The 57,671-nt window shown below is 67.1% G+C and carries 51 protein-coding genes (2 of these 51 only partly in view); 32 read left to right on the plus strand and 19 right to left on the minus strand.

The window, feature by feature from the left end:
- The 7 genes from J2W36_RS19575 to J2W36_RS19605 all read right to left on the minus strand — a co-directional run.
- Positions 1–703: the 5' portion of an ABC transporter permease gene (locus J2W36_RS19575; RefSeq protein ID WP_307691437.1), read on the minus strand. The gene continues 311 nt to the left of window position 1, outside the view; only the first 703 of its 1,014 coding nucleotides appear in the window; it begins with the start codon at positions 701–703; its stop codon lies off the left edge, out of view.
- A 44-nt stretch (positions 704–747) separates the two neighbouring features.
- Positions 748–2,286, minus strand: a complete 1,539-nt coding sequence (locus J2W36_RS19580) for a sugar ABC transporter ATP-binding protein (RefSeq protein WP_370869355.1) — start codon at positions 2,284–2,286, stop codon at positions 748–750.
- Complete coding sequence (mmsB, locus tag J2W36_RS19585) at positions 2,286–3,503, minus strand: multiple monosaccharide ABC transporter permease (protein ID WP_307691438.1); 1,218 nt, start codon at positions 3,501–3,503, stop codon at positions 2,286–2,288. Before mmsB ends, J2W36_RS19580 begins: the two co-directional genes overlap by 1 nt.
- A complete protein-coding gene (gene mmsA, locus J2W36_RS19590) occupies positions 3,490–5,016 on the minus strand; it encodes a multiple monosaccharide ABC transporter ATP-binding protein (RefSeq protein ID WP_307691504.1) in 1,527 nt (508 codons plus the stop codon). The genes mmsB and mmsA overlap by 14 nt, the downstream gene beginning before the upstream one ends.
- A 26-nt stretch (positions 5,017–5,042) precedes the next feature.
- On the minus strand, positions 5,043–6,113 hold the full coding sequence (gene chvE / locus J2W36_RS19595; protein WP_307691439.1) for a multiple monosaccharide ABC transporter substrate-binding protein: 1,071 nt from the start codon (positions 6,111–6,113) through the stop codon (positions 5,043–5,045).
- Between the two features lie 14 nt (positions 6,114–6,127).
- The gene (locus J2W36_RS19600; RefSeq protein WP_307691440.1) at positions 6,128–7,093 is read right to left on the minus strand and encodes an ABC transporter substrate-binding protein; all 966 of its coding nucleotides are present in this window, start codon (positions 7,091–7,093) and stop codon (positions 6,128–6,130) included.
- Between the two features lie 73 nt (positions 7,094–7,166).
- Positions 7,167–8,624 carry an aldehyde dehydrogenase family protein gene (locus J2W36_RS19605; RefSeq protein ID WP_307691441.1) on the minus strand — a complete coding sequence of 486 codons (1,458 nt, stop codon included), beginning with the start codon at positions 8,622–8,624 and terminating at the stop codon, positions 7,167–7,169.
- A 111-nt stretch (positions 8,625–8,735) separates the two neighbouring features.
- On the opposite strand from J2W36_RS19605, the gene J2W36_RS19610 reads away from it, so the two are divergent.
- Positions 8,736–9,698, plus strand: coding sequence for a LysR substrate-binding domain-containing protein (locus tag J2W36_RS19610; RefSeq protein WP_307691442.1), 963 nt, complete (start codon positions 8,736–8,738; stop codon positions 9,696–9,698).
- Positions 9,699–9,704: 6 nt separating this feature from the next.
- Here the strand turns inward: J2W36_RS19610 and J2W36_RS19615 are convergent, their stop codons facing one another.
- The gene (locus J2W36_RS19615; RefSeq protein ID WP_307691443.1) at positions 9,705–10,496 is read right to left on the minus strand and encodes an SDR family NAD(P)-dependent oxidoreductase; all 792 of its coding nucleotides are present in this window, start codon (positions 10,494–10,496) and stop codon (positions 9,705–9,707) included.
- Between the two features lie 192 nt (positions 10,497–10,688).
- Between J2W36_RS19615 and J2W36_RS19620 the strand changes: the two genes are divergently transcribed.
- Complete coding sequence (locus J2W36_RS19620; protein ID WP_307691444.1) at positions 10,689–11,624, plus strand: SMP-30/gluconolactonase/LRE family protein; 936 nt, start codon at positions 10,689–10,691, stop codon at positions 11,622–11,624.
- A 38-nt stretch (positions 11,625–11,662) separates the two neighbouring features.
- Here the strand turns inward: J2W36_RS19620 and J2W36_RS19625 are convergent, their stop codons facing one another.
- Positions 11,663–12,757, minus strand: a complete 1,095-nt coding sequence (locus tag J2W36_RS19625; RefSeq protein ID WP_307691445.1) for an aldose epimerase family protein — start codon at positions 12,755–12,757, stop codon at positions 11,663–11,665.
- Between the two features lie 57 nt (positions 12,758–12,814).
- Between J2W36_RS19625 and dapF the strand changes: the two genes are divergently transcribed.
- The 25 genes from dapF to J2W36_RS19750 all read left to right on the plus strand — a co-directional run bounded on the left by dapF (position 12,815) and on the right by J2W36_RS19750 (position 40,220).
- Complete coding sequence (gene dapF, locus J2W36_RS19630; protein ID WP_307691446.1) at positions 12,815–13,699, plus strand: diaminopimelate epimerase; 885 nt, start codon at positions 12,815–12,817, stop codon at positions 13,697–13,699.
- The gene (locus tag J2W36_RS19635; RefSeq protein ID WP_307691447.1) at positions 13,696–14,391 is read left to right on the plus strand and encodes a DUF484 family protein; all 696 of its coding nucleotides are present in this window, start codon (positions 13,696–13,698) and stop codon (positions 14,389–14,391) included. Before dapF ends, J2W36_RS19635 begins: the two co-directional genes overlap by 4 nt.
- 108 nt (positions 14,392–14,499) lie before the next feature.
- Positions 14,500–15,486, plus strand: coding sequence for a tyrosine recombinase XerC (locus J2W36_RS19640; protein WP_307691448.1), 987 nt, complete (start codon positions 14,500–14,502; stop codon positions 15,484–15,486).
- Complete coding sequence (locus J2W36_RS19645) at positions 15,483–16,703, plus strand: class I SAM-dependent rRNA methyltransferase (protein WP_307691449.1); 1,221 nt, start codon at positions 15,483–15,485, stop codon at positions 16,701–16,703. The genes J2W36_RS19640 and J2W36_RS19645 overlap by 4 nt, the downstream gene beginning before the upstream one ends.
- Before the next feature lie 70 nt (positions 16,704–16,773).
- Entirely contained in the window at positions 16,774–17,826 is a 1,053-nt protein-coding gene (locus tag J2W36_RS19650) for a CobW family GTP-binding protein (RefSeq protein WP_307691450.1), read from the plus strand.
- A 173-nt stretch (positions 17,827–17,999) separates the two neighbouring features.
- Entirely contained in the window at positions 18,000–18,899 is a 900-nt protein-coding gene (gene dksA / locus J2W36_RS19655) for an RNA polymerase-binding protein DksA (RefSeq protein WP_307691451.1), read from the plus strand.
- Positions 18,900–19,162: 263 nt separating this feature from the next.
- Complete coding sequence (gene hslV / locus J2W36_RS19660; protein WP_307691452.1) at positions 19,163–19,708, plus strand: ATP-dependent protease subunit HslV; 546 nt, start codon at positions 19,163–19,165, stop codon at positions 19,706–19,708.
- 5 nt (positions 19,709–19,713) lie between these two features.
- Positions 19,714–21,036, plus strand: a complete 1,323-nt coding sequence (gene hslU, locus J2W36_RS19665; RefSeq protein ID WP_307691453.1) for an ATP-dependent protease ATPase subunit HslU — start codon at positions 19,714–19,716, stop codon at positions 21,034–21,036.
- Between the two features lie 283 nt (positions 21,037–21,319).
- Positions 21,320–21,748: a division/cell wall cluster transcriptional repressor MraZ gene (gene mraZ / locus J2W36_RS19670; protein ID WP_307691505.1), complete on the plus strand. Its 429-nt coding sequence runs from the start codon at positions 21,320–21,322 to the stop codon at positions 21,746–21,748.
- A 7-nt stretch (positions 21,749–21,755) separates the two neighbouring features.
- Positions 21,756–22,679, plus strand: coding sequence for a 16S rRNA (cytosine(1402)-N(4))-methyltransferase RsmH (gene rsmH, locus J2W36_RS19675; protein ID WP_307691454.1), 924 nt, complete (start codon positions 21,756–21,758; stop codon positions 22,677–22,679).
- Positions 22,680–22,684: 5 nt separating this feature from the next.
- Positions 22,685–23,035, plus strand: a complete 351-nt coding sequence (gene ftsL, locus J2W36_RS19680; protein WP_307691455.1) for a cell division protein FtsL — start codon at positions 22,685–22,687, stop codon at positions 23,033–23,035.
- Positions 23,032–24,780 carry a peptidoglycan D,D-transpeptidase FtsI family protein gene (locus J2W36_RS19685; protein WP_307691456.1) on the plus strand — a complete coding sequence of 583 codons (1,749 nt, stop codon included), beginning with the start codon at positions 23,032–23,034 and terminating at the stop codon, positions 24,778–24,780. Before ftsL ends, J2W36_RS19685 begins: the two co-directional genes overlap by 4 nt.
- Positions 24,780–26,279 (plus strand): UDP-N-acetylmuramoyl-L-alanyl-D-glutamate--2,6-diaminopimelate ligase, encoded by a 1,500-nt coding sequence (locus tag J2W36_RS19690; RefSeq protein ID WP_307691457.1) that lies wholly within the window; start codon positions 24,780–24,782, stop codon positions 26,277–26,279. The genes J2W36_RS19685 and J2W36_RS19690 overlap by 1 nt, the downstream gene beginning before the upstream one ends.
- Positions 26,276–27,721: a UDP-N-acetylmuramoyl-tripeptide--D-alanyl-D-alanine ligase gene (locus J2W36_RS19695; RefSeq protein WP_307691458.1), complete on the plus strand. Its 1,446-nt coding sequence runs from the start codon at positions 26,276–26,278 to the stop codon at positions 27,719–27,721. The genes J2W36_RS19690 and J2W36_RS19695 overlap by 4 nt, the downstream gene beginning before the upstream one ends.
- 22 nt (positions 27,722–27,743) lie before the next feature.
- Positions 27,744–28,922 (plus strand): phospho-N-acetylmuramoyl-pentapeptide-transferase, encoded by a 1,179-nt coding sequence (mraY, locus tag J2W36_RS19700; RefSeq protein WP_307691459.1) that lies wholly within the window; start codon positions 27,744–27,746, stop codon positions 28,920–28,922.
- 10 nt (positions 28,923–28,932) lie between these two features.
- Positions 28,933–30,825: a UDP-N-acetylmuramoyl-L-alanine--D-glutamate ligase gene (gene murD / locus J2W36_RS19705; protein WP_307691460.1), complete on the plus strand. Its 1,893-nt coding sequence runs from the start codon at positions 28,933–28,935 to the stop codon at positions 30,823–30,825.
- Entirely contained in the window at positions 30,822–32,120 is a 1,299-nt protein-coding gene (gene ftsW, locus J2W36_RS19710; protein ID WP_307691461.1) for a putative lipid II flippase FtsW, read from the plus strand. Before murD ends, ftsW begins: the two co-directional genes overlap by 4 nt.
- Positions 32,117–33,199, plus strand: coding sequence for an undecaprenyldiphospho-muramoylpentapeptide beta-N-acetylglucosaminyltransferase (murG, locus tag J2W36_RS19715; RefSeq protein ID WP_307691462.1), 1,083 nt, complete (start codon positions 32,117–32,119; stop codon positions 33,197–33,199). Before ftsW ends, murG begins: the two co-directional genes overlap by 4 nt.
- A complete protein-coding gene (gene murC / locus J2W36_RS19720; RefSeq protein WP_307691463.1) occupies positions 33,196–34,650 on the plus strand; it encodes a UDP-N-acetylmuramate--L-alanine ligase in 1,455 nt (484 codons plus the stop codon). Before murG ends, murC begins: the two co-directional genes overlap by 4 nt.
- 2 nt (positions 34,651–34,652) lie before the next feature.
- On the plus strand, positions 34,653–35,612 hold the full coding sequence (locus J2W36_RS19725; RefSeq protein WP_370869358.1) for a D-alanine--D-alanine ligase: 960 nt from the start codon (positions 34,653–34,655) through the stop codon (positions 35,610–35,612).
- Positions 35,612–36,394, plus strand: a complete 783-nt coding sequence (locus J2W36_RS19730) for a cell division protein FtsQ/DivIB (protein WP_307691465.1) — start codon at positions 35,612–35,614, stop codon at positions 36,392–36,394. The genes J2W36_RS19725 and J2W36_RS19730 overlap by 1 nt, the downstream gene beginning before the upstream one ends.
- A 21-nt stretch (positions 36,395–36,415) precedes the next feature.
- Positions 36,416–37,645, plus strand: a complete 1,230-nt coding sequence (gene ftsA, locus J2W36_RS19735) for a cell division protein FtsA (protein WP_307691466.1) — start codon at positions 36,416–36,418, stop codon at positions 37,643–37,645.
- Between the two features lie 156 nt (positions 37,646–37,801).
- Positions 37,802–39,019, plus strand: coding sequence for a cell division protein FtsZ (gene ftsZ / locus J2W36_RS19740; RefSeq protein WP_307691467.1), 1,218 nt, complete (start codon positions 37,802–37,804; stop codon positions 39,017–39,019).
- Between the two features lie 68 nt (positions 39,020–39,087).
- A complete protein-coding gene (gene lpxC / locus J2W36_RS19745) occupies positions 39,088–40,011 on the plus strand; it encodes a UDP-3-O-acyl-N-acetylglucosamine deacetylase (RefSeq protein ID WP_307691468.1) in 924 nt (307 codons plus the stop codon).
- Positions 40,012–40,043: 32 nt separating this feature from the next.
- On the plus strand, positions 40,044–40,220 hold the full coding sequence (locus tag J2W36_RS19750; RefSeq protein WP_307691469.1) for a hypothetical protein: 177 nt from the start codon (positions 40,044–40,046) through the stop codon (positions 40,218–40,220).
- 42 nt (positions 40,221–40,262) lie between these two features.
- On the opposite strand, the gene oxlT is transcribed toward J2W36_RS19750, so the two are convergent.
- The 10 genes from oxlT to J2W36_RS19800 all read right to left on the minus strand — a co-directional run bounded on the left by oxlT (position 40,263) and on the right by J2W36_RS19800 (position 50,949).
- The gene (oxlT, locus tag J2W36_RS19755) at positions 40,263–41,549 is read right to left on the minus strand and encodes an oxalate/formate MFS antiporter (RefSeq protein WP_307691470.1); all 1,287 of its coding nucleotides are present in this window, start codon (positions 41,547–41,549) and stop codon (positions 40,263–40,265) included.
- A gap of 53 nt (positions 41,550–41,602) precedes the next feature.
- Positions 41,603–43,201 carry a gamma-glutamyltransferase family protein gene (locus tag J2W36_RS19760; RefSeq protein ID WP_307691471.1) on the minus strand — a complete coding sequence of 533 codons (1,599 nt, stop codon included), beginning with the start codon at positions 43,199–43,201 and terminating at the stop codon, positions 41,603–41,605.
- 173 nt (positions 43,202–43,374) lie between these two features.
- Positions 43,375–44,157, minus strand: a complete 783-nt coding sequence (locus J2W36_RS19765; RefSeq protein ID WP_307691472.1) for a GntR family transcriptional regulator — start codon at positions 44,155–44,157, stop codon at positions 43,375–43,377.
- 74 nt (positions 44,158–44,231) lie between these two features.
- The gene (gene ruvC, locus J2W36_RS19770; RefSeq protein WP_307691473.1) at positions 44,232–44,780 is read right to left on the minus strand and encodes a crossover junction endodeoxyribonuclease RuvC; all 549 of its coding nucleotides are present in this window, start codon (positions 44,778–44,780) and stop codon (positions 44,232–44,234) included.
- Positions 44,781–44,782: 2 nt separating this feature from the next.
- Complete coding sequence (locus J2W36_RS19775) at positions 44,783–45,856, minus strand: phosphatidate cytidylyltransferase (RefSeq protein ID WP_307691474.1); 1,074 nt, start codon at positions 45,854–45,856, stop codon at positions 44,783–44,785.
- Positions 45,856–46,503 (minus strand): lysophospholipid acyltransferase family protein, encoded by a 648-nt coding sequence (locus J2W36_RS19780; protein WP_307691475.1) that lies wholly within the window; start codon positions 46,501–46,503, stop codon positions 45,856–45,858. Before J2W36_RS19780 ends, J2W36_RS19775 begins: the two co-directional genes overlap by 1 nt.
- 51 nt (positions 46,504–46,554) lie before the next feature.
- Entirely contained in the window at positions 46,555–47,313 is a 759-nt protein-coding gene (mtgA, locus tag J2W36_RS19785; RefSeq protein WP_307691476.1) for a monofunctional biosynthetic peptidoglycan transglycosylase, read from the minus strand.
- 3 nt (positions 47,314–47,316) lie between these two features.
- Positions 47,317–48,159 carry a shikimate dehydrogenase gene (gene aroE / locus J2W36_RS19790; RefSeq protein WP_307691477.1) on the minus strand — a complete coding sequence of 281 codons (843 nt, stop codon included), beginning with the start codon at positions 48,157–48,159 and terminating at the stop codon, positions 47,317–47,319.
- Positions 48,160–48,171: 12 nt separating this feature from the next.
- Positions 48,172–50,310, minus strand: a complete 2,139-nt coding sequence (locus J2W36_RS19795; RefSeq protein ID WP_307691478.1) for a ribonuclease catalytic domain-containing protein — start codon at positions 50,308–50,310, stop codon at positions 48,172–48,174.
- A gap of 42 nt (positions 50,311–50,352) precedes the next feature.
- Complete coding sequence (locus tag J2W36_RS19800; RefSeq protein WP_370869356.1) at positions 50,353–50,949, minus strand: YqiA/YcfP family alpha/beta fold hydrolase; 597 nt, start codon at positions 50,947–50,949, stop codon at positions 50,353–50,355.
- 125 nt (positions 50,950–51,074) lie between these two features.
- Here J2W36_RS19800 and J2W36_RS19805 point away from each other — a divergent pair, with 125 nt between their 5' ends.
- The 5 genes from J2W36_RS19805 to J2W36_RS19825 all read left to right on the plus strand — a co-directional run.
- On the plus strand, positions 51,075–51,824 hold the full coding sequence (locus tag J2W36_RS19805; RefSeq protein ID WP_307691480.1) for a response regulator transcription factor: 750 nt from the start codon (positions 51,075–51,077) through the stop codon (positions 51,822–51,824).
- Positions 51,825–51,831: 7 nt separating this feature from the next.
- Positions 51,832–53,712, plus strand: a complete 1,881-nt coding sequence (locus J2W36_RS19810) for a sensor histidine kinase (protein WP_307691481.1) — start codon at positions 51,832–51,834, stop codon at positions 53,710–53,712.
- A 29-nt stretch (positions 53,713–53,741) separates the two neighbouring features.
- Complete coding sequence (gene rodA, locus J2W36_RS19815) at positions 53,742–54,896, plus strand: rod shape-determining protein RodA (protein ID WP_307691482.1); 1,155 nt, start codon at positions 53,742–53,744, stop codon at positions 54,894–54,896.
- Between the two features lie 163 nt (positions 54,897–55,059).
- The gene (gene tldD / locus J2W36_RS19820; protein WP_307691483.1) at positions 55,060–56,520 is read left to right on the plus strand and encodes a metalloprotease TldD; all 1,461 of its coding nucleotides are present in this window, start codon (positions 55,060–55,062) and stop codon (positions 56,518–56,520) included.
- A gap of 219 nt (positions 56,521–56,739) precedes the next feature.
- Positions 56,740–57,671, plus strand: partial view of a 3-deoxy-7-phosphoheptulonate synthase gene (locus J2W36_RS19825; protein ID WP_307691484.1) — the 5' portion only. It continues 187 nt past the right edge of the window; only the first 932 of its 1,119 coding nucleotides appear in the window; it begins with the start codon at positions 56,740–56,742; the stop codon falls past the right edge of the window.

Raw genomic sequence — 57,671 nt, forward strand, 5'->3', positions numbered from 1 at the left:
TCAGCAGGCCCGCGATGCCCGCGCATAGCCCACAGAAGGCATAGGCGCCCACGACCAGCCGCCGCGACTGGATGCCTGCCACGCGCGCCGCCGTCGGGTTGATCCCCACGGCCTGGATGAACAGGCCCAGGGCCGTGCGCGTGATGGCCAGATAGAGCAGCGCAAAGACCGCCGCAGCGATGAACAGCGAGAACGGCAGGCCGAGCAGGTAGCCGCTGCCCAGGAAGAAGTAGGGCTTGTAGTAGAGCGTGATGATCTGGCCGTTGGTGATGAGCTGCGCAATGCCACGGCCCGCCACCATCAGGATCAGTGTCGCGATGATCGGCTGCATGCCCACGCGCGCGACCAGCAGCCCGTTCCACAGGCCGCAGACCAGCGCCACGGCGATGGCTGCGCCGATGGCCAGCGGCAGCGGAAAGCGGCTGGTGTCACCGCCGACCGCACCGCCGATCATCCAGGCCGCCGTCGCCGCTGCGATGGCGACCACTGCGCCCACCGAGATGTCGATGCCGCGCGTGGCGATCACCAGCGTCATGCCGAGCGACACGAGTACCAGCGGCGCCGCCCGGTTGAGGATGTCGATGAGGCTGCCATAGAGATGGCCGTCGCGCCATTCGAGGTGCAGGAAGCTCGGGTTGAACGCGGTGTTGAGCGCCAGCAGGAGCAGCAGCGTGATGAGGGGCCAGGCCAGGCGGTGGCGCATGAGGCTTGAGAAGCGTGAGAGGGGGGAGAGTGGGGAGAGGGGCGTCATGTCGTTGCTGCAATCATTTCGTAGACCTCGTCCTCGGTGGAGCCGCCGGGCAGCTCGCCCACCTTCTTGCGGTCGCGCAGGACCACGATGCGATGCGCCACGCGCACCACTTCGCTCATCTCCGACGAGATGAAGATCACGGCCATGCCGGCTTCGGCCAGTTTCAGGATCTGTTCCATGATTTCCTGCTTGGCCGCCACGTCGATGCCGCGCGTGGGTTCGTCGAGGATCAGCAGGCGCGGCTCGGTGGCGAGCCAGCGCGCGATCATGGCTTTCTGCTGGTTGCCCCCCGACAGCAGGCCGATGGGCGTCTCGATGCTCGCGGTCTTGATGCCCAGTGCTGCGACGAAGCGTTCGGCCATCGCGTTCTGGTCGGCGCGCGACAGGAATTTCGTGGTGCCCATGCGTGCCTGGAGCGCCAGTGCAATGTTCTCGCGCACCGACAGGTCGGCCACGATGCCGTCGGTTTTACGCTCTTCCGGGCACAGCGCCAGGCCGTGGCGGATCGCGTCGGCCGGGGTCGCGAAGCGCACTGCCTGGCCGTCGATGCGCAGCACGCCGCGGTCGGGCGATTCCATGCCGAAGAGCAGTCGCGCGAGTTCGGTACGGCCCGCGCCCAGCAGCCCGGCCAGCCCGACGATCTCGCCCGCGCGCACCCGCAGGTCCAGCGGCTGCAATTGCGTAGCCTGGCCCAGCCCTTCGGCCTGCAGCAGGGCGGGGGCGGTGTCGTCGAAGGCTGGAGGCACCTCGGGCCGTGCGGACTGCGCTGCGAGTTCACGGCCGAGCATGGCGGCGATCAGCGCCTGCGGCCCGAGCTCGGCCGCGCGCCATTCGCCCACCCACTGGCCGTTGCGCAGCACCGTGATGCGGTCCGACACCGCATACACCTGGTTCATGAAGTGGGTGACGAAGACGATGGCCATGCCCTCGGCACGCAGCCGGCGCAGCACCTCGAACAGCTTGTTCACCTCCTCGTCGTCGAGGCTGGAGGTTGGCTCGTCGAGGATCAGCACCTTCGACGACACGCCCAGCGCCCGTGCGATCGCCACCAGCTGCTGCACCGCCACCGGGTAGCTCGACAGCAGCCGGGTGACGTCGATGTGCAGGCCAATGCGGGCGAGCAGCTCGCGGGCCCGGCTGTTCACTGCCGCCCAGTCGATGCGCCAACCCTGGACCATGCCGCAGCGCGGGTAGCGGCCAGCGAACACGTTCTCGGCCACCGAGAGGTTGGGGCAGAGGTTGACTTCCTGGTACACCGTGCTGATGCCGAGCTCCTGCGCGGCCAGCGGTGAGCCGGGGCGAATGGCCTGGCCGTCCAGGCGCATCTCGCCGCCGCTCGAAGCAAGCACGCCGGTCAGCACCTTGATCAGCGTCGACTTGCCCGCACCGTTCTGGCCCATCAGCGCATGGATCTCACCAGGGTAGAGCCGCAGTTGCACATCGCGCAGCACCTGGATGCCCGCAAAGGACTTGCCAATGCCCGACAGCTCGAGCACGGGCTTGATGGCGCTGCCGGTCGTCATCGCTTGGGTCATCACTTGTTCTTGTTGTAGACGTCGATGAACACAGCGGCCAGCAGCACCAGGCCCTTGATGACCTGCTGGTAGTCGATGCCAATGCCGAGGATCGACATGCCGTTGTTCATCACGCCCATGATGAAGGCGCCGATGACCGCGCCCATGACCTTGCCCACGCCGCCCGAGGCCGAGGCGCCGCCGATGAAGCAGGCCGCGATCACGTCGAGCTCGAAGCCCAGGCCTGCCTTGGGCGTGGCCGTGTTGAGCCGGGCCGCGAACACCAGCCCGGCCAGCGCGGCCAGTGCGCCCATGTTCACGAAGGTGAGGAAGGCCAGGCGCTGCGTCTTGATGCCCGACAGCCGTGCCGCTTTCTCGTTGCCGCCCAGCGCATAGATGCGCCGGCCGACGGTGGTGCGGTTGGTCACGAAGTCGTAGGCCACGATCAGCACTGCCATCACCACCAGCACATTGGGCAGCCCCTTGTAGGAAGCCAGCAACCAGCTGAAGAACAGGATGACGGCTGCGAAGGCGACGTTCTTCACCAGGAAGAAGGCATAGGGCTCCTGCTCCATGCCATGGCGCGCGAGCTTGGCCCGCCCACGCAGCTTGAAGAACACCAGCGCCGCAGCGGCCAGCACGCCGACCAGCAGCGAGGTGGTGCGCAGGGTGTCGCCGCCGAGCGGATCGGCAATGAAGCCGGAGCTGAGCTTCTGGAAGGTCTCGGGAAAAGGACCGATCGACTGGCCCTGCAGCAGCGCCAGCGTGAGGCCCTTGAAGACCAGCATGCCCGCGAGCGTGACGATGAACGACGGGATCTTGCCGAAGGCCACGAACCAGCCCTGCGCCGCGCCGATGAGCGCGCCTGCCAGGATGCTGACGATGGCCGTCGGCACATAGCCCCAGTCGTACTGGACCATCAGCACCGCCGCCAGCGCACCGATGAAGCCGCAGACCGAGCCGACCGACAGGTCGATGTGGCCCGCCACGATCACCAGCAGCATACCCAGCGCCATGATCACCACGTAGCTGTTCTGCAGCACGAGGTTGGTCAGGTTGAGCGGCCGCAGCAGCGTGCCGTCGGTCAGCACCTGGAACAGCACCATGATCGCGACCAGCGAGATCAGCATGCCGTATTCGCGCAGGTTGTTCTTGAGAAATCCCGTGTGCAGCTTGCCGGCCGGCGCGGGGGTCGAAGTGGCGGCCGTTGCGGCCACCGTTGGGTCACTGGGGGACATGGACGGAGCTCCCTGAATTCACGATCGCGCGCATGATGCGCTCCTGCGAGGCCTCTGCCACCGGGTATTCGGCAACAAAGCGGCCCTCGTTCATCACATAGATCCGGTCGCACATGCCGAGCAATTCGGGCAGTTCCGACGAGATCATGAGGATGCCTTTGCCCTCCTGGGCGAGCTGGTCGATGAGGGTGTAGATCTCGTACTTGGCGCCGACATCGATGCCGCGCGTGGGTTCGTCGAGGATCAGCAGCTCGGGTTTGGTGAAGAGCCACTTGCTCAGCACCACCTTCTGCTGGTTGCCGCCCGACAGGTTGACCACGCGCTGGTCGGTGCCCGAGCAGCGGATCTTCAGTGCGTGCCGGTACCCGTCGGCGACCTTGAACTCGTGGCCCTCGTCGATCACCATCGACTGCGACACGCCGTCGAGGTTGGCCAGCGTCACGTTCTTGCGGATGTCTTCTTCCAGCACCAGGCCGTAGCCCTTGCGGTCTTCGGTGACATAGGCGATGCCGTGGCCGATGGCTTTGCCGATGGTGCTCACGTCCACCGGCTGGCCGTTCATGCGCACCGTGCCGCGGATGCGCTGGCCCCAGGAGCGGCCGAACACGCTCATCGCGAATTCGGTGCGGCCCGCGCCCATCAGGCCGGCGATGCCGACGATTTCGCCGCGGCGCACGTTCAGGTTCACGCCCTTGATCGTTTCGCGGTCGGCGTGCAGCGCATGGTGCACGTGCCAGTCGCTGACCTCGAACACCGTCTGGCCAATGGCCGGCGTGCGCTGCGGATAGCGGTGCTCCATGTCGCGCCCGACCATGCCGCGGATGATGCGGTCCTCGCTGATGGGCTGGTTGCGGCAGTCGATGGTCTCGACCGTCGTGCCGTCGCGCAGCACCGTGACGGCGTCGGCGACCTTGGCGATTTCGTTGAGTTTGTGCGAGATCAGGATCGATGCGATGCCCTGGCGCTTGAGCTCCAGCAGCAGCGCGAGCAGCGCATCGCTGTCGCGCTCGTTCAAGCTGGCGGTCGGCTCGTCGAGGATCAGCAGCTTGACGTGCTTGGACAGCGCCTTGGCGATTTCCACCAGCTGCTGCTTGCCCACGCCGAGGTCGGTCACCAGCGTGGTCGGCGGCTCGGCCAGGCCGACCTTGGCGAGCAGCTCGCGCGTTTTCGCATGCGCGGCGAACCAGTCGATCACGCCACCGCGGGCAATTTCGTTGCCCATGAAGATGTTCTCGGTGATCGAGAGCAGCGGCACCAGGGCGAGTTCCTGATGGATGATGATGATGCCCAGCGCTTCGCTGTCGGCGATGCCGCGAAAGCGCCGCAAGGCGCCCTCGAAGTGGATCTCGCCGTCGTAGCTGTCGCAGGCGTAGACGCCGCTGAGCACTTTCATCAGCGTCGACTTGCCCGCGCCGTTCTCGCCCACCACCGCATGGATCTCGCCCGCACGCACGGCCAGCCGGACATCGCTGAGCGCCTTCACGCCCGGGAATGTCTTGGTGATGCCGCGCATCTCCAGGATGGTGTCGGCGGCTGCGTTCACTTGAGCTGGCTTTCCTTGTAGTAGCCGCTGTCGACCAGCGTCTGCTTCCAGTTCGAGAGGTCCACGCTGACGGGCTTGAGCAGGTACGAGGGCACCACCTTCACGCCGTTGTTGTAGGTCTTGGTGTCGTTCACCTCGGGCTGCTTGCCGGCCATCATGGCGTCGACCATCGCCACGGTGACCTTGGCCAGCTCGCGCGTGTCCTTGAACACCGTCGAGGTCTGTTCCTTCTTCAGGATCGACTTGATCGACTGCACTTCGGCGTCCTGCCCGGTCACCACCGGTATCGGCAGCTTCGGCGTGCCATAGCCCACGCCCTTGAGCGAGGAGATGATGCCGATCGAGATGCCGTCGTAGGGCGAGAGCACGGCATCGACCTTGTCTTTGGTGTAGTAGGCCGACAGCAGGTTGTCCATGCGGGCCTGCGCCACCGCGCCGTCCCAGCGCAGCGTGGAGACCTTGTCCATGCCCATCTGCTTGCTGCGCACCACCAGCTTGCCGCTGTCGATGTAGGGCTTCAAGACCGACATCGCGCCGTTGTAGAAGAAGAAGGCGTTGTTGTCGTCCGGCGAGCCGCCGAAGAGTTCGATGTTGAACGGGCCCTTGCCGGCCTTGAGGTCCAGCGCCTTCTCGATGTAGCTGGCCTGCAGCACGCCGACCTGGAAGTTGTCGAAGGTCGCGTAGTAGTCGACATTCTTCGAGCCCTTGATGAGCCGGTCGTACGCAATGACCTTCACGCCCTTGTCGGCCGCCTTCTGCAGCACGTCGGACAGCGTGGTGCCGTCGATGGCCGCGATCACCAGGACCTTCGAGCCCTTGGTCACCATGTTCTCGATCTGCGCGAGCTGGTTCGGGATGTCGTCGTCGGCGTACTGCAGGTCGGTCTTGTAGCCCTTCTCCTGGAAGTACTTGACCATGTTGGCGCCGTCGGCGATCCAGCGGGCCGACGACTTCGTCGGCATCGAGATGGCGATCGGGCCCTTGTCCTGGGCGTGGGCCAGCGGCGCCAGTCCGAGGATGCCGGTGGCAGCGGCGGCGAGCAGGGTCTTGAGAAAAATTCGCTTCATTCGAGTCTCCGGTTTCAGTACTTGCGCGAAGGAAATTCCTTGGCGGCCACTTCCATCGGGAAGATGCCTTCTTCGGTCACGATGCGCTTGGGCAGCGTCTTGCCGGCCTTGATGTCCTTGACTGCATTCATCAGCTGCGGGCCCAGCAGCGGGCTGCATTCGACAGTGACGTTGAGCTTGCCGGCGATCATGGCTTCGAAGGCGCCCTTGACGCCGTCGATCGAGATGATGGTGATGTCCTTGGCCGGCTTGAGGCCGGCTTCCTCGATTGCCTGGATCGCGCCGATGGCCATGTCGTCGTTGTGTGCGAACAGCACGTTGATCTTCTTGCCCTCGGCCTTGAGGAAGGCTTCCATCACTTCCTTGCCCTTGGCACGGGTGAAGTCGCCGGTTTGCGAGCGGATGATCTTGAACTTCGGGTCGGCCTTGATGATTTCCTCGAAGCCCTTCTTGCGGTCGATGGCCGGGGCCGAGCCCACGGTGCCCTGCAGCTCGACGATGTTCACGTCACCCTTCTGGTCCTTCATCTTCTCGACCAGCCAACGGCCTGCCTTGCGACCCTCTTCGACGAAGTCCGAACCCATGAAGGTCACATAGAGCGTGTCGTCCTTCGAATTGACGGCGCGGTCGGTCAGCACGACCGGAATCTTCGCGGCCTTGGCCTCGCGCAGCACCGTGTCCCAGCCCGACTCGACCACCGGCGAGAACGCAATGACGTCGACCTTCTGCGCGATATACGAGCGAATCGCCTTGATCTGGTTCTCCTGCTTTTGCTGCGCGTCCGAGAACTTGAGCTCGATGCCCGCGTCCTTGGCCGCAGACTTGATCGACTCGGTGTTGGCGGTGCGCCATTCGCTCTCGGCGCCCACCTGGGCAAAGCCCAGCACGAGCTTCTTCTGGGCCAGCACGCTGGCAGGCAGCAGGCCCGCGACCGCTGCGGCGGCCATGGCGGAGGTGAGGGTGCGACGGTTCATGGTCATGGAGGTCTCCTGTTGTTGTCGATGGGACGTGTGAAAGAAAGAAAAGAGAGGAAGGGACAGGGTAAGGTGGTCTTCAGGCAGGCATGTAGCCGGTGCGCTCCGTCGTGTAGAACGATGCGGCGGTGTGGCGGCCCGTCTCTCGCGAGCCGTCGCTGGCCCCGGTGCGGCCGCCCAGCGGCGCGAAGGCGTCCACGCCGGTGGTTGGCATGTTCACCAGCGTGGTGCCGGCCTTGGCATGGCGGCGAAAGTGCATGGCGTGTTGCAGCGAGTTGGTGCACAGCGCCGCGCCCAGGCTGTCGGGCATGTCGTTGGTGAGCGCCAGCGCGTCTTCGTAGTCGACCGCGCGCAGCACGCAGGCGACCGGGCCGAACAGCGCTTGGCGGGCCATGCGGTGGTTGGGCCGTGCCAGGAACAGCGCCGGACTCATGTAATGGCCAGGCTGGCTGCGCGCGAGGCGCTCACCACCCCATACACGCTCGGCGCCGTCTTCACTGGCCAGCGCGACGGCTTCCAGGTTGCGGGTGAGCTGTGCCGCGTCGACCAGCGGGCCGAGGTCGATGCCGGGCGTCAGCGCATGGCCGATCTTCAGTGCGGCCAGGCGGTCGCGAAGCCGTGTCACGAAGGCATCGTGCACAGTCGCCTCTACGATCAGGCGGCTGGACGCCGTCGCGCGCTGGCCATTGCTGGCGTAAGCGCCCTGCACGGCGCAGTCCACCGCCTGGGCCAGATCGGCGTCGGCCAGCACCACGAGCGTGTTGGCGCCGCCGGTCTCCAGCTGGACACGTGCCCGCCGGGCGAGCGCGGCCTGGCGCACGCGCGCGCCGACGGCGGCCGAGCCGGTGAAGCTCAACGCATCGACCTGGCTGCTGTCGACCAGCGACTGGCCCACTTCGCGGCCACTGCCCATCACGAGGTTGAAGGTGCCCGCGGGCAGCGCCGCGCGGCTGAGGGTCTCGGCCAATGCCCAGCCGCAGGCCGGCACCAGTTCGGCCGGCTTGAAGACCACGCTGTTGCCCGCGGCGAGCGCCGCGGCAATCTGGGCGGCAGGCACGGCCAGGGGAGAACTCCATGGCGTGATCACGCCCACCACCCCGACCGGCACGTGGGCCACGTCCATCTGGACGCCCGCGCGCAGCGAACGCACGCCGTCCGTCGCCCCGTGGCGCAGCGCTTCGCCAGCGAAGAATTTGAAGCTGCGACCGGCGTGCAGGGCTTCGGTCGTGGCCTCGGCCAGCGGCTTGCCCTGCTCGCGCGCCAGCAGCAGGCCCAGCGCGTCCTTGCGTTCGATGAGTTCGCTGCCGATGCGGTCGAGCACGTCGGCGCGCCGCTGTGGGGTGCTGCGTGCCCAGTGGGCGGATGCGTCGACGGCGGCGCGCACCGCCAGCTCCATCTGATGGCGATCGCCCCGGGCATATTCGGCAACCACCTCGTCGGTGTCCGACGGATTCACGCTCACGCCGGTCGTCACGCTGGTCTCCCAGCGGCCGTTGATGTACTGCCGAACGTTCTGATGAATCTCACCGTGTCTCACGAGGTATCGACCTTCTTCTTGGAGGTGGCGCCAGTCTAGAAACGAATTTGATATCGATCCAATCAATTTTTCGACAAAATAGATATCAATCGACGGATTCTGGAAAACCCCATGACGACTTACACGCACTGGTTCATTCGCGCACGCCTGAAAACGCGGCAGTTGCTGCTGCTGGTGGCGCTGGCCGAAGAAGGCAACATCCACCGTGCCGCGCAGGTGCTCAACATGACGCAGCCGGCGGCCTCCAAGTTGCTCAAGGACCTGGAAGACGTGTTGGAGGTGCCGCTGTTCGACCGATTGCCGCGCGGCATGCGGCCCACCTGGTACGGCGAGACGATGATCCGGCATGCCCGGGTGGCGCTGGCCAGCCTGAATCAGGCCCACGATGAACTGCAGGCGCTCAAGGCCGGCAGCTTCGGCCAGGTGAATGTGGGGGCGATCACGTCGCCCGGGCTGGCCCTGCTGCCGCCGGCGGTCGCCATGGTCAAGCGCGAGCAGCCGAATCTGCGCGTGTCGCTGGAGATCGAAACCAGCCCGGTGCTGCTGGAGCGGCTCGAGCAGGGCAAGCTGGACATTCTGGTGGCGCGTCTGTTCGCCGAGCACGACAAGACGCAGTTGCGCTACCAGGCCCTCACCGAGGAGCCGGTCTGCGCGCTGGTGCGTCCGGGGCACCCGATGCTGGGAGTGTCAGGCCTGACCTTGCGCGACGTGGTGGGCGCCGGCTGGATCGTTCCTCCCGCAGGCAGCGTGCTGCGCCACCGCTTCGACCTGATGTTCCAGCAGGAAGGGCTGGCGCCGCCGATCAATACGGTCGAGACGGCGGCGCTGCTTTTCACGACCCGCATGCTGCAGCAGAGCGACATGGTCGCGGTGCTCGCCGCCGACGTGGCCCGCTACTACGCCGCGCACGGCATCGTGGCGCTGCTGCCGCTGGAGATGCCCTGCCACATGGATGCCTTCGGCATCATCACCCGCACGGACCGGCTGCTGTCGCCCGCAGCCAAGGTGATGATGAAGGCGCTGAAGACGGCCAGCCTGTCGGTCTACAACCGTCGGTTGGACATGGCCGACTGACCCCCGTCAGACCCAACCCGCATCCACCGTGAATTCCTGTGCCGTGCACATGGCCGCGTCGTCCGAAGCCAGGAACAGCACCATGCGTGCGATGTCTTCGGGCAGCAACTTGTCCGGCAGGCACTGGTTGCGCTTGAGTGCCTTTTCGCCTTCTTCGTCCAGCCACAGCTTGACCTGGCGCTCGGTCATCACCCAGCCGGGCGACACCGTGTTGATGCGGATGCGGTCCTGGCCCAGGCTCACGGCCAGGCCGCGCGTCAGGCCATTGACGGACGACTTGGCGATCGCGTAGCACGGGTAGCCAGTGCCCTTGCCCTGCCAGCCCGTCGAGCCGAGATTGATCACCGAACCGAATCCCAGGCGCTGCATGCCCGGCACCACCGACTGGATCGCAAACAGCGCCGGCCGCTCGTTGATGGCCATGCGCTCGTCGTAGTAAGCCGGCGTGACCGATTCGAGCGTGTGGCGATCGTCGCTCGCGACGTTGTTGACCAGCACCGCAAAGTCGCCCAGTGCGGCTGCCGCGTCGGTGATGGCGGCTTGCAGCGCCGCGATGTCGCGCACGTCGCAGGTGCGCCACCATGGTGCCGGGTGGCCCGCGTCGGCGATCTGCTGAGCCAGCGAGCGGCTGGCCGCTTCGGCGATATCGATGAATGCCACGCGTGCGCCCTGGGCGGCAAAGGCCGACACGATGGCCGCGCCGATGCCGCTGCCGCCGCCCGTGACGAACACGGTGCGGTCACGCAGGCTGGGGTAGACGGAATTCTTCTGAAGGGTGGGCGAGGGAGGGAGGGACATGCAGGTCTCCGGTGATTTTGAGCTATTGCAATTTGAATATCAAAACATATGAATATTTTGTATTTCTAATATCAATATGCCCTGATACGATCCTCCGCGTCAAGCGCCACGCGTTTGCTTGTGTTCATTGCGCGCCGTCGGGCCCGAGTCCGCCGCCCCGCCCGTGACCTTCAACCGATGCCGGAAAACCCCATGAGCCCGACCCCTGCTGCTGCCGTCAGCGTCGCAACGACCGCACCGACCGTCCTCGGTGCGCCCGAGTGCCTGTGGCCCGCGGGCGCCGCGTTGGGCGAGGGCCTGCTGTGGTCCCCGCGCGAGCAGGCGCTTTACTGGGTCGACATCCTCGCACGCCGCCTCTACCGGTGGCACGGCGCCGACGGCGCGAGGCAACAGTGGACATTCGACGAGGAGATCTCGGCTTTGGCCGAGCGCGCCTGCGGACCGGGCTTGCTGGTCACGCTGCGCCGCGGCTTTGCGCTGTTCGATCCAGGCACTGCCAGCGCGCCCACCTACCTGCACCAGCCCGAGCCCGACCAGCCGGGCAACCGCTTCAACGATGGCCAATGCGATGCGCAGGGCCGCTTCTGGGGCGGCACGATGGATTTCGCCTGTGCCGCACCCACTGGCGCGCTCTACCGCTTCGACCCGGATGGCAGCTGCTCGCGGCACGAGCACGGTTTTGCCGTGACCAACGGGCCGACCTGGTCGGCCGACGGTCGAACGATGTACTTCAATGACACGGTGCGCGGCTGTGTGTTCGCCTACGACTTCGACCCCGTGCACGGCAGCCTGTCGAACCGGCGCGAATGGCTGCGCATGGCATCCGGCGACGGCGTGCCTGACGGCATGACCACCGATGCGGCGGGCCGGCTCTGGATCGCGCACTGGGGCGGTGCCTGCGTGAGCTGCCACGATCCGGTGAGCGCGGCGGAGTTGTGCCGCATTGCGCTGCCGGTGTCGCAGGTCACCAACTGCGCCTTCGGTGGCGACGACTTCTGCACGCTCTTCATCACCAGCGCCCGCACCGGCCTCGACGCCGACCGGCTCGCCGCCGAGCCGCTGGCCGGCGGGCTGTTTGCGGTGCGCCTCGACAGCCCCGGCCGCGCGGCCTCGCGCTTCGGCGGTTGAGCCTGCGCACCGGGCCGCGTGGCCGCCGTGACCGCGTTTTAGCTGCAGCTGAAACGGTGCACGGTGCGGCTCTCGAAGACTTCTCCCGGCCGCAATACGGTCGAGGGAAAGTCAGGGTGGTTCGGCGCATCGGGAAAGTGCTGCGTCTCCAGGCACAGCCCGTCGCCCTGGCGCACCACTTCGCCGTGGCTGCCAACCAGCGTGCCGTCGAGGAAGTTGCCTGAATAGAACTGCACGCCCGGCTCGGTCGTGAACACCTCCATCACGCGGCCCGAGGGCGGGTGCGCCAGCCGTGCGGCGAGCGCGAGGCCGCCGGGGAGGCCGGGCGGGGCATCGGCCCGGTCGAGCACCCAGTTGTGGTCGTAGCCGCGCGCGCGCACCAACTGCTCGTGCGGCATGCGAATGCGTGCGCCGATGCGCGTGGACGTGCGAAAGTCGAACGGCGTGCCGGTCACGTCGGCGATGCCCGTGGGGATGAGCGTCGCGTCGACCGGCGTGTAGCGGCTGGCGGGCAGCATGAGCTCGTGGTCGAGCACCGAGCCGCCGCCGGCCAGGTTGAAGTAGTCGTGGTGGCTCAGGTTGAGCACCGTCGGCCGGTCGCTTTGGGCGCGGTAGTCGATGCGCCAGCACCCGTCGGCGCTGAGCGTGTAACGCACCTCGACGTGCAGCGTGCCAGGAAAGCCTTCTTCGCCGTCGGCGCTCGTGTAGTGCAGCGCCAGCGCCACCTCGTCGGGCGCGTTGGCGGCGTCGGGGGCGACCGGAGCGATGTCCCACCAGCGCGCGCCGAAGCCCTTGAGGCCGCCATGCAGCGTGTTCGGCCCGTCGTTGACCGGCAACTGGTGCACGTGGCCATCGAGCGTGAACCGGCCTGCCGCGATGCGGTTGGCATAGCGGCCGACGATGGTGCCGAAGTGCGGGTTGCGCGCCACGTAGTCCGCCAGTGTCGGCAGCCCGAGCACCACGTTGACGCGATGGCCTTCGCGGTCGGGCACCTGCAGCGCAGTGACGATGCCGCCGTGGTTCATGGCGCTCAGGCGCAGTCCGTGCCCGTTGTCGATCGTGTATTCAGTGACTTCACGCCCGTCGGGCAAGGTACCGAGCAGGCGGGATGTGAAGGGGGAAGAGGAGGGCATGGTCTCGGATAAGTGGCGGACACCGGCGGATTCTGCATGCGGACGGATAATCCGGCGATGCGAATCCGCTTTACCAAGATGCAGGGTGCCGGCAACGACTTCGTCGTGCTCGACGAGACCCGCGCGCCGCTCGGCCTGACGGCCGCGCACTACCAGTTCCTCGCCAACCGCCATTTCGGCGTAGGCGCCGACCAGATCCTCACGGTGCGTCCGCCGGCCGCCGATGCCGCGCCCGGCGTCGACTTCCAGTACGTGATCCACAACGCCGACGGCGGCGAGGTCGAGCAGTGCGGCAATGGCGCGCGCTGCTTCCTGCGCTTCGTGCGCGAGCGCGGCCTCACGACCAAGGACGCCGTGCGCGTGCAGACGCTGTCGGGCGTGATCGAGCCGCGCCTGAGCGCCGACGGCCGCGTGACGGTCGACATGGGTGCGCCCGTGTTCGAACCCGCACGCGTGCCGTTCGACCCGGCCGGCCTCGAGCCGCAGCCCGACGGCGCCTGGCAGACCTGGAAGCTCGCACTGTCGGCCCAGGCCGAAGGTGCGATCGTTGCGCTGGCGGTCGTCTCCATGGGCAATCCGCATGCCGTGCAGATTGTCGAGGACGTCGATACCGCACCCGTGCTGACGCAGGGCCCGCTGATCGAACACCACCCGCGCTTTGCGCAACGCGTGAACGCCGGCTTCATGCAGGTGGTCGATCGCACGCACGTGCGCCTGCGGGTGTATGAGCGCGGTGCGGGCGAAACGCTGGCCTGCGGCACCGGTGCCTGCGCGGCCGTGGTCGCGGGCATCCGCCTGGGGCTGCTCGATGCGCGCGTGGACGTGCAGACGCGCGGCGGCGTGCTCACCATCGAATGGGCCGGCGTGGGCCAGCCGGTCTTCATGACCGGCCCGGCCGTGACGGTGTTCGAGGGCGACATCGAGGTGCCCGAACTGCCATGACCTTTCCCAACGACACCCATGCCATGAACCCGATCACCGAAGACGACATCGCCAACTACCTGGCGAACACGCCCGACTTCTTCGAGCGCCATGCGCAACTGCTCTCCGAAGTGCAGCTGACCAGCCCGCACGGCAACCGCGCGGTGAGCCTGCAGGAACGCCAGGCCGAAATGCTGCGCGAAAAGATCAAGGCGCTGGAGCACCGCGTGATGGACATGGTGCGCCACGGCACCGACAACGCCGTCACCACCGACCGCCTGCAGCGCTGGACGCGCGGCCTGCTGGGCACACGCGACCCTCGCGCGCTGCCCTACCGCATCGCCGACGAGCTGCAGTCCATCTTCATGGTGCCGCAGACTGCCATTCGCCTATGGGACTGCGAGGCGGTCTATGCCAAGGAGGCCTATGCCCTGCCCGTGAGCGAGGACCTGAAGACGCTGGCCAATTCGCTGGCCACGCCCTACTGCGGCCTCAACGCCAACTTCGAGACCTCCAGCTGGCTGGAAGAAGGGCGTGCGGCCATCTCGGTCGCGCTGATCGCCCTGCGTGCCGCGCCCGACGCGCCGGCCTTCGGCCTGCTGGTGCTGGCGTCGCCCGACGCGCAGCGCTTCAACGCCGAGATGGGCACCGATTTCCTCGAGCGCATCGCCGAGCTGGCCTCGGCCGGCCTGTCGCGGCTGCGCGCCGCCTAGGGTGAAGCATCCCCGATGCGCCTGCGGCGCCTCCCCCTCAAGGGGGCGCATCCAGCGGCCTGGCAGAGCCAGTTCCGCGGGTGGCGCGCAACGCCATGGACAACTGACATGAACGACGCACCGGCCATCGACCCGTTGCCCGCTGCGGACCCGCTGATCGACCGCTACCTGGCACACGTGCGCGTGGAGCGGCGCCTGGCCGCGCGTACGGTCGACCTGTACGCCATTCACCTGAAGACGCTGTGCGAGAAGGCGGCCGAGAGCGGCCTGCCGCTTGCGCGGGTCCAGACTGCCCACGTGCGCCGCTGGATGACCCAGTTGCACAGCGCCGGGCGCGAGCCGCGCGGCATTGCCCTGGTGCTCTCGTGCTGGCGCAGCTTCTACCGCTGGATGGGCCATGAGCGCCTGGTCGAGGCCAACCCGGTGCAGGACGTGCGCGCGCCCAAGGCCGGCCGCCCCTTGCCCAAGGCCCTGGCCGTCGACGATGCCGTGCGCCTGGCCGAACTGCACGATGCGAACGCCGACCCCTGGGCCGAGGCGCGCGACCGCGCCATCGTCGAGCTGCTGTACGGCTGCGGCCTGCGCGTGAGCGAGCTGGTCGGCCTCGACCTGGTGGCCAGCAAGGACGCGCGCGGCTGGATCGACCTGGACGCCGGCGACGCGCATGTGCTGGGCAAGGGCGGCAAGCGCCGCAGCGTGCCGGTGGGCAGCAAGGCGGCCGAGGCGCTGCGGGCCTGGCTGGCCGTGCGCGACGACTGCGCGGCGCTGCCCGCGGCGCGCCTGCGCGACCCGGAAGGTGCCGTGGCGCTCTTCCTGGGGCGCAACGGCAACCGCTTCTCGGCGCACTCGATCTGGAAGCAGCTCAAGGCGCGCAGTGCCAAGGCCGGGCTGAACGCCTCGGTGCATCCGCACATGCTGCGCCACTCTTTTGCCAGCCACGTGCTGCAGTCGAGCAGCGACCTGCGCGGCGTGCAGGAACTGCTCGGCCACGCCAACATCACGACCACCCAGGTCTATACCCGGCTGGACTTCCAGCATCTCGCCAAGGCCTACGATGCCGCGCATCCGCGTGCGCAGGCCAAGAAGGACAAATGAAAGCATTGCGGCTGCGGCCTGGCAAGGAGCGCTCGCTGCAGCGCCGCCACCCCTGGATCTTCGAATCGGCCATCGACAAGGGCGGTGCGGACGCGGGCGAAACCGTGCGCATCGAGTCGAGCGATGGGCGCTTTCTCGCCTGGGCTGCGTTCAGCCCGCTTTCCAAGATCCGCGCCCGCGCGTGGAGCTTCGACGAGAAGCAGCGCATCGACGCGGCCTTTTTCGCGCAGCGTGTGCAGCGCGCCGTGGCCGCGCGCGGCTTCTTCGACCTGCAGAGCGACGGTGTGCGCCTGGTCCATGGCGAAGCCGATGGCCTGCCAGGGCTGATCGTCGACCGCTATGGGGTGGGCGAGCAAGGTGTGCTGGTCGCGCAGTTCCTGTCGGCCGGCGTCGAACGCTGGAAGACGGTGCTCGTCGATGCGCTGCTGGCCGCCACCGGCCTGTCGCGGTTCTACGAGCGCTCCGACGCCAGCGGCCGCGAACGCGAAGGCTTGAAGCCGACCACCGGCTGGCTGCGCGGCGAGGGCGCGACCGAATGCACGATCCGCGAGCACGACTGGCTGCTGTCGCTGGACATCGCCACCGGCCACAAGACCGGCTTCTACCTCGACCAGCGCGACAGCCGCCAGCGCTTCGCGCAGATGGCGCAACACCGGCGCTTTCGCCGGGTGCTCAACTGCTTTTGCTACACCGGCGGCTTCACCGTGGCTGCACTCGCGGGCCTGCGGGCGGCCGATGCGCTCGAAGGCGCCGAGCTGGTGTCGATCGATTCGTCGCAGCCAGCGCTCGAACGCGCCCGTGCGCATGTGGCGCTCAACGGCTTCGAAGGCGCGAACACCCAGTTCCTCGACGCCGACGTCAATGCCTCGCTGCGCCGCTTCATCGAGGAAGGCCGTACCTTCGACGCGATCGTGCTCGATCCGCCCAAGTTCGCGCCCACCGTGGCCCATGCCGAACGTGCCGCGCGCGCCTACAAGGACATCAACCGGCTGGCCCTCAAGCTGCTGGAGCCGGGCGGCGTGCTGCTGACCTTTTCCTGCTCGGGCGGCATCAGCGCCGACCTGTTCCACAAGATCGTCGCTTCGGCGGGCATCGACGCGGGCGTCGACGGCTACCTGGGTGAGCACCTGGGTGCGGCGCCCGACCATCCGATGACCATCGAGTTCCCGGAGGGCGAGTACCTCAAGGGGCTGGTGGTCGTGCGCAAGGCTGCGTGAAAGCGGCCCTCCTGAGCACGGCCTTTCGTCCCTCGTTAGACTTTCGCCCTTCCCGATCACGGAGCATTCCATGGCCCTCATCCCCGCGACCATCCTCACCGGCTTCCTCGGCTCCGGCAAGACCACGCTGCTCAAGCGCATCCTGACCGAGGCGCACGGCCAGAAGATCGCCGTCATCGAAAACGAGTTCGGCGAGGAGAACATCGACAGCGACATCCTGGTGAGCGAATCCAAGGAGCAGATCGTGCAGATGAGCAATGGCTGCGTCTGCTGCACCATCCGCGAAGATCTGCGCGAAGCCCTGCAACTGCTCGCGGCCAAGAAGCGCAAGGGCCTGCTGGACTTCGACCGCGTGGTGATCGAGACCACCGGCCTGGCCGACCCCGGCCCCGTGGCGCAGACCTTCTTCATGGACGACGAGATCGCCGAGAGCTACCTGCTCGACTCGATTCTCACGCTGGTCGATGCCAAGCATGCGCCCCAGCAGCTCAACGACCGCCAGGAGGCGCGCCGCCAGGTGGGCTTCGCCGACCAGATCTTCATCAGCAAGAGTGAGCTGGTCTCGGCAGAGGAAACCGAGGCGCTGATCCACCGCCTGAAGCACATGAACCCACGTGCGCCGCAGCAGAAGGTGCATTTTGGCGAAGTGCCGCTGGGCAGCGTGTTCGACCTGCGCGGCTTCAACCTGAACGCCAAGCTCGACATCGACCCCGACTTCCTGACGGCCGACGACCACGCGCATCACGATCATGACCATGCGCATGGAGAGCACTGCGACCATCCCTCGCACGCACACGAAGGCCACGGCCACCATCACCACCATGACGACGACGTCAAGAGCTTCGTCTACAAGGCCGACCGGGCGTTCGACCCTGCGCGGCTGGAGGACTTCCTGGGCGCCATCGTCAACATCTACGGGCCCAAGATGCTGCGCTACAAGGGCGTGCTGCACATGCAGGGCACCGAGCGCAAGGTGATCTTCCAGGGCGTGCATCAGCTGATGGGCAGCGACCTCGGTCCGGCATGGGGGCCGGACGAGGTGCGCCAGAGCCGCATGGTGTTCATCGGCATCGACCTGCCGCGCGACATCCTGGAGCAGGGCCTGGACCAGTGCCTGGTGTAGCCGCGCTGCGGCACACGCGCGCGACTTCTCTATACAATCGCGCGCCTGCTCAGTTCCGCTGACCCGTCCTTCCGGGGGACGGGACACGGCGGTCCGGGCAGCTCGGGTGAGCTTCCGCGGGAGCAAACCTCCCCGTGAAAGCGCTTTCCCGTTCTTCGAAGGAGCCCGTCACCGTGAAGAAACCCGCCGCAAAGGCCAAGTCCGCAGCCGATCCGAGCGTCGAGAAGACGCCGGTGAGCCGGCAGGCCGCGTCTGCGGCCCCGAAGGTTTCCGCGTCTGCTGCCAAGACCGCCAAGACGGCCAAGGCCTCTCAGGCCACCGCCACAGGCACTTCCGCCGCAGCCCATGAGGCTGTTGCTTCAACTCAACCGGCTGGCCGCAAGGCCGCACCCTCTGCCACACCGCTCCCCATGAAAAAAACGGCTGCTGCCTCTTCTCCCGCCACGTCGACTCCCTCGGCCTCGATCGCTGCGCCCGCCACGCGCGGTGGCCGCGTGTCGCGCCTGTCGCAACTGACGGTGCCTTCCATGGCCCAGTCGGTGGCCTCCACGGCTGCCAAGTCGAGCTTCACCCAGATCGCCTCGACCGCGCTGGTCCCGCCACCGCACGTGGCACTCAAGAAGGACCCGAAGCTCGCGAACAACTGGAAGGACAAGACGGTGGACGAGCTGACCGATGCCGAAGTCATCGCGATGCCGGACGCCGAATACATGAACGACAAGCAGATGGCGTTCTTCCGCCTGAAGCTGGTGGCCCTCAAGAAGGGTATTCTGGACAACGCGGGCGAAACCACCGAGCACCTGCGTGAAGACACGGTGGTGGTGCCCGATCCGGCCGACCGCGCGACCATCGAGGAAGAGCATGCGCTGGAACTGCGCACGCGCGACCGTGAACGCAAGCTGCTCAAGAAGATCGAGCAGTCGATCCAGCGCATCGACGCCGGCGACTATGGCTACTGCGACGAGACCGGCGAGCCCATCGGCGTCGGTCGCCTGCTGGCACGGCCGACCGCCACGCTGTCGCTCGAAGCGCAACAGCGCCGCGAGCTCAAGCAGAAGATGTTCGGAGACTAGGTTCTCCCCCAGGCTTGCCCACTGCGTGTGGCAGCGCCTACCCCCTTCCGGGGGCAACACCGGCGGCCCGGCGGAGCCGGTTCCGCGGTGTTTCTGGCTCTCCCCCCAGGCTTGCCCACTGCGTGTGGCCGCCTATCCCCTTCCGCGGGCGACACCTGCGGCCCGGCGGAGCCGGTTCCGCGGTGTTCTGGTGGATAGGGTGAATTTTCGTGTGGGGGATGTTTCGGGGTTGTATTGGAAACCGGCGTCCCTAAGTGGGTGGGATGGAACAGTTTCACGGAACCACGATTCTCAGTGTGCGGCGCAAGACGCCCGACGGCGACCAGGTTGCCATCGGGGGGGACGGGCAGGTCACGCTGGGGAACATCGTCATCAAGGGCACGGCGCGCAAGGTGCGGCGGCTCTATCACGGCAAGGTGCTGGCCGGTTTTGCCGGCGCCACCGCCGATGCCTTCACGCTCTTCGAGCGTTTCGAGGCCAAGCTCGAGAAGCACCAGGGGCATCTGACCCGCGCGGCGGTCGAGCTCACCAAGGACTGGCGTACCGACCGGGTGCTGCGCAAGCTCGAAGCCATGCTCGCCGTGGCGGATGCCACCACCTCCCTCATCATCACCGGCAACGGTGACGTGCTCGAACCCGAGGACGGCGTGATCGCCATCGGTTCGGGTGGTGCCTACGCGCAGTCGGCGGCCAAGGCGCTGATCGACAACACCGAGCTGTCTGCCGAGCAGATCGTCCGTAAATCCCTGGGGATCGCCGGGGAAATCTGCATTTACACCAATATGAACCATACGGTCGAGACGCTGTGACCATCATGTCCATGACCCCCCAGGAGATCGTCTCCGAGCTCGACAACCACATCGTCGGGCAGCCCGAGGCCAAGCGGGCCGTCGCCATTGCGCTGCGCAACCGGTGGCGCCGCCAGAAGGTCGAGGGCGCGCTGCGCACCGAGATCACCCCCAAGAACATCCTGATGATCGGCCCCACGGGTGTCGGCAAGACCGAGATCGCGCGCCGGCTGGCCCGGCTGGCGGACGCGCCCTTCATCAAGGTCGAGGCGACCAAGTTCACCGAGGTCGGCTACGTGGGCAAGGATGTCGATGCGATCATCCGCGACCTGGCCGAGATTGCCGTCAAGCAGACGCGCGAAAAGGAGAGCGCCAAGTTCCGCATGCGTGCGGAAGACGCTGCCGAAGACCGCATCCTCGACGTCCTGTTGCCGCCCGCGCGCAACGCCGACGGCACCGCGCCCGACGCGAACAACGCCACCCGCCAGGCCTTCCGCAAGAAGCTGCGCGAGCACGAACTCGACGACAAGGAGATTGAGCTCGATCTGGCCGAGACCCGCGCACCCATGGAAATCATGGGCCCGGCCGGCATGGAAGAAATGACCGAACAGTTGCGCGGCATGTTCGGCCAGCTGGGCGCCGGCAAGCGCAAGACGCGCAAGCTCAAGATCGGCGAGGCCATGCGCCTGCTGATCGACGAGGAGGCTGGCAAGCTGGTCAACGAGGACGACATCCGCACGCTGGCCATCCAGAATGCCGAGCAGAACGGCATCGTCTTCATCGACGAGATCGACAAGGTCGCCACCCGCAGCGATGCGCAGGGTTCGGACATCTCGCGCCAGGGCGTGCAACGTGACCTGCTGCCCTTGGTCGAAGGCACGGCGGTCACCACCAAGTACGGGGTGGTGCGCACCGACCACATCCTCTTCATCGCCAGCGGTGCGTTCCACCTGAGCAAGCCGAGCGATCTGATCCCGGAGCTGCAGGGGCGCTTTCCGATCCGGGTCGAGCTGCAGTCGCTCTCGGTGGCTGATTTCGAGAGCATCCTCACGCAGACACGTGCCTCGCTGGTCAAGCAGTACCAGGCGCTGCTGGCCACCGAAGGCGTCACGCTCGATTTCACGCCCGATGGCATCACCCGCCTGGCGGGTATCGCGTTCGATGTGAACGAGCGCACCGAGAACATCGGCGCGCGCCGCCTGTCGACGGTCATGGAGCGTCTGCTCGACGAGGTGAGTTTCGATGCCGCGAAGCTGGGCGGTCAATCGGTGCGGATCGATGCGGCTTACGTGGACCAACGTCTGGCGGCATTAAGTCACGACGAAGACCTTTCGCGCTTCATCCTCTGAAGCTCGCCCTCCGAGGCGGTGCCGCTCCGCGCACCGCCTCGGCGCTTCACGCAACACATTCATTGCGTGAGCTAAGTACTTCATTTGCAACGAAATTACCCGCTTCCTCGCGTTCGGAAGTGGTGCTAAGTCGTTGATTCCATTACAAAAAATACCCTTCGCGCCCCGTTGCGCCCGAATGGTTTCCTGCTACAGTGGAAAAAAGTGCAGTTAAGTGGGAAATACTGTCGGATGTTGCCTCTTCGAGGTGCGCGATGGCTCCCACCACAGGGGTACCGTGGTCGTGTTTCAAGGCGCTTCATCGCTCAGTCTGGATGTCAAGGGAAGGCTTTCCGTGCCTACCCGGCATCGTGACGTCCTGAGCGCGACCGCCGGCGGCCAACTGACGATCACCAAGCACCCGCACGGCTGTCTGATGATCTTCCCGCGTCCGGAATGGGAGAAATTCCGCGAGCGTATTGCCGCACTGCCGATGTCGGCGCAGTGGTGGAAGCGCGTGTTCCTGGGCAATGCGATGGATGTCGAGATGGACGGTACCGGCCGGGTGCTCGTGTCGCCCGAACTGCGCGCAGCCGCCGGCATCTCGCGCGAGACGCTGATGCTGGGCATGGGCAACCATTTCGAACTGTGGGACAAGGCAACCTACGAGGCGAAGGAAGCCGAGGCCACGCAAGGCGAAATGCCCGACGTGTTCCAGGACTTCTCTTTCTGAGCCGCCCGTGGAAACTTCGTTCACCCACACCACCGTGCTCCTCGATGAGCCGATCGATGCCCTGTTCGAAGGCCGCGGCGACGCGCCCGCGGGCACCTACGTCGATGCGACGTTCGGGCGAGGAGGCCATTCGCGGGCCATCCTGGCGAGGCTGGGGCCGCAAGGCCACCTGATTGCGTTCGACAAGGACGCCGAAGCGGTCGCCGAAGCAACGCGCATCACCGATGCGCGTTTTTCCATTCGGCATCAGGGCTTTCGGGACCTCGGGGAGCTGGCGCCGGCCAGCGTCGCCGGGCTGCTCATGGACCTGGGCATCAGCTCCCCGCAGATCGACAACCCCGCACGGGGTTTTTCTTTTCGTTTTGACGGCCCGCTCGACATGCGCATGGATACCACGCGCGGCGAGAGCGTGGCAGAGTGGCTGGCAACGGCCGAAACCCAACAGATTGCAGAGGTGATCCGTGACTATGGCGAAGAACGGTTTGCTGTTCAGATTGCAAAGGCGATTGTTGCTCGCCGACAAGAACGGGGCCCAGTTTCAACCACCACCGAGCTGGCCGACCTCGTGGCTGGCACGGTCAAAACCCGCGAGCAGGGCCAGAACCCTGCAACGCGCACATTTCAGGCTCTTCGGATTTTCATCAACGCCGAGCTTGAAGAGCTGCAACAGGCGCTAGACGCCAGCCTGTCGGTGCTCGAGCCGGGCGGCCGGCTGGCGGTGATCAGCTTCCACTCGCTGGAAGACCGCATCGTCAAGCAGTTCATCGCCAGGCACTCGAAAGAGGTGTACGACCGCCGCGCGCCTTTTGCCACGCCGCAACCGATGAAGCTGCGCCCGCTCGCGCGCATCCGGCCCTCGGAGGCCGAGGTGGCGGGCAATCCGCGATCGCGCAGCGCCATCCTGCGCATCGCCGAACGCACGGAGGCCTGACGCACATGGCTCGCCTCAATGTGTTGCTGCTGCTCGCCGTCCTTGCGACGGCTTTGCTGCTTGTGCACACCCAGTACCGTTCGCGTCTGCTGTACACCGAGCTCGACCGTGCCCACACCGAGGCACGCCGCCTGGAGGTCGATGGCGAGCGCCTGCAGGTGGACAAGCGCGCGCAGGCCACCCCGCTGCGCGTGGAAAAGCTCGCCAAGGAGCAGCTCAAGATGCGCACCACCACGCCGGCCATCACGCAGTACGTGCGTGCCGACGGCACGGTGATCCCTGCTGTGGTGGCGCCTGCGCCGGCAGCGGCTGCACCACGTGCCGGTGCAGCGGCCCCCGTGCGGAGGACGCCATGAGCCGCCGCAGCGTCCAGTACACGACCAGCCCGCTGCTGGCGAGCAAGACGCCGGTCTGGCGCAGCAAGTTCATCGTGGCGGTGATCGCGGTCGGCTTCGTCGTGCTGGCGGGCCGTGCCGCCTTCGTACAGGTCATTCACAACGACTTCTTCCAGCGCCAGGGCGAAGTGCGCTTCGCCCGCACGCTCGAGCTGCCCGCCAACCGGGGACGCATCCTCGATCGCAACGGCCTGCTGTTGGCCTCCAGTGTGGTGGCGCCCAGCATCTGGGCCATTCCAGAGGACATCGAGCGCGACGACCCGGACGTGCGCGCCAAGCTGCGCCAGCTTGCCAAGCTGCTGGAAATGCCGCAGAAGGACCTCGACAAGAAGCTCGAGGACGAAGACAAGACCTTCGTCTGGGTGCAGCGCCAGGTCGATCTGGCCATCGCCAAGCAGATTGCCGAACTCAACATCAAGGGCATCTACCAGCGCAAGGAATACAAGCGCCAGTATCCCGAGGGCGAGGCTGCCGCGCATGTGGTGGGATTCACCAACGTCGAGGACCACGGCCAGGAAGGCATCGAGCTGCAGTTCGACAAGAACCTGGCGGGCAAGGCCGGTTCGCGCCGCGTCATCAAGGACCGCCTGGGCCGCGTGGTCGAGGGCGTGGGGGAAACCGTGCCGCCGCTCGACGGCAAGGACATCCAGCTGAGCATCGACAGCAAGGTGCAGTTCTTCGCCTACCAGAAGCTGCGCGACGCGGTGACCGCGCGCCGCGCCAAGGCCGGCAGCGTGGTGGTGATCGACGCGGTCACCGGCGAGGTCCTGGCACTGGCCAATTACCCGAGCTACGTGCCCGACAAGCGCCAGAACCTGACCGGCGAGCAATTGCGCAACCGTGCCATCACCGACACCTTCGAGCCGGGTTCGACCATGAAGCCCATCACCGTGGCGATGGCGCTGGAGGCGGGCCGCGTCAAGCCCTCGACGGTGATCGACACCAGCCCCGGCCGCTACCAGCTCGGCGGCTTCACCATCAGCGACACCCATAACTACGGCGCACTGACGGTCGAGGGCGTGATCCAGAAGTCGAGCAACGTCGGCGCGCTGAAAATCGCGCAGAGGATGCAGCCCCAGGAGATGTGGGACACCTACACCGCGCTGGGGTACGGCCAGAAGCCGCAGATCCAGTTTCCCGGCGCGGTCACCGGCCGGCTGCGGCCATGGAAGAACTGGAAGCCGGTCGAGCAGGCGACCATGGCCTATGGCTATGGCCTGTCGGCCTCGCTGTTCCAGATGGTTCACTCCTACACCTCGTTCGCGCACGACGGCAGCATCATTCCGGTGACCATGCTCAAGAGCGGCGAGCCTGCCGTCGGTGTGCGCGTGTTCTCTGCCGAGAACGCACATGCGGTGCGCAAGATGCTGGAGATGGCGGCTGGCCCCGGCGGCACCGGCCAGCGCGCGCAGACGGTCGGCTATTCGGTGGGCGGCAAGTCGGGCACCGCGCACAAGCAGGTCGGCAAGGGCTACGCAAGCAACAAGTACCGTGCGTGGTTCACCGGCATGGCACCGATCGAGAAGCCACGCATCATCGTCGGCGTGATGATCGACGAGCCGAGCGACGGCCAGTATTTCGGCGGTGTGGCTGCGGCCCCCGTGTTCAGCGAAGTGGTGCAGCAGACGCTGCGGATGATGAACGTGGCGCCCGATCTGGCGGTCAAGCCGCTGGTGATCACCAACGGCGTGGACGAAAGCTTCTGATGAACGACATCCGTTTTTCCTCCGCCAACGAAGCCGCGCACTGGTTGCGCTCGTGCGTGTCCGGCGATCTGCATGCCGACAGTCGCAGCATCGGTGAAGGCGACGCCTTCATCGCCTGGCCCGGCGCCGCGTCCGACGGCCGCGCGCATGTGGGCGCGGCCCTCGCGCGGGGCGCGTCGGTCTGCCTAGTCGAGCGCGAAGGCGTCGAGGGTTTTGGGTTCGACGACGATGCGATTGCCGCGTTTTCAGGGCTCAAGGCGGCCACCGGGCCGATCGCCGCCTCGTTCTATGGCCAGCCATCGAGCCAGCTGGCGGTCATCGCCGTGACGGGCACCAATGGCAAGACCTCGACGGCCTGGTGGCTGGCCGAGGCACTGTCTCAGCGCGCGGGCCACGGCCCTTGCGCGCTGGTGGGCACGCTGGGGATCGGCGCGCCGCCGTCGCTCACCTACACCGGCCTGACCACACCCGACCCGGTGATGCTGCAGCGCGCGTTGCGCGGTTTCGTCGCACGCGGCTTCAGCGCCTGCGCCATCGAGGCATCCTCCATCGGCATTGCCGAGCGGCGTCTGGACGGCTGCGACATCCGCGTGGCGGTGTTCACGAACTTCACGCAGGACCACCTCGACTACCACGGCGACATGGACACCTACTGGGCCGCCAAGGCCGAGCTGTTCCGCTGGCCCGGACTGGGCGCGGCCGTGGTCAACATCGACGACGTGCACGGCGCCTCCCTGGTGGCCAACCTGATCGACCGCGGCACGGGTGCGCTCGACATCTGGACCGTGTCGGCGGCGGGGGCGCCTGCGCGGCTGCGCGCCCAGGACATCGGCCATGGCGTCGATGGACTCACCTTCAACGTGGTCGAGGAGGGTGCCGAACCCGAGCGGCTCGCCACACAACTCATCGGCCAGTACAACGTGGCCAACCTGCTGGGTGTGATCGGCACGCTGCGCTGCCTGGGCATGCCACTGGCGGCCGCCGTCGCCGCCTGCCGCAACCTGAGCAGCGTGCCCGGCCGCATGGAGCGCGTGAGCCTGGCTGGCCAGCCGCTGGCTGTGGTCGACTATGCCCACACGCCTGATGCGCTCGACAAGGCACTGGCGGGCCTGCGCCCCCTGGCGCAAGCCCGCGGCGGGCGGCTGTGGTGCGTGTTCGGCTGCGGCGGTGACCGCGATGCGGGCAAGCGCCCGATGATGGCGGCCGTGGCGGAGCGTCGGGCAGACTGTGTCGTGGTGACGAGCGACAACCCGCGCAGCGAAAAGCCCGCCGCCATCCTCAGCCAGATCCTGCTCGGCTTTGCCAGCCCGGAGACCGTGCAGGTCGAACCCGACCGCGCGCTGGCCATCGCGCAGGTATTGGCGCAGGCGGCACCCGAAGACGTGGTGCTGCTCGCCGGCAAGGGCCACGAAGACTGGCAGGAGATGGGTGGCCAGCGTGTGCCGTTCTCCGATCGCGCGCATGCGCTCGAGGCGCTTGCGATGCGGAGCGCCACATGACGAACAATGCAACGCCGATGATGACCCTCGGTCAAGCCGCGGGCTGGGTGTCGGGCGCCCGCCTGGTGGGCGATGCAGCGACGCCGATTGCACGGGTCCACACCGACACGCGCACGCTGGCCGCAGGCGATCTGTTCGTCGCGCTCAAGGGCGAGAAGTTCGATGCGAACGCTTTCCTCGACAAGGCACGTGCGGCCGGTGCCGAAGTGGCCGTGGCCCACGGTGGCCTGGCTGCCGCCGGGCTGTCCGGGCTCGAAGTGCCCGACACGCTGCAGGCACTGGGCGCCATCGCCACGGGCTGGCGCGCTCAGTACACGCTGCCGTTGATCGCCGTGACCGGCAGCAATGGCAAGACCACGGTCACGCAGATGATCGCGGCGATCCTCGCCATGGCCGATCCGGCGCGCGCGCTGGCCACGGCAGGCAACTTCAACAACGAAATTGGCGTGCCGCTGACGCTCATGCGCCTGCGCGAGACGCACCGGCTGGCCGTGGTCGAGCTGGGCATGAACCATCCGGGCGAGATCGCGCGGCTGGCTGCCATGACGCGCCCGACCATCGCGCTGGTGAACAACGCGCAGCGCGAACACCAGGAGTTCATGGCCACCGTCGAGGCGGTGGCACGCGAGAACGCCGCCGTGTTCGACGCCTTGCCGCCCGACGGGACAGCCGTTTTCCCGCACGGCGACGCGTACACGTCCCTGTGGACCGCGCTGGCCCAGGGCGCCTCGCAACGCCGCTGCATCACGTTTGGCGAGTCGGCCGATGCCGACATCGCTTTGCTGCAGGCCCGCTGGCAGGGCAGCGCCTGGCAGGTCGAGGCGCGCACGCCGATGGGCGTGCTGCGCAGCACGCTGCACATCGCCGGACGCCACAACGTCATCAACGCGCTGGCGGCCATCGGCTGCACGCTGGCTGCGGGCGTGTCGCTCGAACACATCGCGGCCGGCCTGGCGGCCTTCGAGCCGGTCAAGGGCCGGTCGAAGGCGAGCGAGCTTCGTCTGCCGGACGGCCATGCGCTGACGGTGGTCGACGACACTTACAACGCCAACCCCGATTCGGTGCGCGCCGCCGTCGACGTGCTCGCCAGCCTGCCGGGCCCGCGCCTTCTGGTGCTGGGCGACATGGGCGAGGTGGGTGACCAGAGCGAGCACTTCCATGCCGAAGTGGGCGCCTGGGCGCGTGAACGCGGCATCGACAGCCTGTTTGCGCTCGGCGTGGAGTCCCGGCATGCCGTGAGCGCCTTCGCCGCTGGCGCTGCGCCAGGCCAGGACGGCCGTCATTTCGTCGACATCGACACCCTCGTCGCCGCCGTGCTGGCGCGCCTGCCGCAAGCGGCGAGCGTGCTGGTCAAGGGCTCGCGTTTCATGGCCATGGAGCGGGTGGTCCACGCCATGGCCGCAGCGGCCGCATCACAACAAAAAGAAGGAGGCCGGTCATGACGCATGCACCGCGCAATACAACATGCTGATGAGCCTGGCTCAGTGGCTGCAGACCGTGTCGCCCGAATTCGGCTTCCTGCGAATCTTCCAGTACCTGACCTTTCGCGCCATGATGGCCGCGCTGACCGCGCTGCTGGTCGGCCTGGCGGCGGGGCCTTATGTGATCCGGCGCCTGGCGGCGCTCAAGATCGGTCAGCCGGTGCGTGGCTACGGCATGGAAACGCACCTGAGCAAGAGCGGCACGCCCACCATGGGCGGCGTGCTCGTGCTGTTCGCGATCGGCTTCGCCACGCTGATGTGGTTCGACCTGAGCAACCGCTTCGTGTGGATCGTGCTGTGGGTGACGCTGGGCTTTGGCGCGATCGGCTGGGTCGATGACTGGCGCAAGGTCGTGCGCAAGGACCCGGAAGGCATGCGCTCGCGCGAAAAATACTTCTGGCAGTCGGTGGTTGGCCTGGTGGCCGGCTTCTACCTGCTGTTCAGCATTTCGGAGAGCTCCAACTGGCGCGTGCTGGAACTGTTCTACGCCTGGGTGCGTTCAGGCTTCGCACTGGACTTCCCGCCCAAGATCAACCTGCTGGTGCCTTTCTTCAAGGAAATCAGCTATCCGCTGGGCGGCGTTGGATTCGTCATCCTGACCTATTTGGTGATCGTGGGGTCGAGCAATGCGGTGAACCTCACCGACGGCCTCGACGGCCTGGCGATCATGCCGGTGGTGATGGTGGGCTCGGCGCTGGGCGTGTTCGCCTATGTCACAGGCAGCTCGGTCTACTCGAAGTACCTGCTGTTTCCACACATCCCGGGCTCGGGCGAGCTGCTGGTGTTCTGTTCGGCCATGGCGGGTGCGGGCCTGGCCTTCCTCTGGTTCAACACGCATCCGGCCCAGGTCTTCATGGGCGACGTCGGCGCACTGGCGCTTGGTGGCGCGCTGGGCACCATTGCGGTCATCGTGCGCCAGGAAATCGTGTTCTTCGTGATGGGCGGCATCTTCGTGGTCGAGGCCATCTCGGTGATGGCGCAGGTCATGTACTTCAAGTACACCAAGAAGCGCTATGGCGAAGGCCGTCGCGTGCTGAAGATGGCACCGCTGCACCATCACTTCGAGAAGAGCGGATGGCGCGAGACGCAGGTCGTCGTGCGCTTCTGGATCATCACGATGTTGCTGTGCCTGGTCGGCCTGTCGACGTTGAAGCTGCGCTAGCCGCCCGGTCATGAAACATCTGCAAGACCTTCCCGTCCTCGTCCTGGGCCTCGGTGCATCCGGCCTGGCGATGGCGCGTTGGTGCGCGCGCCACGGTGCACAGGTCACGGTGGCCGACACGCGCGAAGCGCCGGCTCTGTTGGCCACGTTGCGCGCGGAGGTGCCTGCTGCCGTGTTCGTGGGCGGCGCGCTCAGCGCGGCGCTGGTGGAAGGCACGCCCATCCGCGCGGTCTACCGGTCGCCCGGCCTCACGCCCGCCACGATCGCACCGGTGGTCGATGCGGCGCGTGCGATCGGCCTGCCGGTCGGTGGCGAGCTCGACCTGTTCGCGCAGGCGTTGCGCGACCTGCGCGTGGTGCAAGCGCCGGCCGTCGATGCCCCGGTAGTGAGTGCACCAGTCGCGGAGGCGCCGGTCGATGACCCGCTGCAGGCGCCGCCGGCCCAGGTGGAAATCGAGATGGCGGCGCAGACGCAACCCGATGTCGCTCAAGCCGCCGAAGTCGTCGAGGCCGATGCGCCTTCGGGTCCGGAGGCTGAACCGTCCGTGGTGCCTCCCGTCCCCGCGGTACCGGCCCCTGCCACGGCACAGGTCCATACCGCGGCACGCGATGCGGCCGAATTCGTCGCACGCATGACAGAGCTCGCCGCTGCGCCGGTTGCGCCGGTCGAAGACGAAGCGCCGCTGCCGGTCGAGGCGCTGCCCGAGGTGCCGACGCCCCAGGGCTACCAACCCGTGGTGCTTGCCATCACCGGTACCAACGGCAAGACCACGGTCACTTCGCTCACCGGGCAACTCGTTGAGCGCGCCGGCAAGACCGTGGCCGTGGCCGGCAACATCGGCCCGACGCTGCTCGACACGCTGGCCGCCCACATGGACGCCGACACGCTGCCCCAGGTGTGGGTGCTCGAACTCTCCAGCTTCCAGCTCGACGGCGTCGAGGGCTTCGAGCCGACCGCCGCCACCGTGTTGAACGTGACACAGGACCACCTCGACTGGCACGGCGACATGGCGGCCTACACGTCGGCCAAGGCGCGCATCTTCGGCGCCAACAGCCTGATGATCCTCAACCGCGACGACCCGGCCGTCATGGCGATGCTGCCGCCGCCGGTGCGCGTGCGGTTGCAGCGCCCGCAGGTGCGTGCGCACATCACCTTCGGCGCCGAGCCGCCACGCCGCCCGTCTGACTTCGGCATCGAACGCGTCAACGGCATGGGCTGGCTGGTGCGTGCCCTGGAGGCCGACGAAACCATCAAGCGCAAGCGCGGTGCTGCGGCGCAGGAGGAAGAAATCCACCTGCAGCGCCTGATGCCGGCCGACGCGCTGCGCATCCGGGGCCAGCACAACGCGCTCAATGCGCTGGCTGCGCTGGCGCTCGCCTCGGCCGCCGGTTGCGCGCTGGGGCCGATGCTCTATGGCCTGCGCGAATACCAGGGCGAGCCGCACCGCGTCGAACCGGTGGCGATCATCGAAGGCGTCGAGTTCTTCGACGACAGCAAGGGCACCAACGTGGGTGCGACCGTGGCGGCGATCGCCGGCCTGGGCGCCGAACGCCGTGTCGTCCCGATCCTGGGCGGCGACGGGAAGGGCCAGGACTTCACGCCGCTGGCCGCGCCGGTGCGGCAGTACGCGCGCGCCGTCGTGCTGATCGGGCGCGATGCGCCGCTGATCGAGGCGGCGCTCGCGCCCACCGGCATCGCCGCGGTGCATGCCGCCTCGATGGAGGAGGCCGTGACGCTGGCCGCACGCCGTGCCCATCCGGGCGATGCGGTGCTGCTGTCGCCGGCCTGCGCGAGCTTCGACATGTTCACGGGCTACACGCACCGTGCCGAGGTCTTCTGCGCTGCGGTGCAGACGCTGGCCGACGACACCGCCGCCGCATCGCTGGAGGGCGACGACGCATGAACACCACCACCGCAGCCACCCCCAACGAGCCGCGCGGGCGTTTTCGCGGCTGGTTCAACCGCGCGGCCCAGAGCGGAATCGAAGCCTTGCCCATGCACCTGCCGGTGCGCCTGGGCGGTGCCGGCATGACGCAGACCAAGGCGGCACCGATCCGTGTACTCGGTTTCGACCAGGCACTGCTGTGGGTGACGATGGCGCTGCTGGCCTGGGGCGCGATCATGGTCTATTCGGCATCGATCGCGTTGCCCGACAACCCGCGCTTTGCACGCGCCGGCTACGGTCCGGCCTTCTTTCTCGTGCGCCACGTGCTGTTCCTGGGCATCGCCTTTCTGGCAGCGCTGCTGACCTTCCAGGTGCCCATGCAGACCTGGGAGCGCGTCGCGCCCTGGGTCTTCGTGGTGTCGCTGCTGCTGCTGATCGCCGTGCTGATTCCGCATGTCGGCCGGGTCGTCAACGGCGCGCGCCGATGGCTGCCGCTGGGGGTGATGAACTTCCAGCCGTCGGAACTCGCCAAGCTCGCGATGGTGCTCTATGCGTCCAGCTACATGGTGCGCAAGATGGAGATCAAGGAACGCTTCTTCCGCGCGGTGCTGCCGATGGGCGTGGCGGTGGTGGTGGTCGGCATGCTGTTGCTGGCCGAGCCCGACATGGGGGCCTTCATGGTGATCGCGGTCATCGCGATGGGCATCCTGTTCCTGGGCGGCGTGAACGCCCGCATGTTCTTCGTGATCGCCACGCTCATGGTGGTGGCCTTCGGCGTGATGGTGATGACCAGCGAATGGCGGCGGGAGCGCCTGTTTGCGTACCTCGATCCGTTCAGCGAGGCACACGCGCTCGGCAAGGGCTACCAGCTGTCGCATTCGCTCATCGCCATCGGCCGTGGTGAGATCTTCGGCGTCGGCCTGGGCGGCAGTGTCGAAAAGCTGCACTGGCTACCCGAGGCGCACACCGACTTCCTGCTGGCCGTGCTGGGCGAGGAGTTCGGCCTGATCGGCGTGCTGCTGGCGATCTGCCTGTTCCTGTGGCTCACGCGCCGCATCATGCACATCGGCCGCCAGGCGATCGCGCTGGACCGCGTGTTCTCCGGGCTGGTCGCACAGGGCGTAGGCATCTGGATCGGCTTCCAGTCGTTCATCAACATGGGTGTGAACCTGGGGGCGCTGCCGACCAAGGGCCTGGGCCTGCCGCTGATGAGCTTCGGCGGCTCGGCGATCCTGCTGAACCTGATCGCGCTGGCCATCGTGTTGCGCGTCGACTACGAGAACCGTGTGCTGATGCGCGGGGGGCGGATATGAGTCGGACGGCACTGGTCATGGCCGGCGGCACGGGCGGCCACATTTTCCCGGGGCTGGCCGTGGCGGAGGCGTTGCGCGAGCGCGGCTGGCGTGTGCACTGGCTGGGCGCGCCCGGCAGCATGGAAGAGAAGCTGGTGCCGCCGCGTGGCTTCGCATTCGAGCCGGTGCAGTTCGGCGGCCTGCGCGGCAAGGGCGCGATGACCGTCGCCCTGTTGCCGCTGCGTCTGCTGCGCGCCTTCGCTCAGAGCGTGGGTGTGCTGCGCCGCGTGAAGCCCGACGTGGTGATCGGCCTGGGCGGCTACATCGCATTTCCAGGCGGCCTGATGGGCGTGCTGCTCGGTCGGCCGCTGGTGCTGCACGAGCAGAATTCGGTTGCAGGACTCGTCAACAAGGTGCTGGCCCGTGTCGCCCGCCGCGTGTTCACGGCCTTCCCGGACGTGCTCCAGGGTGCCGAATGGGTCGGCAATCCGCTGCGCACGGCCTTCACTTCGCAGCCCGATCCGATGACCCGTTTTGCCGGTCGAAGCGGTGCGCTCAAGCTGCTGGTGGTCGGCGGCAGCCTGGGCGCGCAGGCGCTCAACCGCATCGTGCCGCAGGCGCTCGCCCGCATCGCCCCCGAAGAGCGTCCCCAGGTCGTCCACCAGGCCGGCACCAAGCAGATCGACCAGTTGCGTGCCAACTATGCGGCGGCCTATGTCGAGGGCACGCTGACCCCTTTCATCGAAGACACGGCCAGCGCCTATGCCGATGCCGACCTGATCATCGCGCGTGCCGGTGCGAGCACCGTCACCGAGATCGCGGCGGTCGGCGCCGCGGCGCTGTTCGTGCCCTTTCCTTCCGCGGTCGATGACCACCAGACCACCAATGCCCGTTTCCTGGTCGATGCGGGCGGCGGCTGGCTCGTGCAGCAGACCGAACTCACTCCTGAATTGCTTGCTGACTTGCTACAGAAAACACAACGCTCCACCTTGCTGGACAAGGCCGTGAAGGCCCACGCGATGCAAAAGACCGACGCGGTCGCACATGTCGTTCGCGCCTGCGAACAGTTGGCCGACAAGGCCCGCAAAGGTCGCGCATGAAGCACGCCATTCGCCAGATCCATTTCGTGGGCATCGGCGGTGCCGGCATGAGCGGCATTGCCGAAGTGCTGCTGAACCTGGGTTACCGCATCACCGGCTCCGACCTGAGCGACAGCGCCACGCTGCGCCGCCTGGCCAGCCTGGGCATCGGCACTTTCGTCGGCCACGACGCGGCGAATATCGAGGGTGCCGATGCGGTCGTGACCTCGACCGCCGTGCAGGCGGACAACCCGGAAGTGATGGCCGCGCGCGACAGGCGCATTCCGGTCGTGCCGCGCGCGCTGATGCTCGCCGAACTCATGCGCCTCAAGCAGGGCATTGCGATCGCCGGCACGCATGGCAAGACGACCACCACCAGTCTGGTGGCGAGCGTGCTGGCCGCCGCTGGCCTGGACCCGACCTTCGTGATCGGCGGCAAGCTCAACAGCGCCGGCGCCAATGCGCAGCTGGGCAGCGGCGACTACATCGTGGTCGAAGCCGACGAATCGGACGCGTCCTTCCTGAACCTGCTGCCGGTGATGGCGGTGGTCACGAACATCGACGCCGACCACATGGAGACTTACGGGCACGACTTCAACAATCTGAAGAAGGCCTTCGTCGACTTCCTGCATCGCATGCCTTTCTACGGCGTCGCGATCCTCTGCACCGACGACGCCGCGGTGCGCGAAATCATTCCGCAGGTGACCTGTCCGGTGACCAGCTACGGCTTCGGTGCCGACGCCCAGGTGCGTGCGGTCAACGTGCGCGCCGTCGGCTCGCAGATGCACTTCACCGCCCAGCGCCGCAACGGCATCACGCTGCCCGACATGGACATCGTGCTGAACCTTGCCGGCGAACACAACGTGCTCAACGCGCTGTCGGTGATCGCGGTGGCCGTGGAGCTCAATGTGCCCGACGAAGCGGTGCAGCGCGGCCTGGCCGAATTCAAGGGCGTCGGCCGCCGCTTCCAGAGCTACGGCAACGTGCCGCTGCAGGCGGGACGCACGTCAGGCAGCTTCGCGCTGATCGAAGACTACGGCCACCACCCCGTCGAAGTGGGCGTGACCATTGCGGCGGCCCGGGGCGCGTTTCCGGGACGCCGGCTGGTGTTGGCCTTCCAGCCCCATCGCTACACCCGCACGCGCGACTGCTTCGAGGATTTCGTGCAGGTGCTCGGCCGAGCCGACGCGGTGCTGCTGGCCGATGTCTACGCTGCAGGCGAGGCGCCGATCGTGGCGGCCGATGGCCGTTCGCTTGCGCGCGCGCTGCGCGTGGCGGGCAAGGTCGAGCCGGTGTTCGTTGGCGAGATCGCCGACATGGCACAGGTCATTTGGGACAACGCGCGCGACGGCGACGTGGTGATCTGCATGGGGGCCGGCTCCATCGGTGCGGTGCCGGCCAAGGTGGTCGAACTGGGCGGCGCGGTGCCGGCCAAGGCAGAGCGCTTGACGCGCGAGGGGCGTGTGCTGTGAACCTGGATCCTGAATCCTTTGGCAAGGTGGCGGTGCTGTTCGGTGGCACCTCGGCGGAGCGCGAGGTGTCGCTGATGTCGGGCACCGGTGTGCTCGCGGCGCTGCGTGCGCGTGGCGTCGATGCCCATGCCTTCGACCCGGCCGAACGCGACCTGGTCGAACTCCAGCGCGAAGGCTTCGCGCGCTGCTTCATCGCACTGCATGGGCGCCACGGCGAAGACGGCACGGTGCAGGGCGCGCTCGAACTGCTGGGCATTCCCTACACAGGCTCCGGCGTGATGGCCTCGAGCGTGGCGATGGACAAGGTCATGACCAAGCGCATCTGGCAGGCCGACGGCCTGCCGACGCCCAAGTACGTGCGCCTGGCCGCGGACCAGCAGAACCTGGAACAGATCCGCGTCGTACCTGACGTGCTCGGCCTGCCGCTGATCGTCAAGCCGCCGCGCGAGGGTTCGTCGATCGGCGTGACCAAGGTCAACGGCTATTCCGACATGCAGGACGCCGTGACGCTCTCGGCGAAATACGATCCCGACGTGCTCTGCGAGGAGTTCATCGAGGGCGAGGAAGTCACCTGCGCGGTGCTGGGGAACGGCCGGGGTGCGCACGCACTGCCGGTGGTGCGCATCGCCGCGCCCGAAGGCGCCTACGACTACCAGAACAAGTACTTCACCGACGACGTCAAGTACCACTGCCCGAGTGGTCTGGCGGCCGATGAGGAGCGCGAGATCCAGCGCATCGTGGTCGCTGCGTACCAGCAGCTCGGTTGCCGCGGCTGGGGCCGGGCCGACCTGATGATCCGCGCGAGCGACCGCAAGGCCTTCCTGCTGGAGATGAACACGTCGCCCGGCATGACCAGCCATTCGCTGGTGCCGATGTCGGCGCGCGCGGCGGGCATCGCCTACGAGGACCTGTGCCTGCGTGTGCTGGCGTCGGCCTCGCTCGATTCGAGGGGCGTCGACTGATGGCCACCGCAGCACCCGTCCCGTTCGACGTTAAGCTCATGAACGCCACCGCGAGCCTCGTGTTCGCGTTGTTCGCGCTCGTGCTGGTGACGTCGGGCGCCTGGTGGGTGTTGCGGCAGCCGTTTTTCCCGATCGCGGGCATCAAGGTCGACGGCGAGGTCACGCACAACAACGCGGTCACGTTGCGCGCGAATGTCGCACCGCAACTCAAAGGCAACTTCTTCACCATCGACCTGGCGCGCGCCCGCGCGGCCTTCGAGTCGGTGCCGTGGGTGCGCAAGGCCGTGGTGCGGCGCGAGTTCCCGAACCGACTGCGCGCCACGCTCACCGAGCAGGTGCCGGTCGCACACTGGGGCGACGAGGCCACCTCGCGCATGGTCAATGGCTTCGGCGAGGTGTTCGAGGCGAACGTGGCCGAGGTCGACGACGACCTGCCACGTCTGGACGGCCCGGACGACCAGGCCGGCCAGGTGCTGGGCATGTACCGGTTGCTGGCGCCGCAGTTCGAGCCCTACCAGCTGGCGATCGAGGAATTGGGCCTGTCGAGCCGTGGCAGCTGGCATGTGCTGCTGGACACGGGTGCCATCCTCGAACTCGGCCGCGGCCAGAGCGAAGAGGTGCTGGCTCGCACCCAGAATTTCCTGCGCACCGTCAAGCAGGTGGCGGCCCAGTACGGCCGTACCGTGGCGGCCGTGGAAGGCGCGGACCTGCGCCACAACGAAGGTTATGCGCTGCGCATGCGTGGCGTCACCACGGTCGTTGCCGACCCCAAGAAGAAATAAGCGAAACACCGAGGACATTCCATGCCCAAAGAATACAAAGACCTGGTCGTCGGACTCGACATCGGCACCGCCAAGGTGATGGTCGTCGTCGCCGAGGTGCTGGCCAACGGCGAGCTCAAGCTCGCGGGTCTCGGCGTGGCGCCGAGCAACGGGCTCAAGCGGGGCGTGGTGGTCAACATCGACGCCACGGTCCAGAGCATCCAGCAGGCGCTCAAAGAGGCCGAGCTGATGGCCGATTGCAAGATCGGCCGTGTCTACACCGGCATCACCGGCAGCCACATCCGCGGCATCAATTCGAGCGGCATGGTGGCGGTCAAGGACAAGGAAGTCACGCCGGCCGATGTGGCCCGTGTGGTCGAGACCGCACGCGCGATCAACATCTCCAGCGACCAGCGCCTGCTGCTGGTCGAGCCGCAGGAATTCGTGATCGACGGGCAGGACGTCAAGGAGCCGATCGGCATGAGCGGCATGCGCCTGGAAGCCAAGGTGCACATCGTGACCGGCGCGCAGAGCGCGGCCGAGAACATCATCAAGTGCGTGCGCCGTTGCGGCCTGGAGGTTGACCAGCTCATGCTCAACCCGCTGGCCTCCAGCCAGGCGGTGCTCACCGAGGACGAGCGCGAACTGGGCGTGGTGCTGGTAGACATCGGCGCGGGCACGACCGACGTGGCGATCTTCACCAACGGCGCCATCCGCCACACGGCCGTGATTCCGATCGCCGGCGACCTGATCACCAGCGACATCGCCATGGCGCTGCGCACGCCGACCAAGGACGCGGAAGACATCAAGGTCGAGAGCGGCTATGCCAAGCAGTTGCTGGCCGACCCCGACCAGCAGGTCGAGGTGCCGGGCCTGGGCGACCGCGGCCCGCGCATGCTGAGCAAGCAGGCGCTCGCTGGCGTGATCGAGCCGCGAGTCGAGGAAATCTTTTCGCTGGTGCAGCAGGTGGTGCGCGAGTCGGGCTACGAAGAGGTGCTGTCCTCCGGCGTGGTGCTGACCGGTGGCAGCGCCGTGATGCCAGGCATGGTCGAGCTGGGCGAGGACATCTTCCTCAAGCCCGTTCGCCGCGGCATTCCCAAATATTCGAGCGCGCTGTCGGACATGGTGGCGCAACCGCGCGCCGCCACGGTGATGGGCCTGCTCGAAGAAGCCCGCTTCGCGCGCATGCGCGGCTACAAAGTGGCGCAGAAAAACGGTTCGGTGAAGACCGCCTTCGGGCGCTTCAAGGACTTCATCGTGGGGAATTTCTGACCATGGCGCACTACCCGCTCTGGCTGGCCCGCGGAAGTCCAACACGGCATTTCAATGAGCGATGGCGACGCACCGGGCCGCCATCCTGACCGTCACCGGTATCTCAGAAAAATCCAGTCTCAAACAAACGGCAACTGCAAATTCAAGGAGTCAGAAATGGCCATCGAAATGATCGAAGTGGAAGAGTTCAACCAAGGCACGCAGATCAAGGTGATCGGCGTGGGCGGCGGCGGCGGCAATGCCGTGGCGCACATGATCGAGCGTGGCGTGCAGGGCGTTCAGTTCTCATGCGCCAACACCGACGCGCAGGCGCTGTCGCGCAGCAATGCACCCAAGCTGATCCAGCTGGGCAGCAACGGCCTGGGTGCGGGCGGCAAGCCCGACAAGGGCCGTGAAGCGGCCGAACTGGCCGTCGATGAAATCCGCGCGGCCATCGACGGCGCGCACATGCTCTTCATCACTGCCGGCATGGGCGGCGGCACTGGCACCGGCGCCGCGCCTGTGATCGCGCGCATCGCCAAGGAAATGGGCATCCTCACGGTAGGCGTGGTGACCAAGCCCTTCGACTGGGAAGGCGGCAAGCGCATGACCAACGCCGACAGCGGCCTGGCCGAGCTCGAAGCCAACGTCGACTCGCTGATCGTGATCCTCAACGAGAAGCTGCTCGAAGTGCTGGGCGAAGACGTGACGCAGGCCGAGGCCTTCGCGCATGCCAACGACGTGCTCAAGAACGCGGTCGGTGGCATCTCGGAAATCATCAACGAATACGGCGGCGTGAACGTCGACTTCGAAGACGTGCGCACCGTGATGGGCGAGCCGGGCAAGGCCATGATGGGCACGGCTGCGGCCAGCGGTCCGGACCGCGCGCGCATCGCTGCCGAACAGGCCGTGGCCTGCCCGCTGCTCGAAGGCATCGACCTGTCGGGCGCCAAGGGCGTGCTGGTGCTGGTGACGGCCTCGAAGGGCTCGCTGAAGCTGTCGGAGTCGAAGCTGGCGATGAACACCATCCGCGCCTATGCATCGCCCGATGCGCATGTGATCTACGGCGCTGCCTACGACGAAGCCCTGGGCGACGAAATGCGCGTGACCGTGGTCGCCACCGGTCTGTCGCGTCCTGACGCACGCCGCCAGGCGCCCGTGCTTGAAGTCATCCGCACCGGCACCGACAACATTCCGTTCACGGTTCCGACCCTGGGCGGCATGGGTCACGCCGGTCACGGCGCGAACCACGGCCAGCCGAACTACGAAGGCATGGCCGTGCCCAGCGTGTGGCGCACCAACCGCACGATGGCCGCTGCCAAGGTCGACGCGCTGTCGTCCGGCGGCATGGACGACTTCGAGATTCCGGCCTTCCTGCGTCGCCAGGCCGATTGATCTTCCGCTATCGCGGAGATAGCAAAGGCCGCAGCACGCTGCGGCCTTTGCGCTTCTAGAATCGGCGGGTGCTCAAACAAAGAACCCTCAAGTCCATCACCCGCGCCGTCGGCGTCGGGCTGCACAGCGGCCAGCGGGTGGAACTCACCTTGCGGCCGGCCGCGCCAGACACGGGCATCGTCTTTCGCCGGGTCGACCTGCCGGAGCCTGTGGACATTCCCATGACGGCCGAAGCCGTGACCGACACGCGCCTGGCGTCGACCGTCTCCAACGGCGGCGCGAAGGTGCAGACGGTCGAGCACATCATGTCGGCCTGCGCGGGCCTGGGCATCGACAACCTGGTGATCGACATCACGGCCGACGAGGTGCCGATCCTGGACGGTTCGGCGTCGTCGTTCGTGTTCCTGCTGCAAAGCGCGGGCATCGAGCTGCAGAAGGCGCCGCGGCGCTTCATCAAGATATTGAAGCCAGTCGAGGTGCGCGAAGGCGAGGGTGCGAACGCCAAGTGGGCGCGCCTGGAGCCTTACCACGGCTACAAATTGAGCTTCGAGATCGACTTCGATCATCGCGTGGTCAACTCCACCGGCCAACGCTTCGAGTTCGACCTGGGGCACGGTTCCTACAGCCGCGACATTGCACGCGCGCGCACCTTCGGCTTCACCAAGGAAGTCGAGTACATGCGCAGCAAGGGCCTGGCGCTGGGCGGCGGGCTCGACAACGCGATCGTCATGGACGACACCAAGGTGCTCAATGCGGGTGGCTTGCGTTATGACGACGAGTTCGTCAAACACAAGATCCTCGACGCGATGGGCGACCTCTACGTGGTCGGCCGGCCGCTGCTGGCTGCCTACAGCGCCTTCCGATCGGGCCATGCGCTCAACAACAAGCTGCTGCGCGAACTCATGGCGCATGGCGACGCCTACGAGATCGTGACCTTCGACGACGAGAAGCGCGCACCCGCGGGCTTTGCCGAAGTGGCTCGCGCGTGGTGAGCGCGCCGCATATCCCCACTTTCGACTGACCGATGCTGCTTTTTCGCTGGGCCATTCTCCTGTTGCTGCTGGTCGCCGGCGTGTCCTTCGCGTTCTACGCGGGCACGGGCCAGGTCAAGTACCGCCGCTTCGGCTGGATCGTGCTCAAGTGGACGCTGCTGGCGGCCTTCGGGTTCTTTGCGGTGCTGATTGCGGAGCGGGTGGGTTGATCGCCCGGCGCGCTCCACTTTATTCTCAGGGTCAATCCGTCATCATTTCGCCTTCGCTGTGCTGCGTGCCAGGTAGCGTCGGCGCCAGGGCTTGAGCACCAGCAGCGCGAGCACGGCGGCAATGACGTCGAGCGTGATGGCGGAGGCGAAGACCGGATGCCAGCTGCCGGTCTTCTCGTGCATGAGCGCTGCCATCGGCCCGCCGAGGATCGAACCGATGCCTTGCGAGATATAGAGCCAGCCATAGTTCGCGGTGGCGTGACGCGTGCCGAAGGTATCGGTCAGCGTCGAGGGAAACAGCGAGAAAATCTCGCCCCAACCGAAGAACACCACGCCCGACAGCAGCACGAACAGCACCGCGTTCTCGCGCGTCAGCAGCCACAGCGCCATGGCCACGCCCTCCAGTGCGAAGGCGAAGAACATGGTGTTCTCTCGACCATAGCGGTCTGAAATCCAGCCGAAGAAGGGCCGGGTCAGGCCGTTGGTCAGGCGGTCGATGGTGAGCGCCAGCGGCAGCGCCGCAAGCCCGAAGACCAGTACGTTGGCGACGCCAAAGTCGCGCGAGAAGCTGGCCATCTGCGACGTGACCATCAGGCCCGAGGTCGACATCATGGTCATCATGCAGAACATCAGCCAGAACAGCGGCTGGCGAAGCATCTGGCGCGGCGCGAGATCGTGGCGGGTCGTCTGCTGCGCATACTGGGGCACCGCACGAACCAGGCGTGGGTCGGGCGAGCGCAAAGCCTGTGACGCGATCAAGCCGATCAGCGCGAAAAGCAGGCCGAACTGCCAGAGCGTGCTTTCCAGCCCCTGGCCGGCCAGTGCCGAAGCGATTGGAAAGGTCGTCAGGATTGCGCCCATGCCATAGCCCGCCGCGACCATGCCGACCGCGAAGCCGCGGCGGTCTGGAAACCAGCGCACCATTTGCCCGACCACGCCGATGTAGACGATGCCGGTGCCCAGGCCGCCGATCAGGCCGTAGGTCAGGTAGAGCATGCCGATGCTCGACGCCTGCGACGCCAGGACCCAGCTCAGGCCCGACATCAGCGTGCCCAAGGAAATAAGCCGGCGCGCGCCGAAGCGTTCAATCAGCCCACCCTGAAAGGGCGCAAAGAAGGTCTGCAGCACGATCAGCAGCGAGAACGTGATCTGCAGTTCCGAGAGCGGCACGCCCAGCTTGGAAGCCAGCGGCTTGGTGAACAGTGTCCAGACGTACTGTGGACTCGAGATCGCCATCATGCAGACCAGGCCGGTGAGCAGTTGGAACCAGCGGTTGTGCAGCAGGCCGGTCGTGCCGACCGGGGCAGGGTTGTGGGAGAGGGTGGTCATGGAAGTGGCGAAAGAGTGAAAGATGGGAGAACGGGTCGAGTCCGCAGTGGGTGCTACCAGGCGGCGACGCAGCCGTCGCTGCGCGGATCGAACCCGCCTTCGAACAGGCCGCTCGGGTGGTGAATCACCGCACCTGCATGGCCCATGGTTTCGTCGAAGGGCGCCAGCAGGTCGACTTGGTGACCGCGCGCGCGCAGGGCTTGGACAGTGGCATCCGGAAAGCGGGATTCGAGCTTGAGCGTGTCGCTGGTCTGGCCCCAGGTGCGACCCAGCAGCCAGCGCGGTGCCGTGATGGCGGCCTGCGGGTCCATGCCAAGCACCGCGATGCGCGAGAACACGGCGCCCTGCGACTGCGGCTGCCCGTCGCCGCCCATGTTGCCGTAGACCATGGTGCGGCCGTCGGCCAATCGCGCCATGGCGGGGATCAGCGTATGAAAGGGCTTGCGGCCGGGCGTCAGCGGGTTGCGCGCAGACGGGTCGAGCGAGAAGCTGCAGCCGCGGTTCTGCCAGTTGACGCCGCTGCGCGCGAGCACCACGCCGCTGCCGAACTCGTGGTAAATGCTCTGGATGAAGCTCACGGCCAGACCAGTGCGGTCGATGACGCCCATCCAGACCGTGTCAGCCGGCCCGTGGCCCGCGCCCCAGGGCATCGCGCGCTCGGCGTCGATGGCGGCGGTCAGCGTGTCCAGTGAACTGCCTTCGAGCAGCAACTGAGGATCGATGTCCATGTAGGCCGGGTCGGTGATCACGCGGTCGCGGACCAGGAAGGCCTGTTTGGTCGCCTCCACGCAGGCGTGCACATAGTCGGCACCCAGCGGGTCCATGCCCGCCTTCAGCAGGCGGTCGAGCTGGCCCAGGATCAGCAACGCGACCAGCCCCTGGGTGGGCGGTGGCATGTTCCACACCGTGCCCAGCGTGTGTGTGAGTTCGAGCGGTGTCTTCCAGACCGCGCGATGGGCGTGCAGGTCGCCGAGTCCGACGGGGCTGCCCACGTGGGCCAGGTCGGAGGCGAAGCTTTCGGCCAGCTCGCCGCGATAGAAGTCGTCGAGACCGCGGCGGGCGAGGTGCATCAGCGTGTCAGCCAGGCGCGGCTGCACCATGCGCTCGCCGGCCTGTGTCTGGCCAGGCTGCAGGAAGCTCTCGGCATAGCCTGGCACACCTTCGAGCTCGGTGCGCTTGGCCGCCACGCAGCGCGCCTGGCTGGGCGTGACGGGGGCGCCATCCCGGGCGTAGACGACGGCATCGTCGAGCAGCCGCGACAGCGGCAGGCGGCCGTCAAGCGCATCGCGGGAATACTGCAGGGCCGCGTCCCAGCCCGACACGGTGCCGGCGACCGTGCAGGCGGCCATGCCGCCCCGAAAAGGAATGGCGGCATGGCCGGCATCCTTGTAGTGCGCGATGGTGGCGCGGGCCGCCGCCGCACCGCAGCCTTCGAGCCCGCGCGGCGCTTCGCCAGGGCGTGCGATCAGCCAGAAGCCGTCGCCGCCGATGCTGTTCATGTGGGGGTAGACCACGGCAATCGTGGCCGCCGCAGCGACCATCGCTTCGACGGCGTTGCCGCCTTCGCGCAAAACGCCGAGGGCGCTCTGTGACGCCAGGGCGTGAGGGGTGACGGCCATGCCACGGCTGCCGCGGGTGGAGGGGAGTTGCATCGGTTCGACCAGAACAAGGAAAGCGGGCAACCGGCAAGTTGCTGCCGATCTCGTCAATTTATGTATTCATAAATTTCAGGCAGACGTAAGCATGTTCTGTGCCGCATCGTGGCGAGCGGCCTGTATCAGGGAAATATGGCGTGACCGGCGCTGCCTTGCACCGGCCTAGTGCGTCAGCCGAAACGTTTGCGGCGCGTGGGGTGCGGCATGGGGGCAGGATGGTGTGCCGTTTCGGTGCGCACCTGCTCCAGCCGTTCGATGGTGATCTGCTGGACTACCGTGTGACTGTCTTCGATGTGTCGTGCCGTGAGCGCAGCGGCGTGCTCAGCGTCTCCTGCGGTGATCGCGTCGAGGATGGCCCCATGTTCTTCATAGGTCTCATCGATGCAATCGCCATAGGCGAAGTCGAGGCGCCGCATGATGCGGATGCGCTCGGTAACCTGCCGGTACACGCCGTCGGTTTCCGGATTGCCTGCTGCTCCGACCAGCGCCAGGTGAAAGCATTCATCCAGCGCAGCGACAGCCAGGCCGTCGGTCAGACGTTCAGCCGGCGCGACCCGCCAGGGCGCGCCCAGCGCGGTGAGCACCGCGTCCTGCATCGTGCCGGCCCGTCGTTGTGTGCAGAGCCGTCGCACCGCATGCAACTCGATCATCTCCCGCAACTCGTAGAGTGCGGCAAAGCGCGACAGGTCGATGGGCACCACCTCCCAGCCGTTGCGGAAGTAGCCGCGCACCAGTCCTTCGCTCTGCAGCCGCATCAGCGCCTCGCGCACTGGCGTGCGCGACACCTTCAGCCGCTCGGCCACGTCGTTCTCCGCAAAACGGTCGCCCGGCAGCCGGCGGAAGGCGAAGATGTCGTCGCGCAGTTCCCTGTAGACGGCGTCAGCCAAGCGCACGGCGGGCGGCCGCGGGTTGTCGTCGGCAAAGGTGTCTGCGAGGGCGTCAGTGACGGGCATGGGCATCGGGCAGGAACGAAGCCTCTAGCATGCCAGATCGCCTGGAGCGCCGGTACAAAACGCGTTGCAGCCGCTCAGCGCGTCCGTCCCTGCCGATACATCCCGCTGGTGCTGCGCGCCAGCCCCGCGGCTTCACTGAGTCTTGCCATCGAACTCCCTACGTGCGCATGCGTGATCGCAATGCCCAGCGCGTCGGCCGCATCGCTGCCGGGCAGGCCGGGCAGGTCGAGCAGGCGCTTGACCATCTCCTGCACCTGCGCCTTGGCCGCCTGGCCGTGTCCGGCCACGGCGCGTTTCATCTGCAGCGCCGTGTACTCGGCCACCGAAAGCTGGTTGGCCACCAGCGCCGTCAGGCAGGCGCCGCGCGCCTGGCCCAGCAGCAGCGTGGCCTGCGGGTTGACGTTGACGAACACGATCTCCACCGCAGACGCATCGGGCTGGTAGCGCTGCGCGATTTCGCCGATGCCGTCGAACAGCACCTTCAGCCGTGCCGGCAGGTTGCCGCGCTCGGTCTTCTTGGTGCTGATGGTGCCGCTGGCCACGTAGCGCAGCGTGTGGCCGTCGGCGTCGATCACGCCGAATCCGGTGGTCTGCAGGCCGGGGTCGATGCCGAGGATGCGCATCGTCAGACCCCGAAGTACCAGCGTACGGAATGAAAGAAGATGGGCGCCGCAAAGCACAGCGCGTCGACCCGGTCGAGCAGGCCGTTGGCGCCGGTCACGCCCACGCCCTTCTGGCCCCAGTTGGGGATACCGCGATCGCGCTTGAGCGCCTTCATCACCAGGTGCCCCATCGATCCGGCCACGCAGGCGATCAGCGCCATGGCGAGCGCCTGGCCGAACTTGAAGGGCGTGATGAAGGACATCAGCGCGCCCACGACACTCGCGATGGCCATGCCCACGCCCCAGCTCACCCAGTTGAAGCTGCGGCTGACCTTGGGCGCGAACGGCGGGCGCGCAAGCCAGCCTTGAAGGCGGGCATGCAACGGCGATGACGGTGCGCGCTCGGGTTGTGGACCCACGTCGTCGGGGGGCACGAACGCGAAGCGTCGGCCGATGAGGTGTTGCACCACCATGCAGGTCTGCACCACGAAGACGAGGAAAAACACCAGGAACGCGCTCTTGCCTTCGTAGCCCGGGAATTCGAGCAGCAGCAGCGCCGGCACGTGGCTCAGGCCGTACACGCACACGGTGATGCCCCATTGCAGCTTGGCATTGCGCTCGAGGAACTGGTTCGGGTCGTTCGCCAGTGCGCTCACCACCGGGATTGCGATGAACACGTAGACGGGAATGAACACCGTGAACAGGTCGAAGCGCGCCGTGGCCACCAGGATGAACTGGATCGGCAGCACCACGAAGAAGGCCAGGATCAGGCTGCGATGGTCGCCACGGCGCGTGGGCGAGAGCGTGATGAACTCACGCAGCGCAAGGAAGGCGATCAGCGCGAACAGGAAGGTGGCGAAGCCCGCACCCAGCGCCCAGCCGATCCAGAACACGACCGCCATGAACCAGGTGGTGCGCAGCAGGTTGCGGAAGTCGCGCAGGTCGCGCTGCCAGGTCTGGTCGACCACCGGGTGGCGCCGCACGCGAAAGCCCACCAGCAGCGTGGCAATGCTCACCAGCGCCAGCACGCCGAAGACGATGACGAACAGCGCTGCGACCTGCTGGGTCGGCGTGAGGTTGCGCAGGAATGCATTCATCAGACGTACCGCAGGGCCACCACGGCATCGCGCGCGCGGTCGAGGAAAGGGCGGCGTTCTTCGCCGGCTTCACGACGGATCGGCGCGCCGAAGGTCACCGAGCACAGGATCGGCACCGGCACGACCTCGCCCTTGGGCATGACGCGCTGCACGTTGTCGATCCATGCCGGTACCAGCACCACGTCGGGAAACATCTCGGCCAGCGTGAAAAGGCCCGACTTGAACTTCTGCGGCTCGCCCGTGTGGCCGCGCGTGCCTTCGGGAAAGATGATGATCGAGTCGCCGCTGCGCAAGGCTTCGATCAGCGGCTGCAGTGGTGCCATCGGATCGGGCGGTGGTGCGCCCTCGGCTGCGGGCGCCGGAGAGCCGCCGCGTTCCACGTAGATCGCGTTGAACACCTCGCGCGTGATCCAGTGCTTGAGCGGCGTGTTGGCCCAGTAGTCGCGCGCAGCGATCGGTCGCGTGATGCTGCGAAGTTCCTCGGGCAGCGCTGCCCAGATCATCACCAGGTCCAGATGGCTCTGGTGGTTGGCAAAGTAGATGCGCTGCTCGGCCTTGGGCGGACAGCCCCACCAGCGCGCCTGCGCACCGGTCAACAGACGCACCACGCCGAGCAACACCCATCCCAACAACTTTGCAGCAAACATGCAGGGATGATACGGGTCAGGCAGGCCGGTGCGACGACCCCGCCCGACCGGTCACGGCAGGTCGACGGCCGGCATCCGCGCCGTGATGGTGCCTGCGCGAGCGCTCAGGTAGGGCGAACCCGCGCGGCGCTCGAAGAACTTGGGGCTCGGCAGCATCACGGCGAGCCGAGCCGCCTCATTGGCCGAGAGGCGCGCTGCGGGCTTGCCGAAATAATGCTGCGCCGCGGCCTCCGCGCCGAACACGCCCTCGCCCCATTCGACGTTGTTCAGGTAGATCTCGAGGATGCGTTCCTTGCTCAGCAGCAGCTCGAGCAGCGTGGCCAGCACCAGTTCCTGCCCCTTGCGCAGCAGCGTGCGTTCGCCCGTCAGCAGCAGGTTCTTGGCGAGCTGCTGCGTGATGGTCGAGCCGCCGCGAATCTTCGCGGGCGCCGGTTCCTTGCCACGGGCGCGGGCCTGTGCCGCACGGCGTGCGGCGATTTCCTCGGCCTTGGCATTGCGCTGGCGCGCGCGCTCGATGGCTTCCCATTCCACGCCCTGGTGGTAGACGAATTCAGCGTCCTCGCTGGCGATCACCGCGCGCTTGAGCGTGTCGGCAATGCGGTCGTAGGGCACCCATTCCTGCTTCCAGCCAGACGCTGCATTGCCGGTGTTGGTTCGGCCATGCACCGCGATCTGCCAAGCCTCGGAGCGCTGGAACGCGGTGGACTGCGGGTCGATCACGGCCATCGCCGCGATGCGCGCGACGAAAAAGAGCTGAAGGGCCAGGCCCGCCACCAGGAGGCAGAGCACCCAGCGAAAGAAGCCGCGCACGGGTCAGCGCCCGTCGACCAAGGCGCGCAGCTCGGCCAGCACCTGCGCAGCCGGTGGGCGCACACCACGCCACAGCTCGAAGGCCACGGCCGCCTGTTCGACCAGCATGCCCAGGCCGTCGCGGGCCACGGCGCCATGGGCGCGCGCCCAGTCCATGAAGCCATCGGTGGCGGGGCCATACATCAGGTCGATGGCCAGCGCGCCCGGGCGCAGCACGCTGGCGGCCACCGGCACCGCGTCGCCCGCCAGGCTGGAGGCGGTGGCGTTGACGACCACGTCGAAGGCGCCGTCGATGTCGTCGAGTGCGCGTGCCTCGATCTGCACGCCGTGCTGCAGCGCGAGCGCCGCATGCCGCTGCACCACGCCGATGGCCTTGGCGAGCGTGCGGTTGGCCACCACCAGGCGCCGCGGGCCGGTTTCCAGGAGCGGGCCGAGCACACCGGCGGCCGCGCCGCCCGCGCCGATCAGCAGCAGGCTGCTGCCGGTGAGCGTCACGCCCGCGTGGTGCACGATGTCGTTGACCAGGCCGATGCCATCGCTGTTGTCGGCATGGATGCCGTCCTCGCGGAAGCTCAGCACGTTGACTGCCTCGGCCAGCGCCGCACGCGGGCTCACATGCTGCGCGATGGCGGCAGCGTCGAACTTGAACGGCACTGTGACGTTGCAGCCGCGCGCCGTGCCGGCGGCGTCCGCGCGGAACGCGGCGATCGCTGCGGCGAATCCACCCAGCGGGACCAGGCGTCGGCCGTAGTCCAGGGTCTGGCCGGTCAGTTCGGCGAAACGGTGGTGGATCCACGGCGAGCGGCTGTGCGCCACCGGGTTGCCCATGACGGCATAGAGGTCCATCGCGCGGTTCCTTCAGGCTGGCGTGTTGTCCGCCGGTGTCTCGTTCTCGGCCATGTCGACCGCGATGGCAATCGGCCCGGCCACTTCTTCGTCGTCGCCGCCATCGTCCTCGAGCGCGGCGGCGTCGGGCTGGGCGTCCAGGCGTTCGAGCACCGTGCCGGTCACGTCAAGCACGATTTCGTCGATCTCGCCGAGCTTCACGCGCAGGCGCGCGCCGCGCGGCTGCTGGCCAGCCACCGGGAACACCAGCGGCAGCGTGTCGGCGCGCACCAGTGCACCGTTGGGCAGGTCCTTGACGACGGTCGCTTCGAGTTCGGTGATGCCCTGCTGCTGCAGGTACTTGAGCGTCCAGAAGCGTTCCATTCCGCCCTGATAAGCGTTGTAGGTCGCGTAGGCCGCATCGAAACCCGAGAGGATCGAGAACAGGTCGGCGTCCTTCGGCTTGAAGGGGGCGGCCAGCGCGGCGGTCTTGCCGTGGCGGGCCGCGGCGATGATCTGCCACTGGTTGACCAGGTCGGTGTAGCGGCGCAGTGGTGAAGTGCTCCACGCGTAGCTCTTGACGCCCAGGCCGGCGTGCGGCAGCGAGCGCGTGCCCATGCGCACCTTGACGCCAGGTGCCATGCTGGCCTGGCTGCGGTAGAGGCCCGGCACGCCGAACTCGGCCAGCCAGGCGCCCCAGCTGCTGTTGGCCAGGATCATGGCCTCGGAGACGATCAGGTCGAGTGGTGCACCCCGCTGTCGCGTGGTGATCTGCACCTGCTCGTGGCCGACCGGCTCCCCTTCATTGCCGTGCTTGTGAGCCCCCACGCTCGCCACTGCGTGTGCGTCGCTGTCCCCCGAGGGGGCGCCCGCGCCTTGGCGCGGCCCGGCGTCGCGGAGCAATCGGAAGTTGTAGTCCGGCCGGTTGAAGTTCTCGGGCTTGCCGCGCACCACCTCGCGCTGGGCCTTGAGCGCCTTGGCCAGGCGGAACAGGAAGGACAGGGGCGCGCGCAGGCGCAGCGCGATGTCGGGTGTCTCGGCGTTGTCGACGCCGGCATCTTCCAGCCAGGGCTGCGTGATGGCGGTGTCGAGCTGGTCGTGGCGCAGGTTGGCGACGATCGGCACGCGCTCGATCTTCGTTTCGGTGCCCTGCAGTTCCAGCGTGGCTTCATCGAAGCGTGCGTACAGGGACACGGCAGGGCAGTCACGGCCTTCCTGCAGCGTGTACGCCGCCACTACCTCGTCGGGCAGCATCGTGATCTTGTAGCCCGGCATGTAGACCGTTGACATGCGCGTGCGCGCCACCTGGTCGATGGCGCTGCCCGGCACCAGGGCCAGGCCGGGCGCGGCGATGTGCACGCCCACCGTGACGGTGCCGGTCCCCAGGCCCTGCACCGACAGTGCGTCGTCGATCTCGGTGGTCTGCGAATCGTCGATCGAGAAGGCCTCGACCGCGGCCACCGGCAGTTCGTCGGCAATGGCGGGCGCGGCAAGCGCCGGGAAGCCGGTGCCCTTGGGGAAGTTCTCGAACAGGAAACGGCGCCAGTGGAACTGGTAGGGCGAATCGATGGCACCTGCGCGCTCCAGCAGTTCCAGCGGTGGGCGCTGGCTGGCACGGGCGGCGTCGACCACCGCGCGGTATTCGGGCGCGTTCTTGTCGGGCTTGAAGAGGATCTTGTAGAGCTGCTCGCGCACTGGTGGCGGGCATACGCCCGCCACCAGTTCGGCGGCCCAGGCGTCGATCTGCGCCTGCACGAGCTTCTTCTTCTCGATGGCGGCGAGCGCCTGCTGCAGGATTTCCGCCGGCGCCTTCTTGAAGCGGCCCTTGCCGGCGCGGCGGAAGTAGTGCGGCGCCTCGAACAGCGCCAGCAGCGCGGCGGCCTGCTGCACCAAAGTGGGATTCGACTGGAAATACTCGCTGGCCAGCTCGGCGAAGCCGAACTCGCCCTCTGGCGCGAATTCCCAGGCGAGGTCGAGGTCCATGCCGGCGACGAGTGTCTTGGCCTGGGCGATCAGTTCGGGGGGCGACGGTTTCTCGAAACGCAGCACGATGTGCGCGCCCTTGACCTTGACGCGCTTGCCCGTCTCGAGTTCGACCTGTGCCGATGCTTCGGCCTCCGACAAGACGCGGCCGCCGAGGTACTTTCCGGCTTCTTCGAACAATACAAACATGGGCGCGATTGTCCCATGCAGACGGGGGCGTGCTGCCGCGGGTCAGGCCGGATCGACGAAGGCCATGACCGGCCCCAGGTGCGCGGTCTCGAAATCCGACAGCGCGTGGTCACCGCCTTCGAGCAGCGTGATGCAGGCGCCAGGGTAGCGCGCCGTCATTTCGCGCCAGTCGAGCACCTCGTCGCCCTTGGCGATGACGGCGTACACCTGTTCGGCGCGCGGCAGCGGTGCGACTTCCAGTGCGCGCAGTTCGCCGATGAATTCGGGCTGGAAGTAGAAATGCTGCTGCGGATCGTGCCAGGCGGTTTGCTCGCCGATGTAGCGCGCGAGGTCGCGGGCCGGATCGACCGCGGGGTTGAGCAGCACGGCGCGGCAGCCGGTCACCGCCGCCACGTGGCTCGCATAGAAGCCGCCCAGCGAGGAGCCGATCACCGCCATCGCGTCGCGCGGCCAGTCGGCAATGCCTTGCAGCACCAGGGCCATGGCCTCGCGCGGGGAAGGCGGCAATTGCGGGCACCACCAGGTCACGCCCGGATGGCGTTGCGCGACGTGTTGGGCGACGAGCCGGGCCTTCATCGACTGCGGGGAGGAGCGAAAGCCATGAAGGTAGAGCACGTGGGTGGCGGTCATGGGCGGCATGCTACCTGCGGTGCCCGCGATGCGATCGCCGCGGCGTACGAAGAGCCGAGAGAGGAAGAGAGTGCTGGCGAAATCCCGTTGTGAAACGAACACTTTCAACTGTTTCAGGTCTATGCTGGACGTCCATGCAAAACGACGCTCATTCCTGTTGCGCGGTACGGCCCATCAGCGTCTTCGTGGTCGAGGACGACGAGCCTGCACGCGCGTCTTTCGAGCGGAGTGTGCGCGCCAGTCCCTCGCTGCGCTGGCTGGGCGGCGTGGGCACAAGGGCCCAGGCACTCGCATGGCTCGCGTCGTCGTCGCTCGCGCCGGACGTGCTGCTGGTCGACCTCGGCCTGCCCGACGGCAGCGGGCTCGACGTGATCCGCGCGACGGATCTGCGGTTTCCGCGCTGCGAGACCATGGTCGTGTCCGTGTTCGGCGATGAGGACCACGTGCTCGCCAGCATCGAGGCCGGTGCCGTCGGCTATGTGCACAAGGACGCTTTGCCGAGCGACTTGGCCCAGACCATCCTCGATATGAAGGCCGGCGCTTCGCCCATCTCGCCCATGATCGCGCGGCGGGTGCTCGCGAAATACCGCCTGCTCCAGACGGCATCGGCGCGCGAACGTGACGGGATGCCGGCCGCCGTGGGGACGCCGGTGGCGTCGGCGGCCATGGACGAGGCGCCTGCGCTGCTGTCGGTGCGCGAGCAGGAGGTGCTTGCGCTGATCGCGCGGGGCTTCTCTTACGCAGAGATCGCACGGCTGAAGACGCTGAGCGTGCACACGGTGCAGACCCATATCAAGAACCTCTACGGAAAGCTCGCCGTGCACTCGAAGAACGAGGCGGTGTTCGAGGCGACGCGGCTCGGATTGCTGCGTTTTCCCAATTGACGCGCGTATGCGTCGCGCGCTCCTGGTGTGGCGGGCGTGGTGGCTGGTGTGCGCACTGGCGCCGTTCGGTGCGGTGCTTGCTGCTGGCGCCAACGTCGGGGTGCCCGAGATGCCCGAAGCGACCGAGGCCCGATGGGGGGTCGAATGGGGTGCGGGCACGGTGGCGAGCACGGTCGATGGCGTCACTGCGAGTGGCCCGGTCGTGCTGCCCTACCACTGGGACCGCCAGCACGGCGGGCGTCCGGGCGAGGCCGTTTTCGATCTTCCCTTCACGCTGGCCGAGGCGCCCGACCAGCCTTGGGGTCTGTTCATCGCGCGGGTGGGCAATGCCTTCGACATCCGCCTGAACGGCCACCTGCTCCAAACCTATGGCGATCTGGCCGAAGGCGGCGGTGCCGACTACGCCAAGGCGCCGATCTACGTGCCGTTGCCTGCGCACCTGCTGCAGTCCGGTGCCAATGTGATCCAGATCCGCATCCGTGCCGACACGGGCCGTCGTGCCGGCCTGTCCCGGCTCACGCTGGGGCCGGCGAAGGCGGTGCGCGACGCCTACTTCGAACCGGCCTACGCCTGGCGCTTCACCGGCTCGGTGCTGCTGGCGGCGTTCAGCATGCTGGTGGGTGCGATTTCGCTGGCGCTCTGGTTCACGCAGACGGACCCCGCCGCCCCGGGCGACCGACGCCGCGACAACCTGTACCTGTGGGCGGCGCTGGCCGAGTTCTGCTGGGCGCTGCGCGTGGCGGACGGGGCCATCCGGCAGCCGCCGCTGCCCTGGGCCGCGTGGGGCGTGCTCATGACTGCGTGTTATTCGGGCTGGGCCGGCGCGGCCGTGATGTTCTGCCAGCACCTGGCCGGCTGGCAGGACCGGCCCGCCATGCGCTGGCTGCGGCGTGGCACTGTCCTCGTTTTCACGATGCCGGTCATCGCCTGCTACGTCGCCCTGACCCGTGCCGAGCCGCGCTGGCTGACCGGTTGGCTGGCGCTGGAGATCACCGCCGTGACGGCTTATGCGCTTTTCTTTGTCGCGGCGACCGTGCGCCGACCCAACCTGGCGCGGGTGTGGGTGGCGAGCACCATCGTGCTGACGGTCGCTGTGGCCGTGCGCGACTGGCTGGTCATCCGGCTGAGCCATTCCTATGGCGACACGACCTGGGTGCGCTACACCTCGTTGTTCTTTGCGCTGGTGCTGCTGGCCCTGGTCGTGCACCGCTTTCGCACGGCGAGCGTGCAGGCACGCGACCTGCTGCAGACGCTGGCTGTCCGCGTTGCCGAGCGCGAGCGCGAACTGGCGGCCGCCTACGGGCGCCTGGAGATCGCCGCGCGCGAGCAGGAACGCCTGCAGGAGCGCGAGCGCATCCTGCGCGACATGCACGATGGTGTGGGGGCCCACATCAGTGCGGCGATCCGGCAACTGCAGTCGGGCCGCGCGTCGTCCGAGGACCTGCTCGACACCCTGCGCGACTCACTCGATCAGCTCAAGCTGTCGATCGATGCGATGCATCTGCCGGCGGGCGACGTGGAAGGGGTGCTGGCCGGTCTGCGCTACCGCCTCGCGCCGCGCTTTGCGACCGCGGGCATCGCGCTCGAGTGGGGCGTGGATGCGCTCGAACCCGTGGCGCGGCTGGACGTGCCGGCCCTGCGCCAGCTCCAGTTCCTGCTGTTCGAGGCTGTGTCCAACGTGCTGCAGCATGCACAGGCGAGCCACCTGCGCATCGAGGCCACGATGCAGGGAGCCGCGGTGCGCATCCGGGTCATCGACGATGGGCGCGGCTTCGACGCCGCCCGGCTGCCGCGCGCACTCGCCGCCCGTGCCGAAGCCATCGGCGCCCGGTTGGCGGTCGAAAGCCGACCTGGCCGCACGGTCGTCCTGATAGATATTCCTCGATAGCGGCTGGCGCGCGTCGATAATCCGCGCCGATGTCCGCTGTCTTCAATCAACCTTCGCTGGCACGCCGCATTGCGCCCGTGTTCCAGGGCTTCGACGGGTTTCTCGCCTTCGCTGTGTTCCTGCTCGCCTGCGCGGGGCTGATGACGATGTATTCGTCCGGCTACGACCACGGCACGCGTTTCATGGACCACGGCCGCAACATGCTGCTGGCCGGCTTCATCATGTTCCTGGTGGCGCAGGTGCCGCCCCAGCGGCTCATGACCTGCGCGGTCCCGCTCTACACCCTGGGCGTGGCGCTGCTGATCGCGGTGGCGGTCTTCGGCATCACGAAGAAGGGGGCCAGGCGCTGGATCAACGTCGGCATGGTGATCCAGCCGAGCGAGATCCTGAAGATCGCCATGCCGCTCATGCTGGCCTGGTGGTTCCAGCGGCGGGAAGGGCAGTTGCGGCCGCTCGACTTCGTGGTGGCGACCCTGCTGTTGGCGGTGCCGGTGGGCCTGATCATGAAGCAGCCTGACCTGGGGACGTCGCTCCTGGTGCTGGCCGCGGGCATGTCGGTGATCTTTTTCGCCGGCCTTCCGTGGAAGCTGATCGTGCCGCCGGTGCTCATTGGCGTCGTCGCCGTGACGCTGATCATTGGCTATGAGTCGACCCTGTGCGCCGACGGCTTCGATTGGCGCGTGCTGCACGACTACCAGAAGCAGCGCGTGTGCACGCTGCTCGACCCAAGCAAGGACCCGCTGGGCAAGGGCTTTCACATCATCCAGGGGATGATCGCCATCGGTTCGGGTGGCTTCGGCGGCAAGGGCTTCATGCAGGGAACGCAGACGCACCTTGAGTTCATCCCCGAGCGCACCACCGACTTCATCTTCGCAGCCTACTCCGAGGAATTCGGGTTGGCGGGCAACCTGCTGCTGATTGCGTCTTTCATCTTCCTGATCTTCCGCGGCCTGGCCATCGCGCTGGATGCGCCCACCATGTTTTCGCGCCTGCTCGCCGGCGCGGTGACCATGATCTTCTTCACCTATGCCTTCGTGAACATGGGCATGGTCAGCGGCATCCTGCCCGTGGTGGGTGTGCCGCTGCCCTTCATCAGCTACGGCGGCACCGCCATGGTCACCCTCGGCCTCGCGCTGGGCATCCTGATGTCGATCTCCCGCGCCAGACGGTTGATGCAGACCTGACCCCCGCCTCGCCGCGCGCGTCCAGACGGCCGGCGCAGCCAGGCCGCCCGCGTGGAATGCCGTGGAACCGGCTCCGCCGGGCCACAGGCATTGCCCCCGGCAGGGGGTAGGCGAAGCGGACACGAAGTGCCGCGCAGCCTGGGGGCGAGCAATAATGCTTTTTATGATCTCTCGCGAACCCACCATCGAGCGCCTCGCCACGGCGCAGCAGCTCCTGCTCACGCCCTTCGGACTTGACGAATCGCATCTGTCTCGTGCGCTCGCCGAGATCACCGCGCACAAGGTGGACGACGCCGACCTCTATTTCCAGTACACCCGCAGCGAAGGCTGGAGCCTGGAAGAGGGCATCGTCAAGACCGGGAGCTTCAGCATCGACCAGGGCGTGGGCGTGCGCGCGGTCAGCGGCGAGAAAACCGCCTTCGCCTACTCCGACGACATTTCCGAGGCCTCGCTGCTCGATGCGGCGCGCACCGTGCGCTCGATCTCCTCGGCCGGCCGAACCGCCCGCGTGAAGACGCCGACGCGCAAGATCGCGTCGAGCCGCTCGCTCTACAACGGCATCGACCCCATTTCGACGCTCGACAGCGCCACCAAGGTCAAGTTGCTCGAAAAGACCGAAAAACTGGCCCGCTCGCGCGATCCGCGTGTGGCGCAGGTCATGGCCGGCCTGGCCAGCGAGTACGACGTGGTGCTGGTGGCGCGGGCCGATGGCACGCTGGCGGCCGATGTGCGCCCCCTGGTTCGCCTGTCGGTGACCGTGATCGCCGAGCAGAACGGCCGCCGCGAAATGGGTTCGGGCGGCGGCGGTGGCCGCTTCGGCCTGGCTTATTTCGACGACGCGCAGATCGCCGAATATGTGGACCAGGCGGTCAAGGCCGCATTGACCAATCTCGATTCGCGGCCCGCGCCGGCTGGCGAGATGACCGTGGTCCTTGGCCCGGGCTGGCCCGGCATCCTGTTGCACGAGGCCATCGGTCACGGGCTGGAGGGCGACTTCAACCGCAAGGGTTCCAGCGCCTTCTCGGGCCGCATCGGCGAACGCGTGGCGGCCAAGGGCGTGACGGTGCTCGACGACGGCACCATTGCTGACCGGCGCGGTTCACTCAACGTCGACGACGAAGGCAATGCGAGCCAGCGCAACGTGCTGATCGAGGACGGCATTCTCAAGGGCTACATCCAGGACTCGCTCAACGCGCGACTGTCGAAGGTCAAGCCCACGGGCAATGGCCGTCGTGAGAGCTACGCGCACGTGCCGATGCCGCGCATGACCAACACCTACATGTTGGGCGGCGACAAGAACCCGCAGGAAATCGTCGCGAGCATGAAGAAAGGCCTCTACGCCACCAACTTCGGTGGCGGCCAGGTCGACATCACGAGCGGCAAGTTCGTGTTCTCGGCGAGCGAGGCCTACTGGGTCGAAAACGGCAAGATCCAGTACCCCGTCAAGGGTGCAACCATCGTCGGCAATGGTCCGGATTCGCTCACCCGCGTGACCATGATCGGCGACGACATGGCATTGGATTCCGGGGTGGGCACCTGCGGCAAGGAAGGCCAGAGCGTGCCGGTGGGCGTGGGCCAGCCCACGTTGCGCATCGACGGTCTCACTGTCGGCGGCACGGCCTGACGCGCCTTCGCAACAGCGGATGCCCAAACCCTGTGCTACATTGCGCTCCATGTCTTTGCGCGCCGCATTTTATTTTTCGTACTTTTGGTTCCGGATTTCCGGCGGCCTAGAGGCGAGCGCGTAAAACAAACGTACACCCCCTCCCAAGACCGCCGGCGCTCACGCCCCGGCGGTTTTTTTTATGCCCTTCTGATTTCTAACAACACTGGAGCACCCGAGATGACCCATCCTTCCGCCCCGACCAGCGACAGCTGGTATGCGCACGTCGAGAAAACCAGCCAGACCGACGACGAACGCATCAAGGACATCAACGTGCTCCCGCCCCCCGAACATCTGATCCGCTTCTTCCCCATCCGCGGCACGTCCGCCGAGACGCTGATCACCGGTACCCGCCGCAGCATCCACAACATCATGAGCGGCTCGGACGACCGCCTGCTGGTGGTGATGGGCCCGTGTTCGATCCACGACCCGGCGGCCGCGCTGGAGTACGCCCGCCGCCTCAAGGTGCAGCGCGACAAGTACGCTGATTCGCTGGAAATCGTCATGCGCGTGTACTTCGAGAAGCCCCGTACCACGGTCGGCTGGAAGGGGCTCATCAACGACCCGTACCTCGACGAGAGCTACCGCATCGACGAGGGCCTGCGCATGGCGCGCCAGCTCCTGATCGATATCAACCGCCTGGGCCTGCCCGCGGGCAGCGAGTTCCTCGACGTGATCTCCCCGCAGTACATCGGCGACCTGATCAGCTGGGGCGCGATCGGTGCGCGTACCACCGAAAGCCAGGTGCACCGCGAACTGGCCTCGGGCATCTCGGCGCCGATCGGCTTCAAGAACGGCACCGACGGCAACATCCGCATTGCCACCGATGCCATCCAGGCGGCGGCACGTGGCCACCATTTCCTGTCGGTGCACAAGAATGGCCAGGTCGCCATCGTGCAGACCCACGGCAACCGCGACTGCCACGTGATCCTGCGCGGCGGCAAGGCGCCCAACTATGACGCCGAGAGCGTGGCTGCCGCGTGCCGCGACCTCGAAGTCGCCAAGCTGCCGCCCACGCTGATGGTCGACTGCAGCCATGCCAACAGCAGCAAGCAACACCAAAAACAGATCGATGTGGCCCAGGAGATCGCACGGCAGATCGCGGGCGGCAG

The sequence above is a fragment of the Variovorax ginsengisoli genome, from assembly GCF_030811835.1.
In the GTDB taxonomy this organism is placed as follows: domain Bacteria; phylum Pseudomonadota; class Gammaproteobacteria; order Burkholderiales; family Burkholderiaceae_C; genus Variovorax; species Variovorax ginsengisoli_C.

Coding starts and splice junctions, on each gene's coding strand:
- J2W36_RS19580 (WP_370869355.1), bottom strand. CDS start 2,286: ATGACCCAAGCGATGACGACCGGCAGCGCCATCAAGCCCGTGCTCGAG.
- mmsB (WP_307691438.1), bottom strand. CDS start 3,503: ATGTCCCCCAGTGACCCAACGGTGGCCGCAACGGCCGCCACTTCGACC.
- mmsA (WP_307691504.1), bottom strand. CDS start 5,016: ATGCGCGGCATCACCAAGACATTCCCGGGCGTGAAGGCGCTCAGCGAT.
- chvE (WP_307691439.1), bottom strand. CDS start 6,113: ATGAAGCGAATTTTTCTCAAGACCCTGCTCGCCGCCGCTGCCACCGGC.
- J2W36_RS19600 (WP_307691440.1), bottom strand. CDS start 7,093: ATGACCATGAACCGTCGCACCCTCACCTCCGCCATGGCCGCCGCAGCG.
- J2W36_RS19610 (WP_307691442.1), top strand. CDS start 8,736: ATGACGACTTACACGCACTGGTTCATTCGCGCACGCCTGAAAACGCGG.
- J2W36_RS19615 (WP_307691443.1), bottom strand. CDS start 10,496: ATGTCCCTCCCTCCCTCGCCCACCCTTCAGAAGAATTCCGTCTACCCC.
- J2W36_RS19620 (WP_307691444.1), top strand. CDS start 10,689: ATGAGCCCGACCCCTGCTGCTGCCGTCAGCGTCGCAACGACCGCACCG.
- J2W36_RS19625 (WP_307691445.1), bottom strand. CDS start 12,757: ATGCCCTCCTCTTCCCCCTTCACATCCCGCCTGCTCGGTACCTTGCCC.
- dapF (WP_307691446.1), top strand. CDS start 12,815: ATGCGAATCCGCTTTACCAAGATGCAGGGTGCCGGCAACGACTTCGTC.
- J2W36_RS19635 (WP_307691447.1), top strand. CDS start 13,696: ATGACCTTTCCCAACGACACCCATGCCATGAACCCGATCACCGAAGAC.
- J2W36_RS19640 (WP_307691448.1), top strand. CDS start 14,500: ATGAACGACGCACCGGCCATCGACCCGTTGCCCGCTGCGGACCCGCTG.
- J2W36_RS19645 (WP_307691449.1), top strand. CDS start 15,483: ATGAAAGCATTGCGGCTGCGGCCTGGCAAGGAGCGCTCGCTGCAGCGC.
- J2W36_RS19650 (WP_307691450.1), top strand. CDS start 16,774: ATGGCCCTCATCCCCGCGACCATCCTCACCGGCTTCCTCGGCTCCGGC.
- hslV (WP_307691452.1), top strand. CDS start 19,163: ATGGAACAGTTTCACGGAACCACGATTCTCAGTGTGCGGCGCAAGACG.
- hslU (WP_307691453.1), top strand. CDS start 19,714: ATGTCCATGACCCCCCAGGAGATCGTCTCCGAGCTCGACAACCACATC.
- ftsL (WP_307691455.1), top strand. CDS start 22,685: ATGGCTCGCCTCAATGTGTTGCTGCTGCTCGCCGTCCTTGCGACGGCT.
- J2W36_RS19685 (WP_307691456.1), top strand. CDS start 23,032: ATGAGCCGCCGCAGCGTCCAGTACACGACCAGCCCGCTGCTGGCGAGC.
- J2W36_RS19690 (WP_307691457.1), top strand. CDS start 24,780: ATGAACGACATCCGTTTTTCCTCCGCCAACGAAGCCGCGCACTGGTTG.
- J2W36_RS19695 (WP_307691458.1), top strand. CDS start 26,276: ATGACGAACAATGCAACGCCGATGATGACCCTCGGTCAAGCCGCGGGC.
- mraY (WP_307691459.1), top strand. CDS start 27,744: ATGCTGATGAGCCTGGCTCAGTGGCTGCAGACCGTGTCGCCCGAATTC.
- murD (WP_307691460.1), top strand. CDS start 28,933: ATGAAACATCTGCAAGACCTTCCCGTCCTCGTCCTGGGCCTCGGTGCA.
- ftsW (WP_307691461.1), top strand. CDS start 30,822: ATGAACACCACCACCGCAGCCACCCCCAACGAGCCGCGCGGGCGTTTT.
- murG (WP_307691462.1), top strand. CDS start 32,117: ATGAGTCGGACGGCACTGGTCATGGCCGGCGGCACGGGCGGCCACATT.
- murC (WP_307691463.1), top strand. CDS start 33,196: ATGAAGCACGCCATTCGCCAGATCCATTTCGTGGGCATCGGCGGTGCC.
- J2W36_RS19730 (WP_307691465.1), top strand. CDS start 35,612: ATGGCCACCGCAGCACCCGTCCCGTTCGACGTTAAGCTCATGAACGCC.
- ftsA (WP_307691466.1), top strand. CDS start 36,416: ATGCCCAAAGAATACAAAGACCTGGTCGTCGGACTCGACATCGGCACC.
- ftsZ (WP_307691467.1), top strand. CDS start 37,802: ATGGCCATCGAAATGATCGAAGTGGAAGAGTTCAACCAAGGCACGCAG.
- J2W36_RS19750 (WP_307691469.1), top strand. CDS start 40,044: ATGCTGCTTTTTCGCTGGGCCATTCTCCTGTTGCTGCTGGTCGCCGGC.
- oxlT (WP_307691470.1), bottom strand. CDS start 41,549: ATGACCACCCTCTCCCACAACCCTGCCCCGGTCGGCACGACCGGCCTG.
- J2W36_RS19760 (WP_307691471.1), bottom strand. CDS start 43,201: ATGCAACTCCCCTCCACCCGCGGCAGCCGTGGCATGGCCGTCACCCCT.
- J2W36_RS19765 (WP_307691472.1), bottom strand. CDS start 44,157: ATGCCCGTCACTGACGCCCTCGCAGACACCTTTGCCGACGACAACCCG.
- ruvC (WP_307691473.1), bottom strand. CDS start 44,780: ATGCGCATCCTCGGCATCGACCCCGGCCTGCAGACCACCGGATTCGGC.
- J2W36_RS19775 (WP_307691474.1), bottom strand. CDS start 45,856: ATGAATGCATTCCTGCGCAACCTCACGCCGACCCAGCAGGTCGCAGCG.
- J2W36_RS19780 (WP_307691475.1), bottom strand. CDS start 46,503: ATGTTTGCTGCAAAGTTGTTGGGATGGGTGTTGCTCGGCGTGGTGCGT.
- aroE (WP_307691477.1), bottom strand. CDS start 48,159: ATGGACCTCTATGCCGTCATGGGCAACCCGGTGGCGCACAGCCGCTCG.
- J2W36_RS19795 (WP_307691478.1), bottom strand. CDS start 50,310: ATGTTTGTATTGTTCGAAGAAGCCGGAAAGTACCTCGGCGGCCGCGTC.
- J2W36_RS19800 (WP_370869356.1), bottom strand. CDS start 50,949: ATGCCGCCCATGACCGCCACCCACGTGCTCTACCTTCATGGCTTTCGC.
- J2W36_RS19805 (WP_307691480.1), top strand. CDS start 51,075: ATGCAAAACGACGCTCATTCCTGTTGCGCGGTACGGCCCATCAGCGTC.
- J2W36_RS19810 (WP_307691481.1), top strand. CDS start 51,832: ATGCGTCGCGCGCTCCTGGTGTGGCGGGCGTGGTGGCTGGTGTGCGCA.
- rodA (WP_307691482.1), top strand. CDS start 53,742: ATGTCCGCTGTCTTCAATCAACCTTCGCTGGCACGCCGCATTGCGCCC.
- tldD (WP_307691483.1), top strand. CDS start 55,060: ATGATCTCTCGCGAACCCACCATCGAGCGCCTCGCCACGGCGCAGCAG.